The sequence below is a fragment of the Yersinia vastinensis genome, assembly GCF_044905075.1.
In the GTDB taxonomy this organism is placed as follows: Bacteria; Pseudomonadota; Gammaproteobacteria; order Enterobacterales; family Enterobacteriaceae; genus Yersinia; species Yersinia vastinensis.
Genome location: NZ_CP173260.1, coordinates 1,151,416 through 1,209,086 on the forward strand (window position 1 = coordinate 1,151,416; position 57,671 = coordinate 1,209,086).

Consider the following 57,671-nt stretch of genomic DNA (forward strand, 5'->3'; position numbering starts at 1 on the left):
GCCCGTGAGTTTGACCTCGGTGAATGTTTACGCCTTGGGCCGGGTGAATTAAAAAGTGGCGGTTTTCGTCGCGAGTCAATTTTGGCAGATACAGTAGAAGCCTTAATTGGCGGTGTATTCTTAGATAGCGATATTCATACGATTGAACGGCTGATTCTCGACTGGTATCGCAGTCGTTTAGAGGAAATCAGCCCTGGTGATAAGCAGAAAGACCCAAAAACGCGCCTGCAAGAATATTTGCAGGGCCGACATCTGCCATTACCTTCTTATCTGGTTGTGCAGGTTCGTGGTGAAGCACATGATCAGGAATTTACTATCCACTGCCAGGTGAGTGGCTTGAATGAACCGGTCGTTGGTACTGGCTCAAGTCGCCGTAAAGCCGAGCAGGCGGCAGCGGAACAAGCGCTGAAACAGTTGGAGCTTGAATGAGCGAAGTAGAAAAAACATATTGTGGTTTTGTTGCAATTGTAGGTCGCCCAAATGTGGGCAAATCGACCTTGCTGAATGAATTATTGGGGCAGAAAATCTCCATTACTTCACGTAAACCGCAAACCACACGTCACCGTATTATGGGGATTCATACTGAAGGGCCTTATCAGGCTATCTATGTTGATACCCCAGGGCTGCATATTGAAGAAAAACGCGCTATTAACCGTTTGATGAATCGCGCGGCAAGTAGCTCTATTGGTGATGTGGAGTTAGTGATTTTTGTGGTTGAAGGAACGAACTGGACTGCTGATGACGAGATGGTAGTGAACAAGCTACGCAGTCTGAAGTGCCCGGTGTTATTGGCTATCAATAAAGTGGATAACGTAACGGATAAAACCAAACTGTTGCCACATATTCAGTTCCTTAGCCAGCAGATGAATTTCCTTGATGTTGTGCCAATTTCCGCCGAAAAAGGCATGAATGTGGATACTATTGCCAACATCGTGCGTAAATTATTACCGGAAGCGGAACATCACTTCCCGGAAGATTACATCACTGACCGCTCTCAGCGGTTTATGGCGTCAGAAATTATCCGTGAAAAGCTGATGCGCTTCTTGGGTGAGGAATTACCTTACTCGGTGACGGTTGAAATTGAACAGTTTGTTCCTAATGAGCGCGGTGGTTATAACATCCACGGGCTGATTCTGGTTGAACGCGAAGGCCAGAAGAAAATGGTCATCGGTAATAAAGGTTCAAAAATCAAGACGATCGGTATTGAAGCCCGCCAGGACATGGAACAGATGTTCGACGCCAAGGTACATCTTGAGCTGTGGGTAAAAGTGAAATCAGGCTGGGCAGATGACGAACGTGCATTGCGCAGCTTAGGCTATACCGACGACCTGAAATAAGGCTCGCCGATGGACGGTTGGCAACGCGCATTTGTCCTGCACGGGCGTCCTTACAGTGAAACCAGTCTCATGCTGGATTTATTCACTGAGGGGGAAGGCCGTATGCGGGTGTTAGCAAAAGGTGCGCGAGGTCGCCGCTCCAACTTAAAAGGCTGCTTGCAGCCTTTTACACCATTACTGGTCCGCTGGACGGGGCGTGGTGAAGTCAAAACATTACGCAGTGCCGAGCCAGTGTCTCTGGCTCTTCCATTGAGCGGCTCTATGTTATATAGCGGTTTATATGTTAACGAGCTGCTCTCCCGCGTTCTGGAACATCAAACCAATTACTCTGCATTATTCTTCGATTATTTACATTGCTTACAAGCATTAGCTGGCAGTGATGGATCGCCTGAATATGCTTTGCGTCAGTTTGAATTGGCGATATTAGCCCATTTGGGTTATGGCGTGGATTTCCTTCATTGTGCAGGCAGCGGTCAGCCAGTATCAGATACAATGACTTACCGGTATCGGGAGGAGAAAGGTTTTATCGCCAGCTTAGTGATTGATCATTATAGCTTTACCGGTCGTCAATTATTGGCGCTGGCACATCGTGAATTCCCTGATGCCGATACATTGCGTGCAGCCAAGCGCTTTACGCGTATTGCCCTGAAACCTTATCTGGGGGGCAAGCCACTAAAAAGCCGCGAGCTGTTCCGTCAATTTGTGATTAAACCACCGGCTGAACCTTTGACCTAGTGTCTTGTATTCCGATGGTTTACAGTGTCTGTCTTCAACTTTCCCATTCAGTAGCCTATCCGCTAGCCGCTTACTCGGTGTAAACTGCGGAGCACTTATACCCGTCATCTTTCAAGATGCACCCATATCTGGAGGGCTGTTATGGCTGATTTGTTGCTGGGCGTTAATATTGACCACATTGCGACGTTACGAAATGCACGTGGCACCATTTATCCCGATCCTGTTCAGGCAGCGTTCATCGCCGAGCAAGCTGGCGCTGACGGTATTACTGTACATTTACGCGAAGATCGCCGTCATATCACTGACAGAGATGTACGTATTTTGCGTAAAACTATTCAGACTCGCATGAATTTGGAAATGGCGGTGACCGATGAAATGGTGGATATCGCTTGCGAATTGCAACCTCATTTTTGCTGCTTAGTGCCGGAAAAACGCCAGGAAGTAACGACCGAAGGTGGGCTGGATGTGGCAGGTCAAATTGATAAAATGACCGTAGCAGTTAGCCGATTATCCGAGGCAGGTATTTTGGTTTCATTGTTTATCGATGCAGATATGCGCCAAATTGATGCTGCAGTTGCTGTCGGTGCGCCTTACATTGAAATTCATACCGGCGCTTATGCAGATGCTACTTCAGATTTGGCTCGTCAGGCAGAATTAGTACGGATCGCGAAAGCGGCCACCTACGCCGCGGGCAAAGGCTTGAAAGTGAATGCTGGCCACGGTCTGACTTATCATAATGTCCAACCTATCGCTGCCTTACCAGAGATGCATGAGCTGAATATTGGTCATGCTATTATTGGTCAGGCCGTTATGTCTGGCCTCGCTGCTGCTGTTACGGATATGAAAGTGTTGATGCGGGAAGCGCGTCGTTAATGGCCATTCTTGGGTTAGGCACTGATATTGTCGAAATTTCGAGGATAGAAGCCGTAGTTGAGCGCAGCGGCGACAAGCTGGCTCGGCGCATCCTCAGCCCATCGGAATGGCAACATTATCAGCAGCACCAACAACCAATACGTTTTTTGGCTAAACGTTTTGCCGTCAAAGAAGCGGCAGCTAAAGCATTTGGTACGGGTATCCGTAATGGTTTGGCATTTAATCAATTCGAAGTGGTTAATGATGTCCTTGGTAAGCCAACACTGCGTTTACACCAGCGTGCAGCAGAGTTAGCCGCTGAGCTGGGCGTGAAATCGTTGCATGTGACTCTGGCTGACGAACGGCGTTATGCCTGTGCGACCGTTATTATTGAAAGTTGATGTTCTTGAAGGTTGACACTGTTCATCGTCACTAAAATGTGGCGAGCGGAAACTGAAGGGCGCGCATGAAAATGTCGCCCTTTTTTGTTATGCATTTTATCCCGCTATCAGCCGTTTTCTTATCTCTCACTTCGGTTTTACCACTCGGCATTTGTGCACTCTCAATTGCACAACGAAGAAACTCCCCAGAATAAATCTTAATTTTGCGATCTGTTCGACAAGTTGGTTAACCAATGCTTCATTTGGTCGCCCAATTGATGCTACTTGTAATACCAAATTGCACAATGAAGTCGATAGTCTGCGTTCAGTAGCATGAGGGTAACGTAAAAAACGGCGGTAATAAGGCGATTTTTTGTTCACAACAACGATTAAGTTTGGTCTGACCAATATAAAAACCGTAATACCAGAAAAATTGATTTTAACTACTGGGGAAAATAAAAGATGGAATGGATTAATATCCTGTGGGTCGTATTGGGCATTGGTTTGATGCTATTGCTTAATATCCGCTATCAAATTAACTCAATGATTGCCTTACTGCTGGCGGCTTTGCTGGTGGGGACTCTCGCTGGGATGGATCTGCTAAAACTGCTGCATACCATTAAAGCGGGGTTTGGTGGCACACTGGGCGAACTGGCAATCATTGTGGTATTTGGTGCGGTGATCGGCAAACTCATGGTCGATTCTGGAGCGGCTCACCAGATAGCTCAGACGCTACTGCGTCGATTTGGACTCAAGTATGTTGAGTTTGCAGTCATTATCATCGGCTTGATCTTTGGTTTGGCAATGTTCTATGAAGTTGCCTTTATTATTTTAGCTCCACTTATCATTGCGATTGCCGTCGAAGCTAAGATCCCATTCCTCAAATTAGCGATCCCTGCAGTTGCTGCGGCAACAACCGCGCACTCCCTTTTCCCACCACAACCCGGTCCGGTTGCGTTGGTGAGCGCTTATGGCGCTGATATGGGCATGGTTTATATTTATGGTGTTTTGGTTGCCATCCCTTCAGTTGTTTGTGCTGGGCTGATTTTGCCAAAATTCTTGGGCAACTTGGAACGCCCAATCCCAACGTTCCTGAAGGCGGATAATCCGCTTGATGAAAATAATCTGCCATCGTTTGGTACGTCTATTTTAGTCCCGTTAATTCCTGCTTTTATTATGATTTTCACCACCGTCGCGAACATCTGGCTGGTGAAAGGGACGACGTCATACATTATCTTCAACTTCCTAGGGTCATCGCCGATCGCCATGTTTATCGCGATGCTGGTGGCCTTTGTTCTCTTCGGCACCGGGCGTGGCCATAAGATGGAATGGGTCATGCACTCCTTTGAGGGGGCTGTAAAAGGGATTGCCATGGTCATCTTGATCATCGGTGCCGGTGGTGCGCTAAAGCAAGTCATCATTGATACCGGGATCGGCGACACTATTGGTATGTTGATGTCAGCAGGTGGTGTATCACCTTATATTATGGCTTGGCTAATTACCGTGCTAATCCGCCTAGCGACCGGGCAGGGTGTGGTGTCGGCAATGACGGCGGCAGGGATTATTGGTGCCGCGGTTATGGACCCTGTGACCCATACCATTACGTCTGTTGATCCCGCGTTGTTGGTGCTGGCGACCGCGGCGGGTTCGAATACCTTTACCCATATTAATGACGCATCATTCTGGTTATTTAAAGGTTACTTCGACTTGTCGATTAAGGACACTCTGAAAACTTGGGGCTTGCTTGAATTGACAAACTCAGTCGTTGGCTTGGCGATGGTGCTGCTGATCAGCTTGTTTATTTAGTGGCGGATTGAGTATTGAGTTGATTTTATGATCAGTGCTTCAACCGAGGCACTGATCATCCATTTCACGGGAAAAAACACTGAGATTACAGACGATCAGCGTGGTGCAGTTGGACAAACTTATCCCATAGCTGTTCGTTAGTTTCAACCCAAGCAGGATCGATAGAAATCGTATTATCAATGGGGCAAACCAGCTGACAGGTTGGCGTCTCGTAATGGCCAACACACTCCGTGCAACGCATTGGGTCAATCTGATAGATCTCAGCTCCCATGGAAATTGCCTCATTCGGGCATTCCGGCTCACACATGTCGCAATTGATGCATTTACGAGTGATCAACAGGGCCATAATTTCTCATACCTTAGCTTGAGTATTCACAACAGCGCGGGATTATACCCCTCTGGAGTCCTTAGACCAGTTTTTTCACCAGTGCTTCGCTGTGCTTAATGTGATCCTGTGCACTTTCAAGGTTTTGCTGGATCATGGCCATAAAGAGCAGGTCGGTCAGTGCATATTGTGCCGTGCTGGAGGAGATGGCGGCACTACGAATCGCGGGTTCTTCTGAGATGGTATACAAACAGTGGTCAGCGCGCTGCTGCAAGCTGTTGGGCGTAAAACTGGTCAGCGCCAGCACTTTGGCGCCACAGCGTTGCGCTTCTTCTGCCGCCAAATTTATCTCACGGCGTTCGCCGCTAAATGAAATTGCCAGAAGTAAATCTCGCGTATCCAGCGCCTGTACTGCCGCCAGTTGCGCATGCATGTCCGTTTCTGATACCGCCATCACGCCAATTTTTAATAGCTTATAGGCAAGGTCTTTTGCTACTAATCCAGAAGCACCCAGACCGGTCAAAATCACCCGCTGTGCGCCTTTTAACATCTCCAGTGCTTGGGCAAGGCGCTGTTCGCTGTTGATGTCTAGCGTGGCCCGTAATGCGGCGGCTTTTTCGCTGAGTAACTTTTCTCCGACCGTCTTTAAACTGTCAGTGCTCAATATTTGATTGTGGAGCGTGACCGCCTGCTCAGGAGCCGCGATGATTTCACTGAGAGCCTGCTTTAGTGCTGGGAAGCCCTTATAACCAAGTTTTTGGGCAAATTTCACCACTGCTGATTGGCTGATGCCAGTTTGTTGCGCCAGCTTTTGTGAACTGAGTTGGCGTGCTTGCTCGGGGTGGGTCAGCAGGAAATCGGCCAGCTTACGATCATTTTGTGCCAGCGTTGGATAGAGCTGACGAATGCGAAGAAGACTACTCATAAATCAGTTCCTGAATAGGGGAAATTATTCTGCCAAGTTGGTTAATAATACCCATAAATAATTAAGTCGAAGGTCAAGTCAGGGAGAATAGCACTCTTTTTTTGTAAGATTCCGATGACTGGAACAAGAAAACACGCGTTTTGATACCTTTCGGCTACAACTAAATTATGATGAGTGAAAAATCCAATGAGGAAAAAATCATGAATTTGGGCGCTTTGATTTCTGAAAGTCGCAATCCGGCCACGATGGATTTAGATAAGCTCTCCACATTGGAGATGTTGACTCGCTTTAATGATGAGGATCGCAAAGTACCTGAAGCGATCCGGTTGGTTATTCCGGCTATAGCTCAGGCGGTCGATTTAGCGGCAGAAGCTTTAAAGCAGGGGGGGCGCTTAATTTATCTTGGAGCCGGAACCAGTGGCCGGCTTGGGGTTTTGGATGCATCAGAATGCCCACCGACCTTCGGTGTACCGCATGGCATGGTGGTAGGACTCATTGCTGGAGGCCCCGGAGCGTTGCTCAAAGCGGTCGAAGGCGCTGAAGATGATATTTTGCTTGGCGAGCGAGATTTACAAGATTTAAAACTGACGCCAACAGATATGGTTGTTGGATTGGCCGCTTCGGGGCGTACACCTTATGTCATTGGTGCGCTACGCTATGCCCGCCAGCTCGGTTGTCCAACGGCCGCAATTTCCTGCAACCCAGATTCTCCTATCGCACAAGAGGCTCAGGTAGCAATCTCACCCGTTGTCGGGCCGGAGGCTCTGACGGGTTCTACCCGTATGAAGTCAGGGACTGCTCAGAAATTAGTGCTGAATATGTTATCCACCGGAGCTATGGTCAAATTGGGCAAGGTCTATCAAAATTTGATGGTCGATGTGAAAGCGACCAATGAAAAACTCGTTGATCGTGCTTGTCGTATTGTTGTTGAAGCTACCGGAGCCGGCCGCGCAGAGGCTGAAAATGCCTTGTCACAAACGGGATTTGAAGTGAAGCCCGCTATTTTGATGATCTTAAAAGGTGTCAGTGCTGAGCAGGCTAATTCGGATTTACAGCGACATAACGGGTATCTGCGCGCAGCATTGTAATACCTTTCATCTTTCAATTTGCTGGTGGGTTGGCTGCTCGTGGTCACCAGAGTCATCAGCTCATGGGGTGAGCTTGTAAGTCGCCTTCCTGTATCATGAAATCTATTGGGTATAAGGTGGGTTTTGTATTGAAAATAGGAGTGATGTTTTGAGTGTGAAGCACGCCAAATCGGCCTTTGAACACAGGGCAGAGCCTCAGCCGGAAAGTGTTAAACGGGTTGTTTTCTTTGATTTAGATGGCACTTTGCATCAGCAGGATATGTTTGGCAGCTTTTTGCGTTTTCTGTTGCGTCATTTACCACTGAATCTTTTGTTGGTTATTCCACTCTTGCCAGTCATTGGGCTGGGATTACTGGTGGGAGGGCGCTGCGCACGCTGGCCGGTGAGCCTGCTGCTGTGGGCGATAACCTTTGGGCGATCTGAAGCGCACCTGAAAGATCTGGAATTACGTTTTGTGCAGGAGTTTCGACAGAAAGTGACGGAGTTTCCGGTTGTCATGATGCGCTTGCGTCAATATCTGGACCGTACAGACACCGATGTATGGTTGATTACCGGCTCGCCACAACAGTTGGTCGAACAGGTTTATCACGACTCGGAATTCATGCCACGTTTACAGTTGGTCGGTAGCCGTATGGCGCGGCGTAATGGCGGCTGGGTGCTACCACTGCGCTGCTTAGGGCCAGAGAAAGTGGTGCAATTAGAGCAGCGGCTGGGGTCTCCGTTGAAACTCTACAGTGGGTACAGTGACAGTAAGCAGGACAACCCGCTGTTGAAATATTGTGAGCACCGCTGGCGGGTGAGTGGAACGGGTGAGTTGCAGCAGTTGGAGTAACCCTTCGCTCTTGAAGCTGCAGGGGTGTGCGCAGCTAACACCCCTGCAGCTTCAAAGACGAAGAGAATATACGTTAATGAGTGACATCATCTTCATGATGCCCTAACCGCCAAATCCGTTCGGCATGCCTACCGAGCAACCATAAGCTGATACCCAACAGCAGGAAGAAAATGGTCTTTGGCATGGCATCCCAAAAGAACTCAAAGAAGCGGGTATAGAGGTTGATGGCAAGAAATGTCAGGCCAAAGCCGCGCAGCATGGCATCATCTCGTTTTAGCCCCAACCAAATCGCGATACCCGCTGCAATGGCAAACAAGAGACTCCAATGAAGCAGCTCAATCTGGCGCACCTGATACCAATGGTCTATGTCGCCGTAATTGCCAAAAATAGACAACAACCACAAGGCGATAAACAGATAAAGCAGCCCCATGGCCAGTGAAACTCTCTCAAGTCTGCGAGCGGCCAGTTGAGGTTGCAATGCCAGTGCTGACGCACACATCAACAAACCAAAGGCAATAAAGCGTATGGGATAACTCATGCCTAGCCAGTAAGCTCCCCAACCGGAGAGGTAACCGGTTTCTGCACCAAAGGCATTCCCCAATGACAGCAAGGCGAACAGCCATACCAGTGGCGAGCGACCAAACCAACCCACCAGCGCATAGATAACCGTGCCCAGTAGTAATAACGCAGAAATACGACCACTGCCATTATCCAGCCACACGCCAAGTTGGGCGATGGCGGCAGCGGTCATGATGACACCGAGAAATAATACCGCTTCATTGCTATAGATTTTGCTGGGGTCTTGTCGGCGGCGGTAAAAACCCCAAGCATAGAAAGCCGCCGCCAGCACACTTGTGACTGCAACTCTCACGGGGGGATCAAAACGGAAGAACTGGCTAATCCAATCTAATAGGAAAGTATCGGCCATCAGGCTGCCAATAGCGATGACCAGCGAAGCCAGTGCGGCAAGAAAGGCATAACCGGCCAGCCGACGCCAATCAAAGGGCTGAACATCAATATTTGCCAATAGGCGCTGATGCTCTTCTTCCCCAATCACACCCTCATTAGCCCATCCCTTAAGGGTTTTGCGTACAGTCGCGGCGTTTTTCTTGCTGAGTTTCATCTGTTTGGCATCCATTGGTCTGAATGATTTTTATCCTGTCTGAACATTAACTGATCATTATATGCCTCGCTACTTTATATTGGTTGGAGGCCGCCATGGCTGTGTATAATGCACGCCGCAAAAGTGCCAGTGAGGTTAATGTGTCTATCGATAATAATTTGTCTGCTGAATGTGTTTCACCCCCTGAGTACAGTGACGAGTACTGGATGCAGCGCGCGTTAGCATTAGCGTTGCGTGCACAAGACGAGGGTGAAGTGCCGGTAGGAGCCATTTTAGTGCTGGATAATCAGGTCATCGGTGAGGGGTGGAACCGGCCTATTCGCGATAACGACCCGACAGCTCACGCCGAAATCATGGCGCTACGCCAAGGTGGTCAAGCCGTGCAGAATTATCGTTTAATCGATGCCACTTTATACGTCACGCTGGAGCCTTGCGTGATGTGTGCCGGAGCGATGGTACATAGCCGAATTCGCCGCTTGGTGTACGGCGCGAATGATTTGAAAACCGGTGCAGCCGGCTCGCTGGTGGATATTTTGCGTCATCCCGGCATGAATCATCAGATAGACGTTTGTTCGGGAGTGCTGGCTGATGCCTGCTCTCATCAGTTGAGCGCATTTTTCCGCCTACGCCGTGAGCAGCAAAAAGCATTAAAACGTGCCACAACTGATAACAAATGACGCATACACGATGTGATTGACTGCGCCGTTGCTTTTGCAACGTCAAAGCTGAAACTCACTAATTATTGATTGACCAGCCAGGACCGACAACCGGATAAGCTTTGCCCAGTTCAGCCTCAATAGCGGCATGTTGGGCTGCTTTTTTCTCTTTTTCCTGCAAATATCCCACCAAACTCACCTGATAACGGCGAATGTTTTCGACATAGTTATAGGCTTCGTGACCACGGGCATAACCATAAGTGGTGCTTGGGTAGTAGCGTTTTTGGCTTAACATCGGTAACCGCATTTTTACGTCAACCCAGCTATCCGGGTTACCGTTCTGACTTTTGGTCAGCCGGCGGGCATCCAGCATATGGCCGTAACCCAAATTATAGGCGGCCAGTGCGAACCAGATTCGCTCATCTTCTGGAATGGTATCCGGTACTTTTTTCATCAAGCGCTGCAAATAAATGGAGCCGCCTCTAATGCTTTCCTCAGGATCAACCCGGTCTTTAACTCCCAACCCACTGGCGGTGGCACGGGTTAACATCATCAGACCGCGAACTCCAGTCGGTGATGTGGCCTGTGGGTTCCAGTGGGATTCCTGATAAGCAATTGCTGCCAGTAATTTCCAGTCGATTTCGCCAGCGTGTTTTTCAAACAGATGCTGGAAGGCGGGCAGCACATTATCGATGGCCGACAGGAAAGTTTTAGTATCGACATAATCAAAGCTGCCGACATGGCCCAGATATTTTTCCTCCAGCCGCGCTAAACTGCCATCCTCAACCATCTGACTATAGAAATCGAGCATTGCAGCATACAGGCTGTCATCATTACCTTGCTGGAAATACCAAGTGACGGGTTCTTCATCTGTCACGTCAAAAGCCACTGCCAATTGTGGGTGGATGCGTTGCAGCAGCGCGATAGTGACAGAATCGCCAAGGGTATAGTCGAGTTTGCCCTCAGCGACTTGCTCGAGCAGCTCTTTTCCCGAGCGATCAATGGATGAACCCCAGTTAAGGTCCGGATATTTGCTCTGTTTGAGCTGCTTCAAGGTGGTCATATGGGCGGAACCGGAGGCGACAATCAGTTGACCTTTTAAATCACTGAATGATTTTGGTCGTGGTTGGCCCAATCGGTATACCAATTGTTGTGACACAGAATAATAAGCGGGGCCGGTGCGCGCCCGGTTAAGGCGTTCACTGTTATAAATCAGCCCAGCGGCCAGCATGTCGGCATCGTCGCTATCTAAAGCATCAAATAGATCGTTAATATTATGATGCGGAGTCATCACCAGCTTGACCCCTAGATAGTCAGCAAAACGTTTTGCCAGCTCATAGTCGAGACCGGAAGGACCATCCTTTCCGGTTGAGTAAATCAGCGGTGAACTTATTGTGCTAACTCGCAGTTCACCACGGGCTTTTATACGGTCCAGTTGCCCCTCTTGGCCATTGCGCCAAGGAATATTGGGCCACAGCGCGAGGGCCAGAAGTATGGCAACTACACCGATGACAAAGTAATTTAATTTTATGCGCGTCAAATAGTTATCTCTCGGCAGCGCTCTTTATATGTGCGTTGTAAAGCGAAAATCAACATGGTTAAATCCCCAGGGGAGTGGCATTTTGCGCAACAAATCGTCAGTGTGCAACTTTATTGCGTGCTTATTTATCCGCTATTCGCTGTAGATCTCTGACAGAGGTTTCTGACGCAATTATTAATAATAGATACGCAAACGGTTTCGTCGGCGGCTTAGATTCACTATAATGGCGCGCGTTTTCCCCTGTTGCGCCCAATGAAGTGCTGTTCCAGTCGCTTCGAAGACGAGAGAAACTTAGATTATGGAAATACTGCGTGGTTCGCCCGCTTTGTCGGCTTTTCGTATTACCAAACTGCTGTCCCGTTGTCAGGACGCTCATCTGCCGGTAGATGATATCTACGCTGAATATGTTCACTTTGCCGATGTCAGCGCCCCATTGAGCGCTGAAGAACACGCCAGACTCCAACGGCTGCTTCAATATGGGCCATCTCTCCCGGAACATGCGCCACAAGGGCGCTTACTTCTGGTTACTCCAAGGCCCGGAACCATTTCCCCGTGGTCTTCCAAAGCGACAGATATTGCACACAATTGTGCTTTACCGCAGGTTCTGCGTCTTGAGCGCGGTCTGGCTTTCTATATACAAGGCCCGGGCCTGAATGACAGCCAATGGCAACAATTGTCGGCGTTGCTGCATGACCGCATGATGGAAACGGTGTTTACCGATTTGCAGCAGGCTGAGCAGTTGTTCTCTCATCATCAGCCAGCCCCGGTACAGCGGGTCGATATTCTGACTCAGGGCCGCAGTGCATTAGAGCAGGCCAACATTAAATTGGGTCTGGCACTGGCACCGGATGAAATCGATTATCTGCTGACTGCTTTTACTGGCCTTGGGCGCAATCCGACAGATATTGAGCTGTACATGTTCGCACAGGCAAACTCCGAGCATTGCCGCCATAAGATTTTTAATGCGGACTGGATAATTGACGGTGTGAATCAGCCTAAGACACTGTTTAAGATGATCAAAAATACCTTTGAACACACACCGGATTACGTGCTGTCTGCTTATAAAGACAATGCGGCGGTCATGGAAGGTTCTCAGGTTGGACGTTTCTTTGCGGCACCAGAAAATGGTGTCTATGGCTACCATCAGGAAGCGGCACATATCTTGATGAAAGTAGAAACCCATAACCACCCAACAGCCATTTCACCGTGGCCGGGGGCGGCGACCGGCTCAGGTGGCGAAATCCGTGATGAAGGTGCTACCGGGCGTGGCGCTAAACCTAAAGCTGGATTGGTGGGCTTCTCCGTTTCTAACCTGCGTATTCCGGGCTTTGAACAGCCATGGGAAGAGAATTTCGGTAAGCCAGAACGCATTGTGACCGCGCTGGATATTATGACCGAAGGCCCACTAGGCGGCGCGGCATTTAATAACGAATTTGGTCGTCCTGCATTATTGGGCTATTTCCGTACCTATGAAGAGCGCGTCAATAGCCATAACGGTACCGAATTGCGTGGCTACCATAAGCCTATTATGTTGGCTGGTGGGATAGGTAATATCCGTGCTGATCATGTGCAAAAAGGTGAGATAGTCGTCGGTGCCAAGCTGGTGGTGCTTGGTGGGCCAGCGATGAATATTGGATTGGGCGGTGGTGCAGCTTCTTCCATGGCCTCCGGTCAGTCAGATGCGGATCTGGATTTTGCTTCAGTACAGCGCGATAACCCAGAAATGGAACGCCGTTGTCAGGAAGTGATCGACCGTTGCTGGCAGTTAGGCGATCACAACCCGATTCTGTTTATTCATGATGTCGGTGCGGGCGGTTTATCTAATGCCATGCCTGAGTTGGTCAGTGACGGTGGTCGCGGTGGTCGTTTTGAGCTGCGCGACATCCTTAACGATGAGCCGGGCATGAGTCCGTTGGAAGTGTGGTGCAACGAATCTCAAGAACGTTATGTTCTGGCAGTAGCTCCAGCACAGATGGCGCAATTTGATGAAATTTGCCGTCGCGAACGTGCGCCTTATGCTGTTATCGGTGAAGCCACCGAAGAAAAACATTTGACCTTGAATGACCGCCATTTCAACAATCAGCCCATTGATATGCCGCTGGATGTGCTATTAGGCAAAACGCCCAAAATGCTGCGTGATGTGACCCGCCTCCAGGCACAGGGTGAGGCGCTACAACGGGCTGAAATCAGTATTGCTGATGCAGTAAAACGTGTGATGCATTTGCCGGCGGTTGCTGAGAAAACCTTCTTGATAACCATCGGCGATCGCACTGTTACCGGCATGGTAACTCGCGACCAGATGGTCGGTCCGTGGCAGATTCCGGTCGCTGATTGTGCCGTCACCAGTGCCAGTTTGGACAGCTACTATGGCGAAGCCATGTCTCTGGGCGAACGTGCGCCAGTAGCCTTGCTGGACTTTGCGGCCTCTGCTCGTCTGGCTGTGGGTGAAGCGTTGACCAACATTGCGGCGACGCAAATTGGTGAACTCAAGCGCATCAAACTGTCGGCTAACTGGATGTCTGCTGCTGGGCACCCAGGTGAAGATGCCGGTTTGTATGACGCGGTGCGTGCTGTGGGTGAAGAATTATGCCCAGCGCTGGAAATCACCATCCCGGTGGGCAAAGACTCTATGTCGATGAAAACCCGCTGGCAGGAGGGCGATGAGCAGCGTGAAATGACTTCGCCGTTGTCTCTGGTAATCACGGCATTTGCTCGCGTCGAAGATGTGCGCCACACCGTCACGCCGCAATTGCGAACTGATAAGGGTGATAATGCGCTGCTGTTGATTGATTTAGGCGCAGGTCACAATGCTCTGGGGGCCACTGCCCTGACACAGGTTTATCGTCAGTTAGGGGATAAACCTGCTGATGTGCGTGATGTGCAACAGTTGGCTGGTTTCTTCAATGCGATGCAGCGTTTAGTGGCGGATCAGGCATTACTGGCCTATCACGACCGCTCCGATGGTGGTCTGCTGGTGACGTTGGCTGAAATGGCCTTTGCCGGTCATTGTGGCGTGCAAGCGGATATTCAGGCCTTGGGTGACGATGCATTGGCTGCGTTGTTTAATGAGGAACTGGGTGCTGTGATTCAAGTGCGTGCCGAGCAGCAAGCAGCAGTGGAAAAAGTGTTGGCAGAGCATGGTCTGGCAAACTGTATTCACTATCTGGGGCGTGCGGTTGAGGGGGATATCTTTGATATCCGCAGTGGCACCGAGGTGGTGTACAGCGAAAAACGCAGTACCCTGCGCTTGTGGTGGGCTGAAACCACTTGGCAAATGCAGCGTCTGCGCGATAACCCGGATTGTGCGGATCAGGAACATCTGGCGAAACAGGATGAAAGTGATCCTGGCCTGAATGTGAAGCTAACCTTTGATCCGTCTGAAGATATCGCCGCACCTTACATTATCAAGCAAGCGCGACCAAAAGTAGCGGTGCTGCGTGAGCAAGGGGTCAACTCGCACGTTGAGATGGCGGCGGCTTTCCACCGCGCTGGTTTTGATGCCGTTGACGTGCATATGAGTGACTTACTGGCAGGGCGCACGGATTTGCAATCCTTCCAGACCTTAGTGGCCTGTGGTGGTTTCTCTTACGGCGACGTATTAGGTGCAGGTGAAGGTTGGGCGAAGTCTATCCTGTTCAATACGCGTGTACGTGATGAGTTCGAAGCGTTCTTCCATCGCTCCGAAACGCTTGCGTTGGGGGTGTGTAACGGTTGCCAGATGATGTCTAATCTGCGTGATCTTATCCCCGGTGCTGAGCACTGGCCACGCTTTGTTCGCAACGTGTCTGATCGCTTTGAAGCGCGTTTCAGTCTGGTGGAAGTGGCGAATAGCCCATCACTGTTTATGCAGGATATGGCCGGTTCTCGTATGCCAATTGCGGTTTCACACGGTGAAGGGCAGGTTGAAGTTCGTGATGCGGCCCATTTGGCAACAATAGAGCAGAACAATCTGGTGGCATTGCGCTTTGTTAATAACCAAGGCGTAGTCACCGAGCAATACCCTGCTAACCCGAATGGTTCGGCTCATGGTATTACGGCCGTGACCAGTGCTAGCGGCCGTGCAACGGTTATGATGCCGCATCCTGAGCGTGTCTTCCGCACAGTCAGTCACTCTTGGCACCCAGAAGAGTGGGGCGAGGATAGCCCGTGGATGCGTATGTTCCGTAATGCGCGTAAGCAATTAGGCTAATTGAAAGAGGGGGCAATATGCCCCCTTAATCTCAAATAGCGGTATTGAATTATTTATAAAATGTTTATTGTCCGGGTTCGGGTCTTTGTCTCTTTTCTATTATCTGTAAGTTCAATAATGAGCTGGTATGTTCCCGGTTGAACACTGTTCATTTTTAACTTTACGTTCTTCTTATTATTGTTAATGTATCCGAAATCATTATCCATTTCCATGTCATTATTATTGATAATATATGCGTTGTAATTCAAAATTCCCTGTGATTCCAATGTAAATGAAATTTCATACACCGCTGACTCTTTATTATAATATGAACCGGTAAACTCAATATCAAATTCGGGAAAACTATTATAGTTAATTAAAGCGTTCTGTTGTTGCTTTGCTGCTATCGTCAGTAAGTGGGCAATTTCAGTGGATACGGCGTTGTATATTTTAGTGCTACTACGGAGGTTATCAAAGCTGGATAAGGCTAAAGGAGAGAAAAGGATAACTGCGGGAAATAACAGGACCGTAATGTTTATCATGCTGTAGATTCCTTTGTATGACAGATTTATATTTTATTAATGAGGTTAATCCTCGCCAGTCGTATTTGTTAATGTCATATAGTAGGTTTTATCCGTATGTCTATGATTTGTATCTAATGAGGTAATAACTAATCGGTAGTCTCCGGCAGAAAAGTTTTCTAATGGCAATGTCATTCCCTTTGAACGGTTATTAATCAGTGTCGCGGTCTGCGCTTTTTCATTGTCATATTGATCGTATATATGAGCAGTAATCAATAAGTGCTCTTGGGTTGTCACCATTATTGGGATCTCACCGCGTTTATCCTTGAGCCAATAACTTGTTAGGATCCCATATACCGAAAAATTATCAGCAGCCGAACCCATGCTGATCAACTCTGGGTTTACGCGTGGGGTAGCCAATGGCTGGGCGGTGACGAAGGCGCTGACCACCAGTGCACTGGCCATGACGATAAAGTGGATTTTCATATGAGTGTTTCCCAGATGACAGGTCAGTGAAACGCCGAGACAGATACCGATGAAGCCCCTTTGTCATGGGCATAGTCGTTGTCGGTATTTTATTTTCTGCACTTTGGCGATCTTTTCATCAGAAACCAGAGTCAGGTCATTAGCGTGACTCATTTATAGAAGTGATTAAATCTCATAATTTATAACGTGATAATTATTTAAGCAGTGGTCAGCGGTGGGGAAGGGGCTGATAGTGAGGCTAAGGATAACTTTCATCGCCGTTTATTCTTTCCATCTCAACTTATTGATTTAAAATAACTATTTTTAATTGTCGGCAAATTGCGACAACTGGGATAAAGCCTGTCTCAAAAAGGAGACGTTTAATTAATTGATTTATATGGTTTTTATTTTATGTCAGGTTAGGTGTCGGGAAATAGCGACAAAATAGAGATGAATAACTCAAATTACTGAACATGATGCCAAAGTTAGTTTCCTGATAATATTTATTTTTATTTAAAATCATTGTGTTATATGATTTTTATGAAACTTGGCACGCTAACTGCATTATTACTATCAGTTGCTCATTCACTTTTTATGATAGTCCCGCTGTAAAGCGGAATATGCGCTTCATAAGCCACCGAATGATGCCTAAGACTGGTACCTATCGTCCACCTAAACCGATATCGTGTGAATACACTTTATCAAACATCGGACGACACGTTGAGTGAGGTGCCGCCTATGTCCTACTGTGATGAATGGTTCATCAATTTTGGACATGTCTGGATGCTATTCGTCTCATCCTCCCGATGATTGCCTTGGCTTCATCAAACTGGAGACGATGTTTAAGGGCATCCACATATTCTGCGACGGGGCAATTTATTGCCCCGTTGTCACATCTGATTACTGTTAAAGATAGATAAAGTTCTCCATTTTCGCTGCAACTTATTATAAAAGCAGGTCTGATGATGATTCTGACGATAATGGATAAATTATATTCATCAATTAAAAGCACTTTGCTCAACGCTAAGTGCTTTTTTTTTATCTCGACTCTGGGCATGTCAGCGTTAAATGAATCACAAGCATTGTAATCCTGACAGAGTCAGTTAGCATCACAACAGAATGATAGGTAATGAGATGATTTCGTTGAAAAGATGGCGTTTGTTCCCCCGTTCTTTACGTCAATTGGTGCTCATGGCGTTTCTGTTGGTGCTGCTCCCTTTATTGGTGCTGGCATATCAGGCGTATCAGAGCCTTGACCATTTAAGCACTCAGGCGGCTGATATTAATCGCACGACGCTGGCAGATGCACGGCGTAGTGAGGCGATGACCAGTATCGCGCTCGAAATGGAACGCAGTTATCGTCAATATTGTGTACTTGATGATGCAACATTGGCGAAGCTCTATCAGCATCAGCGTAAACAATATGCCCAAATGCTTGATGCTCATGCCTCTATTCTGCCCGATGTTCGTTATTACCAGACTTTACGTGACTTGTTGACACAACTTTCTGATATCCAATGTAAAAATAGTGGGCCAGAGCAAAATGCTTCTCTTTTATTAGAGCAGTTCTCTCGCTCAAATGCCGAAATGGTACAGGCCACCCGTGATGTGATTTTCTCCCGTGGGCAACAGTTACAAAAAGATATCGCCGAGCGCGGCCAATTCTTTGGTTGGCAATCCCTATTACTGTTTTTGGTGAGTGTGCTGCTGGTGGTGCTATTCACCCGTATGATTATCGGGCCGGTTAAAGGCATAGAACGAATGATTAACCGCTTGGGAGAAGGGCGGCCACTGGGTAATACGGCGTTATTTAAAGGGCCACGAGAGTTACGTTCATTAGCGCAGCGTATTATTTGGCTCAGTGAACGTTTAGCTTGGTTAGAATCGCAGCGCCACGAGTTTTTGCGCCATATATCCCATGAGTTGAAAACACCATTGGCCAGTATGCGTGAAGGAACGGAACTGCTTGCCGATGAAGTTGCCGGGCCATTAACTCAAGATCAAAAAGAGGTGGTCGCCATCCTCGACAATAGTAGCCGCCATCTACAATTATTAATTGAGCAATTATTGGACTATAACCGTAAATTAGCGGATGGCCCCGGTGAACTTGAAAATGTGGAACTACTTGAGATGGTCGAAGATGTGATTGCCGCGCACAGCCTACCAGCCCGAGCAAAGATGATTCGTACTGAGATGGATCTTCAGGCGGACATTTGTTGGGCAGATCCGACATTATTGATGCGGGTATTAGATAATCTCTACTCCAATGCGGTGCACTATGGCGAGGAATCCGGTACCATTTGGATCCGTAGCCGTCAGGTGAATAACCGCGTACAAATTGATATCGCTAATACTGGAGCGTCGATTCCGGTATCAGAAGAAACCATGATATTTGAGCCTTTTTTTCAGGGAAGCCATCAGCGAAAAGGGGCCGTCAAAGGCAGCGGGCTGGGTTTGAGTATTGCTCAAGACTGCATCAAGCGTATGCAGGGCGACTTGCAATTGGTGTCTGTGGATTACGCCGCAGTTTGCTTCCGTATTGAATTGCCATTAACCGCCGAGAATGAATAACTAATGTACAAATGGTCTATGCGCAACATTATTAAAAAGACCGTCTTTTTATGTCCTACGCCAACGGTAACGGCAATGCCTATGGGCAGGCTTGGCATGGGTGTTTTTTGGCGAGCTTTATTGCTGGCCCCTCTATTACTTACCGGGTGTACGGATAACCCGGCCAGTAGCCGTTTTTCACAAGCGGTTCAGATGGTGATACCCGAAACTAAAATCGTTGATTACCGGACACTATCCTGTGATGTGCTGTGGGATCTCGATGATAAAGAGACACTTGAAAACTCCCTTTACTGGTTGCGGGCGATGGATTGTGCCGAGCGACTAGGCTCAACTCAAGCGCGCGCGCTGGCGAAAACATTATCGGTCGTAACGTGGTCTGCTGCCTTTAAACAGGGCATTTTGCTGAGTAGCTCTGAGCCTACGATTGCAGAGCGTCGCCAAGTGGTTGAGCGCTTGAACAGTTATAGCCAAAGCTTCCCTGGTGCGGTACGTCCACTGATTCAATTGTGGCGTGAGCAGCAAGTTCTGCGCATCTCCTTAGCGGAAGAACGCACGCGTTATCAGCGCTTACAAGAGGAGTCTGATGCTCAAATTGACCGGCTGCGAGAAAGTCAGGTTCGCTTGCAATACAATTTGCTGGATACCACTCGTAAGTTAGAAAACCTTACCGATATCGAACGCCAACTTTCATCGCGCAAGCAGTTACAAAATGAAATTCCTGAGACTGACGTGGATAGCAAGGCAGCAGCATCTGCGGTGCCTAAACCCGCCGAAGTCAAACCTCAACCAAAAGCGGAACCCGCTAAACCTGTTGAGGCTAAACCACTTGAAAGCAAAGCTGTAGAAAGTAAACCGGCAGAAGCTAAACCATCTGATACTAAGTCGGAAGTGAAGCCTGCTGAAAGTCAGCCAGCCGAGGCCAAACCTGCGGAGACTAAGCCAACTGAGGCCAAGCCTGCGGAAACCACACCGGCTGAGAATAAGCCAGTGGCGCCTCAAGTCGACAGCAAACCTGCGCCGCAACCGGTAGAGAAACCGGCTGATACCTATGCGCCGCCAGCCGTACCACCTACTGATGTCCCACCTGCGACGAATAAGGAATCTCATGACGCCACGCAAACCGGCCAATCTACTGCTGGTTGATGACGACCCCAGCTTACTTAAGCTGCTGGGAATGCGTTTAACCAGTGAAGGGTTTAATGTCACCACTGCAGAAAGTGGGCAGGAAGCATTGCGTCTGTTAATGCGTGAGAAGATTGATCTGGTTATCAGCGACTTGCGAATGGATGAAATGGACGGCATGGCGCTGTTCGCTGAAATTCAGAAGCATCAGCCCGGTATGCCGGTGATTATTTTGACTGCTCATGGCTCCATTCCTGATGCAGTGGCCGCCACACAGCAGGGGGTATTTAGCTTCCTAACCAAACCAGTGGATCGCGACGCTTTATATAAAGCAATTGATGCAGCGTTAGAACTGTCTATTCCTGCTGGTGATGATAGCTGGCGTGAAGAGATTGTGACTCGTAGCCCGGTGATGTTGCGTTTGCTCGAGCAGGCTAAAATGGTGGCGCAATCGGATGTCAGCGTGCTGATTAATGGGCAAAGCGGCACCGGTAAAGAAGTGCTGGCTCAAGCGATTCATGCCGCCAGTCCTCGGGCGAAAAAAGCCTTCATCGCGATCAACTGCGGTGCATTGCCTGAACAGTTGCTGGAATCTGAGTTATTCGGTCATGCCAAAGGGGCGTTTACTGGTGCGGTCAGTAGCCGTGAAGGGCTATTCCAGGCCGCAGAGGGTGGCACGCTATTCTTGGATGAAATTGGCGATATGCCGTTGTCTCTACAGGTAAAATTGTTGCGCGTATTGCAGGAACGCAAAGTGCGTCCATTAGGCAGTAACCGCGATTTAAGTATTGATGTGCGGGTGATTTCAGCCACTCACCGCGACTTACCAAAAGCGATGGCAAAGAATGAATTCCGTGAAGATCTCTACTATCGTTTGAATGTCGTGAATCTCAAAATCCCGGCGCTGCATGAGCGCGCAGAAGATATTCCGTTGTTGGCTAATCATTTGTTACGTGAGTCCGCCAAACGCCATAAGCCTTTTGTCCGTAGCTTCTCCACTGACGCCATGAAACGGCTGATGACCGCCAGTTGGCCGGGCAACGTGCGCCAGTTGGTGAACGTTATTGAACAATGTGTAGCATTAACCTCAGCCCCAGTTATCAGTGAAGCGTTGGTTGAGCAGGCATTGGAAGGGGAAAATACGGCATTACCGACCTTTGTAGAGGCGCGCAATCAATTTGAATTGAATTATTTGCGTAAACTATTACAAATCACCAAAGGTAATGTGACTCAGGCGGCTCGTATGGCCGGACGTAACCGGACCGAATTTTATAAATTGTTGTCACGCCATGAGCTAGATGCGAATGATTTTAAAGAATAATAATGGTTGTTAACCCACAGCCATTGTTCCCTGACAAAACAGAGTTTAAATACAAATGAGCAGAAAACTTTCCATTGCACTGGCCCAGTTGAATTGGCTGGTCGGTGATATCGAAGGCAACACTGAACGTATGTTGCAAACCTTGCATGAGCAGCAGAAGGCGGGGGCGGATCTGGTTATGTTCTCCGAGCTGGCGCTGTCCGGTTATCCGCCAGAAGATCTACTGTACCGTAATGATTTCTATCAACGCTGCGAGGCTCAGTTGGATCGTTTGCAGGCGGCAGCACAACACACGGCAGTGCTGGTTGGGCATCCATGGCGGGAAGAGGGTAATCTGTATAACGCGTTATCGCTGTTTGCTGACGGTAAATTGCAAGCGCGCTATTTCAAACAGCAATTACCGAATTACGGTGTGTTTGACGAAAAACGCTATTTCTCTGCTGGCCACGACACTTGTGTGGTGACACTAAAAGGTTATCGGTTAGGCCTGCTGATTTGTGAAGATCTTTGGTTCGATGGCCCGGTCGATGCGGCTAAAGCCGCAGGTGCGGAAATAGTGTTATCGATCAATGCCTCGCCTTATAACCGGGAAAAACCGTATATCCGCAAAACGCTGATGGCAGCGCATTGCCAGCGTACCGGTTTGCCACTGGTGTATCTCAATCAGATTGGTGGGCAGGATGAGCTGATTTTTGATGGCTGCTCCAAAGTGTTTGATGCTGCAGGCAATATGACACATCGTTTGGCTGCTTTTGCTGAACAAACCACACTATTAGAATTCAATGAGTGTGAAGTGGTGCCGATGATGGCCCCCGCCGCAGAGTTGCCACCACTGGCGCAAGTCTATGAAGCGCTGGTATTGGCGGTACGTGATTACGTTACAAAAAATGGCTTCAATGGCGCAGTTCTTGGCCTTTCCGGTGGGATTGATTCGGCACTGACACTGGCGATTGCGGTGGATGCGTTAGGTAAAGATAAAGTTCAGGCATTGATGATGCCGTTCCGTTACACCGCAGATATCAGTATTGCTGATGCCAAAGAAGAAGCAGAAATCCTAGGCATTGAATTTGATGTGCTCTCCATCGAGCCAATGTTTGATGCCTTTATGGGCCAATTATCACCGATGTTTACTGGTACTGCGCGCGATACAACCGAAGAAAACCTTCAGGCGCGCTGCCGTGGTGTGGTGTTGATGGCCTTGTCGAATAAGCGCCGCAGTATTGTATTAACCACCGGTAACAAAAGCGAAATGGCCGTAGGCTATGCCACACTGTACGGTGATATGGCGGGGGGCTTTGACGTCCTGAAAGATGTGCCCAAAACGCTGGTCTTCAAATTATCCGAATATCGTAATACTGTTTCCTATGTGATTCCGCAACGGGTTATCACTCGCCCACCATCTGCGGAACTGGCTCCGGATCAGAAAGATGAGGATAGCCTGCCACCTTATGATATTTTGGACGCCATTCTCGAAGGGTATGTCGAGCAGGATAAGTCAGTTGCTGATTTGGTTGCTGACGGTTTTGATGAAGCTATCGTGCGTAAAGTCATCCGCCTGGTAGATATCAATGAATACAAACGGCGTCAGTCAGCTGTTGGGCCGCGTATCACCGCCCGCAATTTTGGCAAAGATAGACGCTATCCGATTACATCAGGCTTTGGCCGCAAGAATTGGTAAACAGGGATTCACCATGAAAAAAATTGACGCGATTATTAAGCCATTCAAACTCGATGATGTCCGCGAGGCACTGGCTGAAGTCGGTATCACCGGGATGACGGTAACCGAAGTGAAAGGTTTTGGTCGCCAGAAAGGGCATACCGAGTTGTACCGTGGTGCTGAGTATATGGTGGATTTCCTACCAAAGGTCAAAATTGAAATTGTTGTGGCTGACGATATCGTTGATACCTGTGTAGAAGCGATTATGCAAACTGCTCAGACCGGTAAAATCGGCGATGGTAAGATCTTTGTCTTTGATGTTTCACGCGTAGTGCGTATTCGTACTGGCGAACAGGATGAAGAAGCAATTTAATTGCCGTCCGTGATGCAGTAAAAAGCCCGTTTCGTTTTGCGACGAACGGGCTTTTTAACTTAAATTTCAGCGGCTTCAAGCATCATGGATTAAGCGGGAACAAATAGCCCTAACCAATAGAACAGGTTAAGCACAACACCGGCGATGATCACGGCCACCACAGGCGCGGCAATCTTCATAACCGGGCGACCAATAGCTTCATTGAGGAAGTAGAGCGCTGTCGTGATAGTGAAACCGGTATAACCGGCCATTTTGATCGATGCAAAAATAGCCCCGATCAACAGCGCATATTCCATCAACAAGTTCATCGCATTACGAATATTGTCGGAGGCATTACGCACTGAGGGGAAACGGCCCAGCCATTTGCCGATAGAGCGGAGCATCAACACTTCCAGCGATATGACTGCGGCACCAATTATTCCTGCTAGCAATGGGTTTGGCACCAAATAACCGACGACAAACACAAATGTAAAGCCTGCAACAGCATAGACACCCGTCGCCAGTGCGGTAGTGGCTATTAGCGGCACAAAGCCAAGGCCACGCATAAACTCGGCCAATGATGCCTGATGAATCAATGCAAGTGACTCTTCGGGTGTGATCCCCGGTGCGTAGGCTTTTGCTAGCGTGTAAATTGACACTTCGCTACCGCCGAAGATTTTCATACTGGCCACCGCTGAAATTAACCCACCGACAATGGCTAACATCGGCAAGTTTTTAATTATTCGCTGGGTTCGCTCTTCGAAAACAGAGTGCCCGCCTCCCCCTCCCAAGTGGGTTTTGGCTCGCAAATCTTGCGCGATGGCGATGCCAATAAGCAGAATCATCCCGACAAAAATTTCAATGGATTCTGGGAATAGCCCAGTAAAACGAGTAATCAGTAAGCGGGTCAGCAGGACGATGAACGCGGAAATAACCGCTGTTTTCCAGCCAAATTGATAAAAAATAGCGACCAGAGGAAACAAGGCAAAGGCGGAAATAACCGGGCTACTCAATTCCCCCAATGAACCGATAAAGTTCACCGGCAATGAGGTCAATGCGGTGTTCACCGCGGGTAAGCTGGTGAGGGCTAAAATTCCCCAAGCAGCACCTAGCGCAAAGGCCAGATAACTGTTGATAGCCAATACCCCAATGATATCTGTTGGCAGGAACAGTAACCAAGAGTTAAGTAAACCCGTGGAGAGGGTAAATGAGATACCCACGGAGGCAATAAAACCGACACTCAGGCCGAAGGCGATACTGCCCGCTTCACGGCGGCTCATATTTCCCTCCACCAATTGTGGAAGAATAGGGCGGATGCCATCATGAAATACGGCGACAGAACGGTGAGAAAGTAGGGCGGTCATTCCCGTCAGGAGGGCCACCACAACAATATGAATATAATCCACGGTGCTCCCCTTAGCGCAATTGCGTAATCAACAGTGGAATAGCATGTTCAATATGTTCGACTGACAAGCCAAACGCCACTTTCCCTTCAGTGACCCATTTTTCAATTTGCTCTGGTTTGGCTTTAATTCCAGGTTTGGCGATAGTGGCACTTTTGTTATAGCCGATAATTGCGATAGCCATTGATAATGCAGCTCCAGCCCCGGTATTACAGGCGCCGATATAATAATCCAACTGCCCTTCTTTCACTTTTAAAGCAGCATCCATATCCGAGAGAATAAAGGTTTCAAAAGTATTCGGTGCCGTCTGCTCAACCATTTCGCGTATTAACTCTCGTTGCAGCCCGGCAATGCCAATCTTCTTCATAATCACTTTCCTTGCGTATTGAAAAATTTATTAGGATTGTGGCGCAACATCATTTCCACCTGATGGTGGGAAATCCCTGCGGCCAATAACATGGGAACAAACGAATCAACTAAATAACTAAACCCGCTGCCGCCATTGGCTTTTAAATGTGAGCGGCGAGTGATATCCATCGAAAGCATGACTTTATCCAATAATCCATGCTCAGCAAGCGTCACTAACATCGCAATGCGACGTTCGTCAGGAAAATAACTATTTTTACCGATGGTATCGAATTGAACATATACGCCCATATCGATCATTTTCATAATAAGATCTGGTTGCTCTTTCAGATCACAATGACCAATAACCACTTTATCGAGTGGGACCGCGTAGTGTTTAAGTAGGGCGATTTGTTCTAACCCCATGGTGCTGAAACTGGTATGGGTAGAAATAGGCAGGCCGGTTGCATGGTGAGCCAGTGCTGCGGCATGGAAGACTTTGGCCTCATCAGGGGTTACCACTCCCTCACTGGTACCGATTTCAGCAATTACGCCTGCTTTCAGTTCAGTGCCATCAATGCCTATTTCAACCTCATCAATCATGGTTCGCGCTAATTGTTGAGCGCTACTCTCGCGCACCATCGGCGGGTAAAAGCTGTCAGTGTAGTAACCGGTTGATGCAATGATATTTATGCCACTGTCACGCATCAGATCTAATAAGAACTGGGGGTTTCGGCCCATATAACGGTTGGTTACTTCAACAATATTGACGACGCCTTTGCTGACTAATTCCCGCATTTCGTCACAGATGGGTTGATATTGGTCTAGTCGACAATCCAGATTATTTTTAAATCCGGATAAATCTATATGGAGATGTTCATGAGCATAGGTATATCCATTGGGATTGATCATCGGGCAGGCTCCGAAGAAAGTCAGTATACCCTTCATACTTCAATTTGCATGTGCGTTGGCTGCGCTCGATCACACGAATCACTTACTCAAGTAAGCTCATCGGAATTCATTCGCTTGCCGCCTTACTGCATTTAGAATTATTTGGGGTATATGTGAGCGTAATCTCACCCTTCCATCGACACTGTGACGATGGAAGGAGTATTCCATTGGTATTACTTACTTTTCTGACAACTGATTACCCTGACTGTCATAGCAGCCAAGTATGCGTGGGTTTCCACTTTTAATGCCATCAATCAAAACAACGTCACTGCGGGTCACAAATATTTGGGTGCGAAAACTCATGATCACCGGGCTGCCGATGGGGAACTTCCCCTTCAACCGCAGACAGTAATCGATACTATCATCATCAATCGGTAATACTTTGCTTTGGCTAAATTGGTCATTATGCCAAACCAAGGCATTTTGCAAATGGCCGCGCCGGTAATAGCCACCACCAAAAAGATAGCTGTTATCAGCAAAATGATGGGAAATCTCAGACAGATAAAGCATGGAGATCTGTTCTGGCTGGTCGCCGTGCTGATTAGCTGGAATGGTGCCCGTGAGGGCATGTCCGGGCTCACTGTGGGTGATCCCCCATTGGGCCAATTGGGGCAGGGTGGTGCAACTGGTTGCTGAGGGGCCATTCACCTGCTCAATATTCACCCCTTGTGCCCGCAAAATATCTCGGGCGGCCAACAAAGTATGCATATTGGCGGTGGGCAGCGTTTGCTGTGATGGGCTGTCATACAGCATGCAGGGGAAATGTGTTACCCCAACTAATTTCACCGCTGGCATGTTGTCGATAGCGGCAATCACGACTGGTAGATTATCTAATTCGAAACCAGCCTCTTGCCCGGCATAGAGCAAATCGCCCGGTTGGCACACTTTCAACATGAGTGACTGGACCCTCTGTTGGCGAAGTGCTGCTTGAGATATTTCCAGCGCTTTTTCTAACGAGAAGACGGTAATAACATCGGGCTGCTGGCGGACTATTTCATCTATCATGCCAGAAGGCGGTTGTACCAAATGGCCGATGTGGGCAATCGGTAACCCATGGCGATAAAGCTGCCGCGCCTCTTTAAAATCGACAGCGACAATGCCTTGATAACCTGTGCCTTGGTAATGGCAAGCCAACAGGCGACGGCATAATTCAGGATTACGCCCGAACTGTTTACTCATCAGATACAGTTTTATCTGATAGTGGTTTGCTGTTTCCAGCAATAAACGAGCATTAGCTTCAGTTTGTTCAACATCTATTACGTAGCTATCAGGATAGATTTTCCCTTGAAGCCAGAAAGAGATAGCCGCATTAATCAATTTAGTATTTTGTTTTAATAGTGTTTTTAAAAACATTTTATGTCCTGATTAGCTACGGCATAATTATTTTTATTAAATTATCATTATTTTGAATATTTATTATAAAGAGACCCTGATGTTGTATTTTCTATCACTATGCCCGATATATTTTATTTAACGCAACGTGGGCATATCACTGGAAAGGTATAGACCGTAAAGGTTCGCGAGTAAATATCCAATTTCATTTTCTGCTGGTTTTAGTGAAAAATAAGCCAATAGATCCTGATTTATCTCACGGATGTAGTGAATATCTTCGCTTTGAATAATTTCCGCTAGTATCGCTGGATCCAGTGCATGAATCTCTTCACCACGGCGGGTACGCATTAATGCACTCGCCAGATGGGTCATGGCCATGACGCCTTGGGAACTATGAACAGGTAACTGCCAAAAATGTTCTAACCGATTGATAACTTTGTCTAACCCTTGGCCGATATCAGGGTCAATAACCCCTGATTGGCACAAAATATTCAGTCGTGCATCAATACACATCTCCAAAGAGTGACCCCCAGAAAATAATTTGGCTTGCCGCCAGATGGCTATGATTAATAACGAGGTTCTCTCTCGCCATTCTGTACTGCTCGCTGGTGGTTCAGCAGTAACGTTTCATTAATGCCTTTTTCCAGTAGCAATTTAATTGGGTGATTATCAGGCCGGATGAGGATCACCGCCTGCGAAGCTTGAATATAGCGTTCATCGCCTTGTAGCTTGATGGCTTGCAAATGTTCATGAGGAATGTCGTCTGCCAGATTCCAAATGGCAGCATCAATATCGCCACGATTAATGTGTGCAATGCAGTCACTATAGGGTAATTCGACTATCTCGATAGGTTGCCCGGAAAATTTAATTTCAGTCAACAGACATTGGTCTGGTGAACGTGGATCCAATCCTACCCGGCGGATATTATGTTGTTCACCGCGGCGACAAATAAGTTGGTGACCGTCAACATAAGACCCACGGCCTAGATTCAGTGCGACGGTGACTTTCCCTTGATCTAGATAACTTTTTGCTGCCAGATGTGAGACGACCGCCATATCGTAAATACCGTCAATCAGGCATTCGATACGCACTTGCGCGCCACGCATATGAGCAAAATAAAGAGGAAGTAGAGTGAATTGTTCCCTTAAACCACTCGCCAGACCTTCATAAAGTTTGGTATAGGGCAGGGGCATAGCACAAACCATATTGCCCAAATCAGCCTGTTGCAGTAACAACGGCATATTCAGGTCAATAAGCAAAGTTCCATTCCGGCCCCGACGTTCAACAATAATCGCGCCATCCGCTTCCAGCACTTTTAATGCATGCTGAACGACACCAACAGAAATGCCGAAATCATCAGATAATTCATCGATAGTTTTAAGCCGATTGCCCGCGCACTCACCAATTAAATAGCGCGCCATGGACACCAATGCTAACCCTTCTTTTTTAATGAATTTCTTACTCATGGTAGGTCAATTCAGCCTTAATTCGCCCGACACTAAATGATGCCTCTGGGCAATAAACAATCAGGGGATAATTTTAGCCGTACGATTAATTTTCAGTTATATGAATATTTAGACATTCGTCTGAATATCTCATCGTGGCAATATTAAAGCAGGATATATGAGATCTAAATCACGTTCTACCACATTTAAAAACAATAAGCAGACGGATTTTTTATAGCAGAGATGAAAAGGGAGCCTTATATGCTCCCTTTGACAAAGTAAATAAATTCAATACTTAAATAACTTTATGTGGGCCAAAGCACTCGTAATGAATTCGCTCAGCAGCCACACCTTGTGCCAATAACTGGCGAGCAGCAAATTGCATAAAGCCCAATGGACCACAAAGGTAATAATGTCTGTTGGGATCTGCTGCCAACCACTGATGTGAGCTCAGATCCATCAACCCTTTGCTGTGATAGCTTTCACCCTGAATATCTTGCGCTTCAGGTTCGCGATACCACACATGGCGGCTAAGGTTCGGCATGTTTTCTGCAATAGTGGAAACTTCATCGGCAAATGCATGAACTCGCCCATTTTCAGCCGCATGCAACCAATGTACTGGCGCAGAATGCTGTTGATTATGCAGTGTATTTAGCATCGCTAACATTGGTGTCTGGCCCACACCTGCGGAAATCAAGGCCACCGGCGTAGCTGATGAAATATCTAAGAAGAAGTCGCCACGCGGAGGAGCAACACGGACGGTGTCACCTTCATCCAACTTTTGGTGCAGATAGTTAGAAACCGTTCCCTGTTCCTCACGTTTCACTGCAATGCGGTATGTTTTCCCGTTTGGCGCGGCAGTCAGAGAATATTGGCGGATTTCCTGATATTCAAGTTGCTCATCTTCAATATAGATACCCAAATATTGGCCGGGTTTGAAATCCAGAACTCGTCCACCGTCTTCGGGCGCTAATACAAAACTGCAAATAATCTCACTTTGCATCTCTTTTTGGATGATGCGGAAACGACGTAAGGTGCGCCAACCCCCGGTACTGGTTTCGCCCTGCTCGTAAATCTGGCTTTCCCGTGTAATAAAAACATCCGCCAGTACACCATAGGCTTTAGCCCAAGCATCTAAAACTTCTTGGCCTGGGGAGAACATTTCATCCAGCGTGCTTATTAAATGGTGACCAACGATAGAGTAATGCTCCGGTTGAATATTCAGGCTGGTATGTTTTTGGGCGATTCGTTCAACGGCGGGGAGTAAGGCGGCCAGATTCTCAAGATTTGCCGCATAGGCGCAAATGGCATTAAACAGGGCTTCGCGCTGATCGCCATTGAACTGGTTGCTCATATTGAAAATATGCTTCAGTTCAGGGTTGTGCTCGAACATACGATCATAGAAATGTGCTGTCAGTTTCGGCCCAGTGGCGGCAAGCAGTGGGATGGTAGATTGAACAGTCGCGATGGTTTGTTGGTCCAGCATGTGGCGCTCCTTAACTATTTTCTCCCCTTCATCATCGGCAACGACAACGTTAATGACTGGGGGTTATAAGATACAAATCAATACATGTATTTTGAATGCATCTTATAGAGCGCAGCCTAACTTGTAAATGCACATTGCGCTTATAGGGGATTACATCGTCGTATCAATTCACAGAATATGAAAAAATCACATAATGAATATGAGGATATTTCCGTTGCTTTGGATGAACTCTGAACAGGTCAAAGCCTTACGCAGCCTAGAGCCAATCGTTTGCGTAAAAACCTCTGTCAAGACCTATCTTAACGGGGGGGAAACAGTTTACACTGTGTGGCAGAACCCAAATGTTAGCTAAGTCAGGAGAGCCGGATGTTAAAGCGTGAAATGAACATTGCCGATTATGATGCAGATCTATGGCGTGCAATGGAGCAAGAAGTGGTGCGCCAGGAAGAGCACATCGAACTGATTGCCTCTGAGAACTATACCAGCCCGCGTGTTATGCAGGCGCAAGGTTCTCAGTTAACAAACAAATATGCTGAAGGCTATCCGGGCAAGCGTTATTACGGTGGCTGTGAGTATGTCGACATCGTTGAGCAGCTGGCAATTGACCGTGCTAAAGAGTTGTTTGGCGCTGATTATGCGAACGTTCAGCCACACTCCGGTTCTCAGGCGAACGTAGCCGTTTACTCTGCTTTGCTGCAACCCGGTGATACCGTTCTGGGTATGAACTTGGCGCACGGCGGTCACTTGACCCACGGCTCTCCGGTTAACTTCTCCGGTAAACTGTACAATATCGTGCCTTACGGCATCGATGAGTCTGGCAAGATTGACTATGAAGACATGGCGCGTCAGGCCGAAATTCATAAACCAAAAATGATCATCGGCGGCTTCTCTGCTTATTCCGGTATCGTTGATTGGGCAAAAATGCGCGAAATTGCTGATAGCATCGGCGCATGGTTCTTTGTGGACATGGCTCACGTAGCCGGTCTGGTGGCTGCTGGTGTTTACCCTAACCCAGTTCCACATGCACACATCGTGACGACGACCACGCATAAAACATTGGCTGGCCCACGTGGCGGCTTGATTTTGGCGAAAGGCGGTGACGAAGAGCTGTATAAGAAACTGAACTCCTCTGTGTTCCCTGCGAACCAAGGTGGCCCATTGATGCATGTTATTGCTGGTAAAGCAGTCGCATTGAAAGAAGCAATGGAACCTGAGTTCAAAGTTTATCAGCAGCAAGTGGCGAAGAACGCAAAAGCCATGGTGGCGGTATTCTTGGAACGCGGCTACAAAGTCGTTTCCGGCGGGACGGATAACCATCTGTTCTTGCTTGATTTGGTTGATAAAAATATCACGGGTAAAGATGCCGATGCAGCCTTAGGTCGCGCCAACATTACCGTGAATAAAAACAGCGTACCTAACGACCCGAAAAGTCCGTTTGTGACTTCTGGCGTACGTATTGGTAGCCCGGCCATCACCCGCCGTGGTTTCAAAGAAGAAGAATCTCGCGAGCTGGCTGGCTGGATGTGTGATGTGCTGGATAACATCAACGACGAAGCAACTATCGAGCGTATCAAACAGAAAGTTCTGGCTATTTGCGCTCGCTTCCCGGTCTACGCTTAATATTGTTAGAATGATTTGTTCCTAAAAAAGCCCGCAGATGCGGGTTTTTTTATGCCTACCTGACGGATGAATGGTGTTGGTTTATCATGCAAAGATGGCTGCATAACTTGTCAGTATTGTGCTATTTACCCGCTTTAAATGTGAACTTCGTACCAAACTCGATGTTTACATGATTACAACGTTGCTAGCAGGCGAGGCCTCTGTCACAGTAACTGGCTGACCTCGGAGGGATTCATGGTATTGCAATCAACACGCTGGCTGTCGCTCAGCTATTTCACCTATTTCTTTTCTTATGGCATTTTCCTGCCTTTTTGGGGCATCTGGTTGCAAGGGGAAGGGATACCACCTGAAACTATTGGTATTTTGCTGGGCGCCGGATTAATTTCCCGTTTTCTCGGCAGCCTAATTATTGCTCCGAGTGTTAAAGACCCCTCCTATTTGGTGACGGCCATCCGTATCTTGGCCTTGCTGACATTGGCTTTTGCTGTTGGTTTTTGGTTTGGCAATGGCTGGGCCTGGTTGATGGTGATTATTGCTGGCTTTAACCTGTTTTTTGGCCCATTAGTGCCATTGACTGATGCGCTGGCAGCCACTTGGCAAAAACAGATAACCATGGATTACGGTAAAGTCCGGTTGTGGGGGTCACTTGCTTTCGTGATTGGCTCTGCGCTGACGGGGAAACTGGTCTCTGTTTGGGGCCATCCGGCCATTCTTTACAGCTTACTTTTCGGTGTGTCCGCTATGTTGTTGGGAGCATTGCTGAAGCCAAGCGTGATGCCACAGGGGGAAATTAAGCACCGTGATGTTGCAGCGACTCGCTGGAAAGAATTGCTGTCTGAGCCGCAAGTCTGGCGTTTTTTACTCTGCGTCACTTTATTGCAGGGCGCACATGCGGGTTATTACAGTTTTAGCTCTATTTACTGGAAAGACGCGGGCTACTCCGCCGCCACCATCGGTTATTTATGGTCGTTAGGCGTTGTGGCCGAGATTTTGGTCTTTGCCTTCAGTAATGTTCTTTTCCGCCGCTGGACTGCCCGCAGCCTGTTACTGCTTTCCGCCATCAGTGGCATTATTCGTTGGAGCCTGATGGCCTCAACAACTGAGTTGCCATGGCTTATTTTGATTCAAATCCTGCATTGTGGTTCGTTCACCGTTTGCCATTTGGCCGCAATGCGCTTTATTGCTGCCCGACGAGGGCCGGATGTTATCCGCTTGCAGTCGGTTTACTCTGCTCTGGCGATGGGGGGAGGGATTGCGGTGATGACGGTTATTTCAGGTTTCCTGTTTGAGCATTATCAGGGCGGAGTATTCTGGGTCATGGCATTGATTGTTATCCCCGCGCTGTTTATCCGACCGCGAGTCGTTGCGACACCCGAGGATCTCGCCAGCTAGGGTAACGCCAATAAATGGCGTAATTGTTCATGTTGTTGTGTTGTCAGCGGTAATAATACCTGAATCAGCGGAGGGGTTGATTCAGGTTGCTGCACGGCGTATGGAGTTAGTACCACGGCAGTCCCTGCAGGGGCGCCGGATTGCAAATACGTCTCATAGGGCAAGTATTTAATGTGCAACGGCAAGAGTGTCAACTCACGAATCTGTTGCTCGACTTGCTCTTCCAATGCCGGGTTATTCCGCGTCAGCAATAAAATCTGCTTTTCCTGTAATGCATTCTCCTGCATTAACCAGGCACCAAAACTGATTGCAATCAGGCCAACTTCATCAACCGAGAATTGAATCTGGTATTCCTGCTCAAAATCTGCCAAAGCTTGTTGGGTGGTGCGCAGTAGCCGAGGGTATTTACGGATGACTTCTTCCAGTAATGAATTATCAATGCCGATATTGAAATAACAGCGTTCAATTGCGGGAGCCAGATGAGCAAAAAGCTGGTTCATCAACATATCATTACGGCCTAAAGTCATACCGGAAAGCTGTTGAAAACGCGTGACTAACTGGTCGATAGCCTTGATCAATCGCGAATCTTCCGCTGATTGAGTACTGTGATAACTGTGTGCCTTAATCATTGTTAGCATCAGAATGAGTACATCCCGCTCAATGGTATCGAGGGGGTTACCTAACAACGGATTAAATGAATGAAATAAATTGTCTGCTGCAGTTAATGCTGGCTTGCGGGTTAGCCACTGGCGCTGAGGGGGCGTCAGTTCAGGGAGAACTTGCTGGCGGTTTTCCCAAGCGCAATAGGCCAAATACAGTTGCAAAAACTGACGATCTTTCTCATTGAGTTGGCGATTAAGAAAAGGTTCACATTGGCTGATAATATGGGGCAAATCCTCAGATATCAGAGGGTTACTCCATGATAAAGCATCATATAAACTGGGGGCAAAATAGTGCTCAACAAACTGAGGACAATAGCGTAGCCCACGGCGCAGCCAATGGATAAAGCAGAGCCTTTTGTCGAGCCGGCTACCCTGAATCAAACAGTGGTTATCGCTATTGAGCTGCAAATGGTAGAAACGCTGGATTTCATTGGCAACCTCGGCTATATCTTGCCGGGTAGTTGGCAGTTCGACGCCATTAAATTGGCTGATCGTGTCCAGTTTTACTGTGCATGCAGGCATAAATAGCATCAGTAACATATGACAACGGCGTTGTTGACCGGATAGTGGTTGATCAAGTAACTGGGGCACAGTAGACGTGTCCAAGCGCATATAACCTTCTGTGATGGATTCTGTTGTTATTCATCATTATTAAGCATAGCAAAAGAGATTCTATTCGGTTTACTGAAGTCAGAGGCTTTTACATCGACTTACAACTTACATCACAGTTATCGCGGAATTTCCAAGGATTGATTCACGTATGTTATGTTATAACACGTCATCTGTCATTAAACGGCTGATAGCCATGCTGTTCGCTGGCGGTGCTTTGATTTATAGCCAGTTAGTAGAGGCTCATCCGCATAGCTTTATCGATATGGATGCGACTTTCATCAGTGAAAAAGAGACGCTGGTGGGAATAAAAATGGTATGGACGATGGATGAAATGACGTCTGCAGATCTGCTGTATGACGCAGAAAATGCCAAAAGTGATTCTGAAATCTGGAAAAAACTGGCGGCCGAAGTTATGGCCAACGTGCTTGGACAACATTATTTCACCGATATTTACCGGGATGGTCATCCGGTGAAATATAAAAATTTGCCGACAGAATATCATCTGTCCCGTAAGGGCCATCAGGCTGTATTGACGTTTGTTTTGCCATTGGCGGAACCGCAACCCTTAGTCGGAAAGCCTTTTATTATCTCGACATACGATCCTACCTACTTTGTGGATATGACATATGCCGAAGATAAAGCGGTCAGGTTATCGGCCGAAATGGAGAAAAACTGTAAATTAACCCTATTTACACCAAATCCGAATGCTTCATTACAGGCTTATGCGCTGTCATTGGATAAGAGTGATTCACCAGGAGAAGATATGGAACTTGGGAAACAATTTGCACAGCGGGTCACAGTGCAATGTCAGTAGGGATCTCTGCGGTTTCACGGCCTCGGCACTGGTTAGTTAATTTATGGCCATTGTTGCTATTTTTGGTGTTCTTGGCCGGCGGCGGTTATGTTGCATGGCTCTATTGGCCGGAGTTGCTGTTCAAGACTGTAGTTTGGCAAAAAAGCATGCATCAGCAGATGGCACAGTTACTACAACAAGTTAAAGTTAATCCGCATCAGACAGGGTTAGCGTTAATGGTGTTTAGCCTGATTTATGGTGTGCTGCATGCGATGGGGCCAGGGCATGGAAAAGTGGTGATCGTGACCTATTTAGCGACTCATCCTGCCCAGTTAAAAAGCAGTTTAAAGCTCACTTTTGCTGCATCAGTACTGCAAGGCGGGGTGGCGATTCTGCTGGTGACGGTGCTATTGGGTATATTGCGACTTTCCTCTCGCTATTTACACCAAAGCAGCTTCTGGTTGGAAAAAGGCAGCTTTCTGCTGGTTATCGCGCTGGGGATTTTGTTGTGCTTGCGAGCGATAAAGCGGCTTTATCTACAGATAAAAAGATTAAAACCGCAAAAAATGAATATCCAGCAAATACAGCCTTTGAGTGCAGATCATGTTCACAGTGATAACTGCGGCTGTGGGCATCGCCATATGCCGAGCACCCAAGAGCTACAAGCGGGGGATGATTGGCGCACCCGTCTGGCGATTATTCTGGCAATGGGAATGCGGCCTTGTTCTGGCGCAATTATGGTGCTGTTATTTTCCAAGGTGCTTGGTGTTTACTGGTGGGGAATTTTGTCAGCCATCGCCATGGCAATAGGAACATCATTAACTATTTCGTTATTAGCCCTGTTCGTCCACTATGCACGGCGGCTGGCGGTGCGCTTAAGCCGTGATAGGGCACCTGCGGCCTGGGGGGCAATAGCATGGGGCACATTGGCTCTCACTGGCGGCATTATCTTGCTGTTTGCCGGGATACTGCTTTATTTCTCGAGTCAGCCGGACTTCATCGGTGGCATTCGGCCCTTTGGGCGCTAAATTTCCCCAACAAAAAAGCCAGTCGGTTGACCCTGACTGGCTTTTGATTTGAAACTATTATTCGCGTGGAATTAACGTTTCAATGCATCACTGAGTTCATCTCTTATTTCGCTAAGGATGGTTTTTACAACGCGTGGGTTACCGGCAACAATATTTCCTGAGCTGAAATGGTTATGGCCACCAACGAAGTCAGTCACGATACCACCAGACTCACGCACTAACAGCTCGCCCCCAGCAAAATCCCAAGGTTTTAAACCGATCTCGAAGAAACCATCTACGCGACCTGCTGCCACATAGGCTAGATCCAGTGCCGCAGAACCGGTGCGGCGGAAATCTGCACATTGTTCAAACAGTTTGCCCACGACACGAATGTAAGCTGGTGCGTGTTGTTTAACTTTGAATGGGAAGCCGGTTGCCAGAATAGTGCCGTCTAAATCTTTCGCGTTGGTACCACGCAGACGATAACCATTTAACTGAGCGCCTTGACCGCGAGTCGCCGTAAACAGTTCGTTACGCATTGGGTCATAAACAACGGCAACTTCAGTACGGCCTTTGATGCGTACTGCAATAGAAACAGCGAAATGAGGAAGACGTTTGATGAAGTTAGTAGTGCCATCCAGTGGATCAATAACCCATTGTACATCTTTGTCTTCGCCTTCTAACTCACCGCACTCTTCACCAATAATGGTATGTTTCGGGTAAGATTTACGGATAATCTCAACGATTAGGCGCTCTGCTTCACGATCAACGTTAGTAACAAAGTCATTACTGCCTTTTTGGCTCGCTTCGACAGCGTCCGGGGTTTCATAATTTTTGGCAATCAGGTTACCGGCCTTACGCGCAGCGCGTATGGCGATAGTCAGCATCGGATGCATGGGTATCTTCCACTAGGATGTTAAAGAACGAGAAACGGCGCATAGTATAGCAGGGGATCTGATAAATGCCTATGTCTGTGTTAAGATATGGCGATTCCCCGTTATCTTTAGAGTTTGTATGTTACACAATATTCGTATCGTTTTGGTTGAGACCTCACACACCGGCAATATGGGTTCAACAGCCAGGGCCATGAAAACAATGGGATTAACCAATTTGTATCTGGTCAATCCTTTGGTAAAACCGGATTCTCAAGCGATTGCGCTCTCCGCTGGTGCCAGTGATGTGATTGGCAATGCCACTATTGTTGAGACCTTAGATGAAGCGTTGGCAGGATGCAGCTTGGTGGTTGGCACCAGCGCTCGTTCTCGCACGTTGCCTTGGCCGATGCTAGAGCCGCGTGAATGCGGTGTTCGCAGTGCACGCGAAGCAGAGCATGCTCCTGTTGCGCTAGTGTTTGGCCGTGAACGCGTGGGCCTCACTAACGAGGAGCTGCAAAAATGCCATTATCACGTAGCTATCCCGGCAAACCCAGAATACAGCTCATTGAATCTGGCGATGGCAGTACAAATATTAGCCTATGAAGTTCGGGTGGCATTCCTTGATCGCCAGCAAGCCGCAGCACCGAGAGTAGAAGAAGAGGAAGCACCTTATCCACTCGTGGATGATCTGGAGCGTTTCTATCTGCATCTGGAGCAAGTTTTATCCCACACTGGTTTTATCCGTCAGGCACATCCGGGCCAGATTATGAGTAAATTGCGCCGTCTGTTTACACGTGCACGACCAGAGGCACAGGAGCTTAATATCCTGCGTGGGATGCTGACATCCATTGAAAAACAAGATAAATACCCACAGCGTGGCACAGATACCAACGCGCAAAACGACAAAAAATAATGCTTTATATCAATTGGTTATTATGAAAACTAATTGATATTGTTGAAAATGGAATCAGTCAATAATACTTGAGTGAATCACTAGGTTAAATAGTTGACTAAAACACTCAAGAATGTCAGAATTCTGGCTTGTTTTCACCAACAGGTAACTTTAGCTATGAGACTGACTTCCAAAGGCCGTTATGCCGTGACCGCCATGCTTGATGTGGCATTACATTCCCAGGACGGGCCAGTTCCTCTGGCAGATATTTCTGAGCGTCAGGGGATTTCATTATCCTACTTGGAACAGCTTTTTTCACGGTTACGCAAAAATGGCTTAGTTGCCAGCGTTCGTGGTCCAGGTGGCGGTTACCTGCTGGGTAAAGATGCATCAGCAATCGCGGTCGGTGCAGTGATCACCGCCGTTGACGAATCTGTCGATGCTACCCGCTGTCAGGGTAAAGAAGGGTGTCAAGGTGGCGATCGTTGCCTGACTCATACCTTATGGCGTGATTTGAGCGAGCGTATTAGCAGCTTCCTTAACAACATCACGTTGGCAGAACTGGTTAATAACCAAGATATTCTTGAGGTTGCGGATCGTCAAAATAACGATACGCGCCGTACGGCTAATGGCCGACCGCAAGAGACGATTAACGTCAATCTGCGCGCATAAGCAGAATCTGCGGAATTTTACGTTTTGGAAGTGATGTACGGAGCATAAGAGCAATGACCGAATCAAAAGTAAAGACACCGATCTATCTGGATTATGCAGCAACGACCCCGGTAGATCCTCGTGTCGCTGAAAAAATGATGCAGTATATGACGATGGACGGTATCTTCGGTAACCCTGCCTCTCGTTCTCATAAGTTCGGCTGGCAAGCAGAAGAAGCTGTTGATATTGCACGTAATCAGATTGCTGAATTAGTGGGGGCTGACCCTCGCGAAATCGTTTTCACCTCTGGTGCAACTGAGTCTGATAACCTCGCTATTAAAGGTGCGGCCAACTTCTATCAGAAGAAAGGCAAGCACATCATCACCTGTAAGACCGAACATAAAGCAGTGCTGGATACCTGTCGCCAATTGGAGCGTGAAGGCTTCGAAGTGACTTATCTGGCACCATTGTCTAACGGTATTATCAACCTGAAAGACTTAGAAGCTGCAATGCGTGAAGACACCATTCTGGTTTCCATCATGCATGTGAATAATGAAATCGGTGTGGTTCAGGATATCGCTGAAATTGGCGAAATGTGCCGCAGTCGCGGGATCATTTTCCACGTCGATGCGACTCAAAGTGTTGGTAAATTACCGATTGACCTGAGCAAACTGAAAGTCGATTTAATGTCTTTCTCTGCCCACAAAGTCTATGGTCCGATGGGGATTGGCGCACTCTATGTTCGCCGCAAACCTCGTATCCGCATTGAAGCACAGCAGCATGGTGGTGGTCATGAGCGCGGCATGCGTTCTGGTACTTTGCCAGTACACCAGATTGTTGGTATGGGTGAAGCATACCGTATCGCCAAAGAAGAAATGGCAAGCGAAGCAGCACGCCTGCGTACACTGCGTGATCGTCTGTGGAACGGTTTTAAAGATATTGAAGAAGTTTACCTGAATGGCGATTTGGAGAATGGCGCACCCGGCATTCTTAACGTCAGCTTCAACTATGTTGAAGGTGAATCGCTCATTATGGCACTGAAAGATCTGGCAGTTTCATCCGGTTCTGCCTGTACCTCCGCGAGTCTGGAACCTTCTTATGTGTTGCGTGCATTAGGGATGAACGACGAACTGGCTCACAGTTCAATCCGTTTTTCGCTGGGGCGTTTCACCACAGAAGAAGAGATCGACTACGCCATTGCGCTGGTACGTAAATCCATTGGCCGTCTGCGTGACTTATCACCATTGTGGGATATGTTCAAACAGGGCGTGGATATCAGCAGCATTGAATGGTCTCACCATTAATTCCAGACTTTAAGAATCAGGAGCAATCACATGGCTTACAGTGAAAAAGTAATCGATCATTACGAAAACCCACGCAACGTTGGATCATTCGACAACGAAGATCCTACCATCGGCAGTGGCATGGTTGGCGCACCTGCTTGTGGTGACGTTATGAAATTGCAGATCAAAGTCAACGACGCTGGCATCATCGAAGATGCGCGTTTTAAGACTTATGGTTGCGGCTCTGCTATTGCTTCCAGCTCGCTGGTAACTGAATGGATGAAGGGCAAGTCTCTCGATCAAGCTGAAGCAATCAAAAATACTCAGATTGCTGAAGAGCTAGAGTTACCGCCAGTCAAAATTCACTGCTCGATTCTGGCTGAAGATGCCATTAAAGCAGCTATCGCCGACTACAAAAGCAAACATACTGCTAAGTAGTTGTAGAATAGGTTATTAATGAATAGCTTGCCCGTATGGTGTTATGACTTATATGGGCGGCTTCCAAGAGTTGAGGAAGGTGTATGTCGATATCAATCAGCGACAGTGCTGCACAACGGGTCAGCGCCTTTTTAAATCACCGTGGTAAGGGTTTGGGTCTGCGCTTGGGCGTCAGAACCTCAGGCTGTTCCGGTATGGCATATGTCCTGGAATTTGTTGATGAAATGAACGATGACGATATCGTTTTTGAAGACAAAGGCGTGAAAGTGATCATCGACGGCAAAAGCATGGTCTATCTTGACGGGACTGAATTGGATTTCGTCAAAGAAGGGCTAAACGAAGGCTTTAAGTTCAACAATCCGAACGTCTCAAGCGAGTGCGGATGTGGCGAAAGCTTTAACGTCTGACTGCTGTTTTTGCCCCTATCTCAGGCACTTGATGCCGAATACAGCTCTCTTGACTAACAGAGAGCTGTTTATATCTCAGCTCAGTCATCACGACAACTCCCAGAGCATGCTATGGATTATTTTACATTATTCGGGCTGCCAGCTCAGTATCTGATTAACGGCAACCAACTCACTGCCCGTTATCAAGAATTGCAGCGCCAATTTCATCCTGATCGCTTTGCAAACCAGCCTGAACGAGAACGTTTGGCCTCTTTGCAGCAAGCGGCAACCATCAATGATGCCTATCAAACCCTCAAGCATCCATTAAAACGGGCTGAGTATATGCTATCTTTGCAGGGTTTTGATTTGAGCAACGAACAGCACACGATGCGTGATACTGCGTTTCTGATGGAGCAATTGGAACTGCGGGAAGAGCTTGATGCTATCGAACGTAAACCCGATGCCGAGGAACAGCTCGCGGCTTTCAGTCGTCGCCTTGCCCTGATGACGAAAACACGCAGTCAGCAGATGATCGAACAGCTAGGTAAGCAACAGTGGGAACTGGCGGCTGATACAGTCCGAAAATTACGTTTTTTGGATAAATTACAGCAGCAGGTCGAGCAATTGGAAGATCGTTTGTTTGACGATTTCTCCTGAGTACCTGATTGATAAAAATAAATAACATTCAATCTATTGATTACTATAATGCCCGACTAATTCTTATTAGAGCGATATCGCCAAATAGATTTTACTTTTTAGACTCATGATTGATGGAAGCTCAACATGGCCTTATTACAAATTAGTGAGCCTGGTTTAACTGCTGCGCCGCACCAACGTCGGTTGGCCGCAGGAATAGATTTAGGTACCACCAACTCATTGGTTGCCACAGTGCGCAGCGGTAAAGCGCAAACGCTGGCAGATGAACAGCAGCGGGATCTTTTACCGTCAGTGGTTCATTATCAACCCAATGGCATTGACGTCGGTTGGAATGCGCGTAATTTTGCGGCTCTGGATCCGGTCAATACTATCAGCTCAGTCAAACGTATGATGGGTCGCTCTTTGGCGGATATCGTACAGCGCTACCCCAACCTGCCTTATCAATTTCAACCGAGTGAAAATGGCTTACCAATGATCCAGACGGCTGCCGGATTGGTCAATCCGGTGCAGGTGTCTGCGGATATTCTCAAAGCTTTGGCACTGCGGGCACAGGCGACGTTGGAAGGGGAGTTGGACGGCGTCGTGATCACTGTTCCTGCCTATTTTGATGATGCTCAACGTCAGGGCACAAAAGATGCTGCCCGTTTAGCGGGGCTGCATGTATTACGTTTGCTTAATGAGCCGACAGCGGCCGCCATCGCTTATGGCTTAGATTCAGGTCAGGAAGGGGTGATTGCCGTTTATGATTTGGGTGGCGGGACATTTGACATTTCTATCCTGCGCCTGAGCCGTGGTGTGTTTGAAGTGCTGGCAACCGGTGGTGACTCGGCGTTGGGCGGTGATGATTTCGACCATTTATTGGCAGACTGGTTGCGTGAGCAAGCCGGTATTGATTCTCGTGATGACCATGGGATCCAACGGCAATTACTTGATGCGGCAATTGCTGCCAAAATTGCGTTAAGTGAGGCTGATACGGCTGAAGTTTCTGTCGCGGGCTGGCAAGGGGAAATTACCCGTGCGCAGTTTGAATCCCTGATTGCTTCATTAATTAAACGTACTTTAATGGCCTGCCGTCGAGCCTTAAAAGATGCTGGCGTTAGTGCTGATGAAGTGCTGGAAGTGGTAATGGTTGGCGGCTCGACTCGTGTTCCTTTGGTGCGCGAGCAAGTTGGGCAATTCTTTGGCCGCACGCCACTGACCTCGATTGACCCTGATAAAGTGGTCGCCATTGGTGCAGCTATTCAGGCTGACATTCTGGTTGGGAATAAACCTGACAGTGACATGTTGCTGCTTGACGTTATCCCGCTGTCATTAGGGCTAGAAACTATGGGCGGCTTGGTGGAAAAGGTCATTCCACGCAATACCACTATTCCCGTAGCTCGCGCACAAGAGTTCACCACCTTTAAAGATGGTCAGAGTGCGATGAGTATCCACGTGCTGCAAGGTGAGCGTGAGTTGGTGCAAGATTGCCGCTCTTTAGCCCGCTTTACGCTACGGGGGCTGCCGCCACTGCCTGCCGGAGGCGCACATATTCGCGTCACTTTCCAGGTGGATGCAGACGGCTTATTGAGTGTTACAGCGATGGAGAAATCCACTGGCGTTGAAGCCTCGATTCAGGTGAAGCCCTCTTATGGGCTGTCTGATGATGAAATTGCCAATATGATTAAAGATTCGATGGCAAATGCGCAAAGTGATATTGGCGCGCGCAAGTTGGCGGAACAACAAGTTGAAGCCTCTCGTGTGCTAGAGAGTTTACAAGGCGCATTGGCCGCAGACGCAGCATTACTCAGTGAGCAAGAAAGTACCGCTATCGCTCAGGCAATGGCGGCATTACAGCAGCAGATGCAGGGCACTGACCCGCACGCCATCGAAGCTGCGATAAAAGCGTTAGATGCACAAACGCAAGATTTTGCCGCGCGCCGGATGGATGCTTCTATTCGCCGCGCTTTGGCTGGCCATTCAGTGGATGAGGTTTAATCATGCCTAAAATAGTATTTCTGCCCCATAAAGACCTTTGCCCGGATGGCGCAGTGCTGGAAGCAACCCAAGGTGAAACGATATTGGACGTTGCCTTACGTAATGGAATTGACATCGAGCACGCCTGCGAGAAATCCTGCGCTTGTACTACCTGTCACTGTATCGTGCGAGAAGGATTTGATTCTCTGCCTGAAAGCAGTGAACTGGAAGATGACATGCTGGATAAAGCTTGGGGTCTGGAGCCAGAAAGCCGCTTGAGTTGTCAGGCCAAGGTGACTGACGAAGATCTGGTGGTTGAGATCCCGCGTTATACCATTAACCATGCAAGAGAGCATTGATATGAGCTTAACGTGGCAAGACACTCGCGCAATTGGCGAAGCCCTTTATGATCAATTCCCGGATACGGATCCCAAGACTGTACGTTTTACCGATATGCATCAATGGATTTGTGATCTGGAAGATTTTGATGACTCTCCGCAGGGGTCAAATGAAAAGATACTGGAAGCGATTTTGCTCGTTTGGTTAGATGAATTTGAATGACTCCACTTGTCATCTTCTTCGTTGCAGGTGTGCTGGTTGCGCTCGCGCACCTGCACCCGAATCACATACCGCCTTCCTGCATCTTGAAATCTATTGAGTGAAAATTGGGTCGCGTTAGCGGCCCTTTTTTGTACCTGATCTGATACCTTAGAGTTACGTCCCGCTAAGACGGGTATTTTACAGCAAGATGGGTAACCGCCGCAGTCAATATAGACTTGCGTATAAGCAGCTGAATAACAGCAAAAAATAATAATGAAGAGGTAGTTCATGACAACAGAAATGATGCAAGTCTCCCTATCCCATAATCCGGCTGATGTCCGTTGGGGCGAGAAAGCGCTGCTCAGTACTGATGCTGAGGGGATGACCATTCACTTGATCGGCAATGGTAAATTAGGCGCGATTCAACGTGCCGCCCGTAAAATTGATGGGCAAGGTATCAAACAAGTTAAACTGGCCGGAGAGGGCTGGGGGCTGGAGGAGAGTTGGGCATTCTGGCAAGGGTTCCGTGGGCCAAAAGGTCAGCGCAGCGTGGAGTGGGCAGAACTGCCAGAGAACGAAAAAACCGAGCTGGAACACCGGCTGAAAATTATTGACTGGGTGCGCAATACGATTAACGCTCCCGCAGAAGATTTAGGGCCAGAACAACTGGCTAAAAATGCGATTGATCTGCTGTGTGCGGTGTCTTGTGATGCCGTCAGCTACCGTATAACTAAAGGTGAAGACCTGCGCGAGCAGGGCTATGCGGGGATCTATACGGTTGGTCGTGGATCTGATCGCGCGCCGGTATTATTGGCGCTGGACTACAACCCAACCGGGAATCCTGATGCACCAGTAATGGCTTGCTTGGTCGGTAAAGGAATCACTTTTGATTCCGGGGGATATAGCCTGAAACAAAGTGCATTTATGGATTCCATGAAGTCTGACATGGGGGGCGCGGCGACAGTGACCGGTGCATTGGCATTGGCGGCAGCCCGTGGGTTGAAAGAGCGAGTGAAACTGTACTTGTGTTGTGCCGACAATATGGTGAGCGGCAATGCCTTTAAACTGGGCGATATTATTCGTTATCGCAATGGTAAGACAGTTGAAATCATGAATACCGATGCAGAAGGGCGCTTGGTATTGGCTGATGGCCTGATTGATGCTGCGGAACAGAATGCTCCGCTGATTATTGATGCTGCCACCTTAACGGGTGCTGCGAAAACGGCATTGGGCAATGATTATCATGCGCTGTTCAGCTTTGATGATGAACTGGCGCAAGAGCTATTAAGCAGTGCGAAAACCGAGCACGAACCTTTCTGGCGCTTACCACTGGCAGAATTCCATCGTAGCCAATTGCCCTCCAATTTTGCTGAATTGAACAACGTGGCGGGGGCGGCTTACAGCGCTGGTGCCAGCACTGCGGCTGCTTTCTTGTCGCATTTCGTGAAAAATTATCAGCAAGGTTGGTTGCACATTGACTGTTCTGCGACTTACCGTAAAGGTGCGGTTGAACAATGGTCCGCCGGTGCGACGGGTTTAGGTGTGCGCACCATTGCTAACTTGCTATTAGCAAAAGCAAAACAGTAATTTTAGTCATTTAAAATGTCGTTTGGGGCGCGTTAGCGTCCCTTTGTTTGATTGTTTTCTGGAGCAGAGTATGAGTTTGCCGCAACCCCCTGTTGATGATAGCCATGACCATCATCACCACGATGATAGTGATCAAAGCCTGGAATCTCTGTTAAAACTGGCGGCGACCGAGTCCATTCATCGCACTGCCTTTTTCCGTGCATTATTAGATGCGACGGTGTTAGTGCTGGTCGACGATTCGCAACAACACGGCGAAGAGGGTGAAATGACCTTTACGGCAGGCAACGGGGTGAATATTCTGCATTGGGAAAAACAGGATGGTGAATCTGTCATCCCGTTCTTCACCTCGGTTGAGGTACTCCAGCAGGCACTGGATATTGCCGAAGACCAGCAGATTGACAGTGAAAAACAGCCTTTTATTGCCATGCCAGTGCGGGTGTTATTTGAAATGACACAAGGCGCACACCTGTTCTTGAATCCAAAATCGGAGCACGGTAAAGAGTTCTGGCCGCAAGAAGTGGCGATGTTACTGGAAAATGGTGGTCTGGCCCAACCGGCTGAAATGGTGGTGGATAAAGAGAGCCAGATTCTGTTGGGGCAACCAGAAGAATATCCAGCAGCAATGGTTGATGCCTTGATCCAGCTATTTAGTCAGCGTAAACCTGTACGGCGCGCTTTCTTGGCGCTGATGCACGATAAAAGCGTCGATGAAAAGCCTAACTTATTGGTCGGGTTGGAGGTTGATGGTTCTGATGATGAAATTGACCAACTGATTCAAGAAGCCGGTAATGTAGCCAGTGATCATGCGCCAGATGATGGGCCAGTAGATTTTTGCGTGGTGAATGAGAAAGAACGTGGCGTTAGTCACTATTTGATGACTCACACTCAAGCATTTTACCAGCGCAGATGGGGCAGTTGGCTCAGAAATGTTATTCCGTCGACCAATCACTAGTCTGTAAATTCTTATATCTGTGAATTCTTATAATAGAAAAGGGAGCCTATATTGGCTCCCTTTTGCTATTTACTACATTTATGAGACCTAATTATCATTGCTACATGAATAACTTATTGTGCAGCTTAGAAAGTGTAAGCAACCCCAAGATTAATGGTCATTGGTGTCTCAACTTTTTTACCTTTAGATAAAGCAACTTCAGAGTTGATTGACAAGTTGCGTGTCAGGTTCACATTGAGACCCACCGCAGCATTGGCGCGGGAGCCTTTCTGGCTATTATCAAACTTCTCATTGTTAATTATCACATCATTACGCGCACTAATATCATGAGCCCATGATAAAGAGCTGTATGGTGCAATCTCGACACCGCTGTTCAACACAAAGCGATAACCGGTATTGAGGCCCAGTGTCCCAGTCGTGGTACGCGAACCTTGGTTCTCAATCTCCATTCCGTTAGACAGTTTTTGCTTGCTCTTACCTGCGGTAAAGCTGCTCAGGCCAACATAAGGGGAAATATACATTGCATCTACATTGATATGTTTACCGGCTTTAACCGCCAGCCCCAGACCAGAGAAGTTAGTTGTGCCGCTCGCGTTGTTCCCTTTTGATGTGACACTCAGATTCTGTTTAAACTGGTTAGTTTTTAACACAGTATTAAAGTAATAACCTTCGCTTGCCTGATATTGAGCGTAAGCCCCCAGAGAGTTACTTTCTACACTCCCGCTGCTTTGGTAGTCAGATTTAATATTTGAGCTACTGCGGCTGGCGAAACCACCGAGACTTAGTACACCATTGCCCAATTCAATGGCTTTATCACCACCAAAAGTTAACCCATTCAGTTTCTGATTGAAATTAGCAGCAGTGCCTTTCACCTGATAGTTGTTGTTCAGATAAGTGACCCAAACACCACTTTCATTGGCCGCCGTGCTTTGTTTATTCAGACGGTTTTGAATGGAGCTGAGTTCGGCATCAAAGATGACTGGCGTGGTATTCGCCACCGCTAAAGCACCAGCAGAACCCGGTGTCAGTACCTCTTTATTGGCAACCAGTTTATAGCCGCCGTTTGCATCGCTGACCAGAGTGTGTTGATAGCTACCTAAGTCTACCGGCCCGTTGGCCAACTTAACATTGGCACGATTATCACCTTGAACATCCATCACATTCAGGTTGGTTGGTACAACACCGCTGTTGTTAATCTGGATGTCAAAAGTCCCCTCAGCATTACCGGTGACTTGCAGTGGGGCGCTGCTGTGGTTATTCAGGGTCGAACCTAAATTAAAGTGACCTTTGCCAGCCAAGGACGCCATGGTTAACTGCGCATTAGACTGGCTCATATCAACAGTACCGCCAGCCAGTTTCACATCTTTAAAGGCAAACTGTGTAGGCTTGCCGTTGTGACCCGCAAAAGCCGCACGGGCATTCATTCGGGCAGCGACGGGGGTCGGATTAAGCAACACCATATTCCCCGCTAAACTCAAGTCTGCGTTGTTGGTCGTTGCGCCGTTATACACATGAATGATGCTATCTTTAGCTGCTTTAATGTTGCCACTGACTTTTGCCGTTTTTTCAAAAGTCGTTACCCCACCGTTCAACGAAGTCGCGCCCATTAATGTACCGGCAATTAAGGCTTCGCCGCTCTCAACCATCAACTTATGTGCTTGAGCACGTGCCATCAGGTTAAATTTACCGCCCGCGATGCGAGTATTTTCGGCTTCTGCGTTAGCATTAACCGTGAAAGTACCGTCATGGATATAGGTATCTTTTGTTTTAGCGTTTTCCAGCAGTGTAAATTGAGCGCCATCATAGAGTTTTGTATCATTAGCCGTTGCACCAGCGTTCAACTCCAGCTCAGAAGAATGCAACTGTGTGTTAGTCGCTGTTGCACCTGATTCGATAGTCAATACACCGCCTTCGTGTACTTTGGTATCAGTCGCATTGGCACCGGACTGAAGAATCAGTTCCGCAGTGTCACCTACCAGATTGGTGTCATTGATACTGGCACCATCATTAACTGTCATTTCTCCATCAGTAACGTAGGATAAAGTGGCTGAAGAGCCTTGCTCAAGGGTAAATTTCCCGTCGTTATTTACGTGAGTTCCGCTGGTTTTAGCTTTCGCTTTGAGTGTGAAATGAGCGTCTTTATGTACTTGGGTGTTATCCGCCGTTGCACCTTCAACCAAATCCAGTGTTGTGCTAATTAGCGTGGTGTTTTTCGCCGTTGCCCCCGCGGCGATAGTCAATGTGCCGCCATTAATTTGGGTATTTTGGGCCAGAGCGCCTTTGTGCAACGCTACCTCGCCACCCGTGCTGTGCAGGTTATGAATCTCTGCGTATTCACCTACAACGGCTTTGCCCCCTTCAGAGATTTTCGCATCAAAGGAGTCAGCGATATGGATTGTGTCTTTCACCCCGGCTGTTCCTGCTACTTTTTCACCTTTCAGTATCAGTGCGCCGCCATCGTGGATGATGGTGTTGAAATCGGTACCGCCGTTGTTATTCAGGGTGCCTTTGTTAACCTCGGTGTGATGAGCTTGTGCGCCAATGGCTAAGTTGATAATGCCATCTTCGGTGATGGCGCTGTTTAGGATTTTGCCTTTATCAGCCACATTCTGTGTACCACCGGCAACGTTGGTATTGACTGCAACAGTATCGGCAGCAACGTCTTGTTGAAGATTTTTGGCAATAGTTTGCTCAAAAGCGGGCACATCAGCAGTAGGATTAGCCAATGAGCTTAATTGAGTCACTGCACTTGTCGCAGTTGTCAGTTCGGCAGTTTTAGTTTGCAGCTTAGAGGCCGCATCTGCTCTAGCCGTTTGAGTCTGGGTATATTCAGCATCTTGTGCTGTAACGGCAGCCGTTGCGGTAGTGTGTTTATCGCTAGCCTCTTGAGCTTCTTGCTCTGCATCTTTAGCCTCTTTGATGGCTTTTAGGGCTATTTCGGCTTTATCTTTTTCCGTGCCGTTAGCATTAATGAGTGTCTCTAGTTCTATTTCGATATCGGGAGTACTAGCACTCCAATTAGAATTTACAGCTTTAATGGCCTTTTCTTTTTCGGTGTTGAGAGTGCTTGATTTTTTTTCAGCTTCAGTTTTGCTTGCTTCAGTTTTTATTGTTTCTCTTTTAAGCATAACTAATGCAATTTGAGCGTTCACTTTCTTCCTGATGGCTTTAACCTCATCTTCTTTAGCTTCGTCCCGAACTGTCTTAGCCACAGCTTGTGCATTCAGTTTTTCATACTTATCTTTCACGTTCTGTTTGAGTTTTTCAGCCTGTTCAGCAGTGAGGACTTTCTGAGCGACAAAACTCTGCAACTTATCGAACATATTATATTCGGCTTGTTGCTGTTGTTTGATGCCTTCTACTTTTTGTGCCACGGTGGGGGGTAGCGCTGACATATCGTTAGCTAACGCAGCACCGACCAGTGACTGGATTTCTTCAGCCGTGAATTGACCTGCAGCAGAATGCGAAGTGATAGAGTTAGTGACTGTATTTTTTAGCTCTTTATTAAGATTATCCAAATTGCCTTGATTTTGATCTTCAGTATAAGCAACGACGGCTTCAAGGAACTGAATCTTGCTCTCAAAAGATGCTTTAATTTTGATTAGCTCTTTATCATTAGCTTGGGGCGGAATAGGTAGACTTTGCAGTCTTGCAATTTCTTCATCCAGACTTTTTTTTAAATCAGTAAGATCTTGTTTAGCCTGATTCTTCATTTCCTCCGTAACAGGTTGATTGGCAGGAAACATAGATTCTATTAAGGAAACGGGGTGAGTCTTATTGCCCGTAATTTGAGAATTACTAATAACTTGAAAACTACCACCATTTGCGACGCGTTGAAAGTCACCTGTTGGTGTTGTGTGCGCAGCCATTGCCCCGCCAGAAACCAGTGATGAAATAAGAATAGAGAGCGGTAATAGACGCGTATTTAATGTATTGCGATGATTCATTGCTTTATAAATCCTATTTATAGGGAAGTATCATAAAATAAATATTGGTATTTTTAATGATGTAAAAACTTTGCGGAATATAACCAAGGGCTGGGCGGGTTGCTATTTATTAAAAGATTAAATTCAAGTGATATATTTATTTTTTATTTATACTTATCTATCTAGTTGTTTTTAAATGATTTGAAAGGTGTTTTTATATGAAAATAGACTGAAAAAAAATAAATTAAATTTTTTTTTAAAAAAATTAAACAGAAAGATTGGTCTTTGTCTTAATGGATTAAAGATGAATTTCGTTGAGGTTTTATTGTGTTCATGATGTTTATTTTTAATAAAAATGAGAATGCATCTTAGAAAATAAATCCAGATTTTCCTTATCTATAATCCCGTTCAGGCCAATGCTATAATCACTGAGTCTTCCAGGGAGCAATATATGAATCATTTCAGTTTGCGTAGGTTGCAGTCAGTGCTTAAAAGATGTCGGGTTGCCATTTTGGCTGCCGCTACCCTGATGGTGGTGGCCTGTGATGATGGCAGTAATAAGGAGGTTGCCAGCCCGGCAGATGCTCCTGAGGTGACAACAACCACCAGCGCACCATTGGTGAAAAAAACCGATGCGGCCACACTGGCTGAATTGGAAAAACACCATGCAGGTCAGCCTTTGACTTTACTGGATGCCTCTGAGCTACAGCTTGATGGTGCCAGTGCTATGGTACTGACGTTCTCGCAGCCATTGGCCCCTAATCAGGACTTTGCCTCGCAAGTGCATCTGGTTGATACCGTGAGCGGTAAAATTGACGGTGCTTGGGAGCTATCTGACAACATGATGGAGCTACGTTTACGCCACCTTAAACCTGAGCGTAAATTGCTGCTGACGGTCGATAGCACCCTAAAGGGTATTGGTGGTGCTCAATTAGGTGAACAACAACAGCAAAAAATCACCACCCGTGATATCAAACCGAGCGTCGGTTTTGCCAGCAAAGGCTCTCTGTTGCCGGGTAAATTGGCTCAGGGGTTACCTGTGATGGCGCTCAATGTGAATAGCGTCGATGTTAACTTTTTCCGCATTAAACAAGGCAGCCTGGCCAATTTCCTTGCGAACTGGCAGTACCGCAGTGCGCTGTCTAACTGGGAATCAGACGATTTACTGAAAATGGCAGATTTGGTCTATACCGGTCGGTTTGATCTTAATCCCGCCGCTAACACCCGCGAAAAACTGCTGCTTCCTTTAGCCGATATCAAACCGTTGCAAGAGTCCGGTGTTTATCTGGCAGTGATGCAACAAGCAGGGCACTACAGCTATACCAATGCTGCCACCTTATTTACTCTGAGTGATATTGGTGTTTCGCTGCACAGTTACCATAACCGGATGGATGTATTCACTCAGGCATTAGTGGGTGGGGCGGCCTTGAAGGGCGTGTCATTGCAATTGCTGGATGAGAAAGGCCAAGTGTTGGTTCAGACCGAGACTGACGGGCAGGGCCATGCACAGTTGGAAAAAAACACCAAAGCGAAATTATTATTGGCCTCGCAAGACGGGCAGACCAGTCTGATTGACCTCAATTCCCCCGCGTTGGATCTGGCGGAGTTTGATATCGCTGGGCCAGAGGGCTTTCAGAAGCAGTTTTTTGTCTTTGGCCCGCGTGATTTGTATCGCCCCGGCGAGACTTTAATCGTCAATGGGTTACTGCGTGATGCAGACGGAAAAATACTCGCTACTCAACCCGTTAAAGTGGATATTCTCAAACCGGATAATCAGGTAGTGCGTAGCTTGGTCTGGCAGCCACAAGACGGTTTGTATCAATACCAATATGCCATTCCTGAAAACGGCCCCACTGGTGAGTGGTCACTACGTCTGGACCTTGGCGACAACCAACCGCGTTTATATAAATTTAAAGTAGAAGATTTCCTGCCGGAACGTATGGCTTTGGAAATTGCTACGAGTAAAGAGCCGATTGGCACTGACAGTGAAGCAAGTTTTGCTGTGACGGGTCGCTACTTATATGGTGCTCCAGCCTCAGGCAACCGCTTGCAAGGTCAGCTTTTCCTGCGACCACTGCGTGAAGCGGTCGCCACACTCCCCGGTTTTGAATTTGGTTCGGTAACGGAAGAAAATCTCTCACGTACCTTAGATGAGTTTGAGACCACGCTGGACAGCGACGGGGAAACGGATATCGCTGTAGATAATAGCTGGCAAGGGGCGCAATCTCCGCTGAAATTAATTTTACAGGCCAGTTTGTTGGAGTCAGGTGGACGACCGGTGACTCGCCGTGCTGAACAGGCCTTGTGGCCAGCTGAGGCGCTTGCCGGTATCCGCCCACTGTTCAACAAGCAACAAGTTTATGATTATCGCAGCGACAGCTATAAATCTCAGGCTATGGTCGACCAAGATACTCAAGCCGATTTTGAAATTGTTTATGCCAATGCTGATGGTGAAAAACTGGCAGCCAATGGCCTAAAAGTGAAGCTGGTTCGTGAGCGTCGCGATTATTACTGGCAGTGGTCAGAAAGTGATGGTTGGCAGTCGCTGTTTGATAAAAAGGATCTGACGCTGGCAGAGCAGTCAGTGGATATTCCTGATAATGGTAGTGCTAAAGTCAGTTTCCCGGTGGAGTGGGGCGCTTACCGCATTGAGGTGAGCAACCCAGATAATCAACTGGTCAGTAGTTCCCGTTTCTGGGCTGGGTATAGCTGGCAGGATAATACGGCGGGCAGCGGCGCTGTTCGGCCTGATCAGGTTAAGCTGACACTGGATAAACCGGCTTATCGGCCGGGAGAGAAAGTGAAACTGCATATTGAAGCGCCGGCAGCGGGTAACGGCTATTTGCTGGTGGAGTCCAGTGATGGCCCATTGTGGTGGCAGGAAGTGACTATCCCGGTAGGCGGTACTGAGGTTGACGTGCCTATTAACGCGGATTGGAATCGCCATGACCTCTATCTCAGTGCCACGGTCATTCGCCCCGGTGATAAGTCGCAGCAGGCCACCCCAAAACGTGCGATTGGCTTACTTCATCTGCCACTGGTTGATGAAACGCGCAAACTGGCGTTGCAATTGGACGCGCCTGCTCGTATTCGGCCTAATCAGACGCTAACGGTAAAAGTGAAAGCCAGCCGTACCGGTGCGCCATTGCCTGAAAAAGTGCAGGTATTGCTGTCCGCAGTTGACAGTGGGATCTTGAATATCACCGATTACGCCACGCCAGATCCTTACGACGCCTTCTTTGGCCGTAAACGCTACAGCGCGGATCAATATGATGTTTATGGGCAGCTCATTGAAGGGCAGGGGCGCTTGGCAAGCTTGCGTTTTGGTGGTGATGGTGATGACGAAGATGCGCTGTCTCGTGGCGGTAAAAAACCCATTACTGAAGTGATGATCGTTGCACAACAAGCGCAACCGGTGACTTTAAATGCACAGGGTGAAGGCACCGTTGAACTGGCTATCCCTGACTTTAATGGTGAATTACGCTTAATGGCACAAGCCTGGAGTGATGAAGACTTCGGCAAAGCTGAGGCAAAAGTCGTGGTAGCCGCTCCGCTTATTGCGCAATTGGCCACTCCGCGCTTCTTGGCGGGGGGTGATAGCACTCAGTTGGCGCTAGATTTGAGTAATTTATCCGGCCAATCACAGACGCTGTCACTCAACTGGGCTGCCAGTGATTTACTGGCATTAACCGGCGCACAGAGCCAGTCTGTTTCGCTGGCCAATGGTGAGCGTAAGACGGTGCTGATTCCGGTTCGGGCGCTGAACGGTTTTGGTCAGGGTGATATTGGGTTGACTATCACGGGGATGGTTTTACCGGATGAAAAACTGCCGGATTACCAGCACCATTGGAAAATAGGGGTACGGCCTGCTTATCCCGCGCAAACGCGTCACTTCGCCAACGTACTGCGCAGTGGTGATAGCTGGAGTCTACCAGTCGAGGCGATTGAGGGGTTGGCACCTGAGACACTGCAAGGGCGGTTGCTTATTACTAGCCGTCCGCCACTCAATCTTGCTCGCTATATCACTGAATTATATGCCTATCCTTATGGTTGCCTGGAGCAGACAGTGAGCGGGCTATATCCTTCGTTGTACAGCAATTATGCACAGCTAACAGCATTGGGTATCAAGGCAGACACGGATGAAAAACGGCGTAAAAGTATCGATGTCGGTATTGAGCATCTGCTCAGTATGCAACGCTACAACGGGGGTTTTGGCCTGTGGAGTAACGATAGCCCAGAAGAGTTTTGGCTGACAGCTTATGCCACCGATTTCCTCTATCGTGCCAGCCAGCAGGGATACAGTGTGCCGGTGGCGGCACTCACGGCTGCAAACAATCGCCTGCAACGTTATTTGCAGGATCCTAATCAGGTTGAGATTCGCTATAGCGAGCAAAGCCGGCATACTCGCTTTGCAGTGCAAGCCTACGCAGGATTGGTGTTGGCACAACAGCAACAAGCTTCTCTCGGCGCATTACGTCAATTGTATACTCGCAGCAATGATGCGCGCTCTGGTTTGCCGTTAGTGCAATTAGGGGTGGCATTGAAATTGATGGGAGATATGCCGCGGGCCAAGGAATCCATTACTCACGGGCTAAATACCGTTCGCAGTGATAAAGATTATTGGCTGGAAGATTACGGCAGCTCACTGCGTGACGACGCGCTAATTTTGGCCTTGCTGACGGACAATAATCTGTTGCCGCAAGCTCGCGATACACGGTTGTTGGATTTGTCCAATGCGCTCGTGAGCCGTAACTATCTGTCCACGCAAGAGAGTAACGCCATATTCCTGGCTGGACGTACGCTGATGAATGGTGCGGAAACACCGTGGCAGGTGGCAATAGCTCAGCAGGTGGAGCCAATCGCAGCCAGCCAGACATTAACTCAGAATACCGCCTTGAACCAAAACTGGTCAGCGCAACAGCTGGCGGGTGGGATGCAACTACAAAATCGAGGCGATGTGACTTTGTATAGCCGAGTGGATGTGGTGGGGTATTCTCAGCAAACACCGACACCTTTTAGCAATAACTTACATATCAGCCGCAGTTATATCGGGCTTGATGGTAAACCGCTGCAGTTATCCAACCTTAAAAGCGGGGAGCTGGTTCTGGTGCACTTAGATGTTTGGGCTGATAAACGGGTGCCAGATGCACTGGTGGTTGATTTGCTGCCAGCAGGTTTGGAACTGGAAAACCAGAATTTGGGTGACAGTAGCGCCAGTCTGGGGGAAAGCGCCAGCAGCGTGACGGAGTTATTGCAAGATATGCAGCAGTCAGATATCAAGCATCAGGAATTCCGCGATGATCGCTACGTTGCTGCGGTGAATGTTGACCCTTATCGTCATACCACTTTGCTCTATCTGGCACGTGCAGTAACGCCGGGTGTTTATCAAGTCCCAGCGCCACAGGTTGAATCTATGTATGTCCCGGATTGGCGGGCGCTAGGGAATACCGTGTCGCAGCTTGAAATTTCCAAGTAAATACATACTCCCCTTTATGGTTGGCGATAAGCTACTGTAAGGGGGAGGTGACTATCGTTGATGCCAAAAACATTTTTTGTTCGTCATCGCCGCAAAATTTGGGTCTTGGCGCTAATGACTATGCTTTCCCCAGCTGTTTTGTGGCTGGCGGATAAACGTTGGCCGCTGCCATTGACCGAGGCTCAGGTTGCACGCGTTGTCGTGGCGGAGGATGGCACGCCATTATGGCGTTTTGCCGATGCTGATGGTGTGTGGCGCTATCCTGTCACCCTGCAAGATGTTTCCCCTTACTACCTGCAAGCACTTCTGACCTTTGAAGACCGCTGGTTTTACCGGCATCCTGGTGTGAATCCGTTAGCACTTGTTCGTGCTGCTTGGCAGGATCTGCGTGCAGGAAAAATTCTGTCTGGCGGTAGTACATTATCGATGCAAGTTGCCCGCCTGATCGACCCGCATCCTCGCACGTTAATTGGTAAGTTACGTCAGGTTTGGCGCACCGCTCAGTTGGAATGGCATTTCTCCAAAGACCAAATTCTTGAAATTTATCTAAACCGCGCCCCTTTTGGCGGCACGCTACAAGGGATTGCAGCCGCCAGTTGGACCTATCTGGGAAAACCCCCCTCACAATTAACACCGGCAGAAGCGGCATTATTGGCGGCGTTGCCACAAGCCCCAAGCCGGCTGCGGCCCGATCGCTATCCACTGCGAGCTAAAGCCGCGCGCGATAAAGTCTTAAGTCGGTTGGCCGATTATCAGGTGTGGTCAACTGAGCAGGTGGCTGATATTAAACAAGAAGATATCTGGCTGGCTCCACGGCAGGTACCGCAATTAGCCCCGTTACTGGCCCGACGTTTAACCAGTGGCAATCAGCGAGAAGTGATTCAGACGACACTGGATGCCGGGTTGCAGCGGCAATTAGAAGATATGGCGGCAGGGTGGCGTCATCAGCTACCCGAAAAAACGTCGCTAGGGTTGTTGGTGGTTGACCATACCACCATGAATGTGAGTGCTTACCTCGGCTCCGTTGATTTTCAGGACAACAGCCGCTTCGGGCATGTTGATATGGTCAGCGCTTGGCGTTCACCAGGATCAACACTGAAGCCATTTTTATACGCTATGGCATTGGATGACGGCTTGATTCATGCAGAATCACTATTACAAGATGTCCCGCGCCGTTTTGGTGATTATCGTCCCGGCAATTTTGATACCGGATTTCATGGGCCAGTCA

The 57,671-nt window shown here is 48.0% G+C and carries 48 protein-coding genes (2 of these 48 only partly in view); 32 read left to right on the forward strand and 16 right to left on the reverse strand.

Annotation, left to right across the window (positions count from 1 at the left end; translation table 11 throughout):
* From rnc to gntP, 6 genes are all read left to right on the forward strand, one after another.
* On the forward strand, positions 1-429 hold the 3' portion of the coding sequence (gene rnc / locus ACIOG0_RS05300) for a ribonuclease III (protein WP_050100841.1). It extends 252 nt beyond the left edge of the window; the window shows 429 of its 681 coding nt (coding positions 253-681); its start codon lies off the left edge, out of view; its stop codon occupies positions 427-429.
* Positions 426-1,337, forward strand: a complete 912-nt coding sequence (gene era / locus ACIOG0_RS05305; RefSeq protein WP_050100840.1) for a GTPase Era — start codon at positions 426-428, stop codon at positions 1,335-1,337. Before rnc ends, era begins: the two co-directional genes overlap by 4 nt.
* A 9-nt stretch (positions 1,338-1,346) precedes the next feature.
* The gene (gene recO / locus ACIOG0_RS05310; RefSeq protein ID WP_050100838.1) at positions 1,347-2,072 is read left to right on the forward strand and encodes a DNA repair protein RecO; all 726 of its coding nucleotides are present in this window, start codon (positions 1,347-1,349) and stop codon (positions 2,070-2,072) included.
* Positions 2,073-2,213: 141 nt separating this feature from the next.
* Positions 2,214-2,945, forward strand: a complete 732-nt coding sequence (pdxJ, locus tag ACIOG0_RS05315) for a pyridoxine 5'-phosphate synthase (protein ID WP_050100837.1) — start codon at positions 2,214-2,216, stop codon at positions 2,943-2,945.
* Positions 2,945-3,325, forward strand: coding sequence for a holo-ACP synthase (gene acpS, locus ACIOG0_RS05320; RefSeq protein WP_050100835.1), 381 nt, complete (start codon positions 2,945-2,947; stop codon positions 3,323-3,325). Before pdxJ ends, acpS begins: the two co-directional genes overlap by 1 nt.
* A gap of 441 nt (positions 3,326-3,766) precedes the next feature.
* Positions 3,767-5,110: a gluconate permease GntP gene (gene gntP / locus ACIOG0_RS05325; RefSeq protein WP_050100834.1), complete on the forward strand. Its 1,344-nt coding sequence runs from the start codon at positions 3,767-3,769 to the stop codon at positions 5,108-5,110.
* 85 nt (positions 5,111-5,195) lie between these two features.
* Here the strand turns inward: gntP and ACIOG0_RS05330 are convergent, their stop codons facing one another.
* Both ACIOG0_RS05330 and ACIOG0_RS05335 read right to left on the reverse strand, forming a co-directional pair.
* Complete coding sequence (locus tag ACIOG0_RS05330) at positions 5,196-5,456, reverse strand: YfhL family 4Fe-4S dicluster ferredoxin (RefSeq protein ID WP_025379234.1); 261 nt, start codon at positions 5,454-5,456, stop codon at positions 5,196-5,198.
* Between the two features lie 61 nt (positions 5,457-5,517).
* Positions 5,518-6,360, reverse strand: coding sequence for a MurR/RpiR family transcriptional regulator (locus ACIOG0_RS05335; protein WP_050140661.1), 843 nt, complete (start codon positions 6,358-6,360; stop codon positions 5,518-5,520).
* Between the two features lie 200 nt (positions 6,361-6,560).
* Here ACIOG0_RS05335 and murQ point away from each other — a divergent pair, with 200 nt between their 5' ends.
* Together murQ and yfhb are read left to right on the forward strand one after the other, a co-directional pair.
* The gene (murQ, locus tag ACIOG0_RS05340; RefSeq protein WP_128451375.1) at positions 6,561-7,448 is read left to right on the forward strand and encodes an N-acetylmuramic acid 6-phosphate etherase; all 888 of its coding nucleotides are present in this window, start codon (positions 6,561-6,563) and stop codon (positions 7,446-7,448) included.
* A gap of 148 nt (positions 7,449-7,596) precedes the next feature.
* Positions 7,597-8,280 carry a phosphatidylglycerophosphatase C gene (gene yfhb / locus ACIOG0_RS05345; RefSeq protein WP_164908355.1) on the forward strand — a complete coding sequence of 228 codons (684 nt, stop codon included), beginning with the start codon at positions 7,597-7,599 and terminating at the stop codon, positions 8,278-8,280.
* A gap of 73 nt (positions 8,281-8,353) precedes the next feature.
* Here yfhb and ACIOG0_RS05350 read toward each other — a convergent pair whose 3' ends face one another.
* Positions 8,354-9,403, reverse strand: coding sequence for a DUF2157 domain-containing protein (locus tag ACIOG0_RS05350; RefSeq protein ID WP_050100921.1), 1,050 nt, complete (start codon positions 9,401-9,403; stop codon positions 8,354-8,356).
* Positions 9,404-9,504: 101 nt separating this feature from the next.
* Between ACIOG0_RS05350 and tadA the strand changes: the two genes are divergently transcribed.
* Positions 9,505-10,080, forward strand: a complete 576-nt coding sequence (gene tadA, locus ACIOG0_RS05355; protein WP_050295840.1) for a tRNA adenosine(34) deaminase TadA — start codon at positions 9,505-9,507, stop codon at positions 10,078-10,080.
* A 58-nt stretch (positions 10,081-10,138) separates the two neighbouring features.
* On the opposite strand, the gene mltF is transcribed toward tadA, so the two are convergent.
* Positions 10,139-11,599 (reverse strand): membrane-bound lytic murein transglycosylase MltF, encoded by a 1,461-nt coding sequence (gene mltF / locus ACIOG0_RS05360; RefSeq protein ID WP_050100824.1) that lies wholly within the window; start codon positions 11,597-11,599, stop codon positions 10,139-10,141.
* Positions 11,600-11,897: 298 nt separating this feature from the next.
* On the opposite strand from mltF, the gene purL reads away from it, so the two are divergent.
* The gene (purL, locus tag ACIOG0_RS05365; protein WP_050100822.1) at positions 11,898-15,788 is read left to right on the forward strand and encodes a phosphoribosylformylglycinamidine synthase; all 3,891 of its coding nucleotides are present in this window, start codon (positions 11,898-11,900) and stop codon (positions 15,786-15,788) included.
* Between the two features lie 53 nt (positions 15,789-15,841).
* On the opposite strand, the gene ACIOG0_RS05370 is transcribed toward purL, so the two are convergent.
* Complete coding sequence (locus ACIOG0_RS05370) at positions 15,842-16,309, reverse strand: hypothetical protein (RefSeq protein WP_404704938.1); 468 nt, start codon at positions 16,307-16,309, stop codon at positions 15,842-15,844.
* Positions 16,310-16,354: 45 nt separating this feature from the next.
* Positions 16,355-16,774, reverse strand: coding sequence for a hypothetical protein (locus ACIOG0_RS05375; protein ID WP_128451376.1), 420 nt, complete (start codon positions 16,772-16,774; stop codon positions 16,355-16,357).
* Between the two features lie 1,113 nt (positions 16,775-17,887).
* Here ACIOG0_RS05375 and ACIOG0_RS05380 point away from each other — a divergent pair.
* The 5 genes from ACIOG0_RS05380 (at position 17,888) to glnB (ending at position 23,797) form a co-directional block, all read left to right on the forward strand.
* The gene (locus ACIOG0_RS05380; RefSeq protein WP_050100812.1) at positions 17,888-19,324 is read left to right on the forward strand and encodes a HAMP domain-containing sensor histidine kinase; all 1,437 of its coding nucleotides are present in this window, start codon (positions 17,888-17,890) and stop codon (positions 19,322-19,324) included.
* Positions 19,325-19,399: 75 nt separating this feature from the next.
* The gene (gene qseG, locus ACIOG0_RS05385) at positions 19,400-20,467 is read left to right on the forward strand and encodes a two-component system QseEF-associated lipoprotein QseG (protein WP_235895310.1); all 1,068 of its coding nucleotides are present in this window, start codon (positions 19,400-19,402) and stop codon (positions 20,465-20,467) included.
* On the forward strand, positions 20,430-21,767 hold the full coding sequence (gene glrR, locus ACIOG0_RS05390) for a two-component system response regulator GlrR (RefSeq protein WP_050100809.1): 1,338 nt from the start codon (positions 20,430-20,432) through the stop codon (positions 21,765-21,767). The genes qseG and glrR overlap by 38 nt, the downstream gene beginning before the upstream one ends.
* A gap of 55 nt (positions 21,768-21,822) precedes the next feature.
* Positions 21,823-23,445 carry an NAD+ synthase gene (locus ACIOG0_RS05395; protein WP_050100807.1) on the forward strand — a complete coding sequence of 541 codons (1,623 nt, stop codon included), beginning with the start codon at positions 21,823-21,825 and terminating at the stop codon, positions 23,443-23,445.
* Between the two features lie 13 nt (positions 23,446-23,458).
* The gene (gene glnB, locus ACIOG0_RS05400; RefSeq protein WP_002231018.1) at positions 23,459-23,797 is read left to right on the forward strand and encodes a nitrogen regulatory protein P-II; all 339 of its coding nucleotides are present in this window, start codon (positions 23,459-23,461) and stop codon (positions 23,795-23,797) included.
* Positions 23,798-23,886: 89 nt separating this feature from the next.
* On the opposite strand, the gene ACIOG0_RS05405 is transcribed toward glnB, so the two are convergent.
* From ACIOG0_RS05405 to hmpA, 7 genes are all read right to left on the reverse strand, one after another.
* The gene (locus ACIOG0_RS05405; RefSeq protein WP_072086691.1) at positions 23,887-25,182 is read right to left on the reverse strand and encodes a YhfT family protein; all 1,296 of its coding nucleotides are present in this window, start codon (positions 25,180-25,182) and stop codon (positions 23,887-23,889) included.
* Positions 25,183-25,192: 10 nt separating this feature from the next.
* The gene (locus tag ACIOG0_RS05410) at positions 25,193-25,546 is read right to left on the reverse strand and encodes a DUF2620 domain-containing protein (RefSeq protein ID WP_050100806.1); all 354 of its coding nucleotides are present in this window, start codon (positions 25,544-25,546) and stop codon (positions 25,193-25,195) included.
* 2 nt (positions 25,547-25,548) lie between these two features.
* A complete protein-coding gene (locus ACIOG0_RS05415) occupies positions 25,549-26,436 on the reverse strand; it encodes a phosphotriesterase-related protein (protein WP_050295805.1) in 888 nt (295 codons plus the stop codon).
* A gap of 216 nt (positions 26,437-26,652) precedes the next feature.
* A complete protein-coding gene (locus ACIOG0_RS05420; protein ID WP_050140667.1) occupies positions 26,653-27,828 on the reverse strand; it encodes a YhfX family PLP-dependent enzyme in 1,176 nt (391 codons plus the stop codon).
* Between the two features lie 117 nt (positions 27,829-27,945).
* Positions 27,946-28,326, reverse strand: a complete 381-nt coding sequence (locus tag ACIOG0_RS05425) for a PRD domain-containing protein (RefSeq protein WP_050100798.1) — start codon at positions 28,324-28,326, stop codon at positions 27,946-27,948.
* A 47-nt stretch (positions 28,327-28,373) separates the two neighbouring features.
* A complete protein-coding gene (yhfZ, locus tag ACIOG0_RS05430) occupies positions 28,374-29,273 on the reverse strand; it encodes a GntR family transcriptional regulator YhfZ (RefSeq protein WP_050140668.1) in 900 nt (299 codons plus the stop codon).
* Between the two features lie 274 nt (positions 29,274-29,547).
* Positions 29,548-30,738, reverse strand: coding sequence for an NO-inducible flavohemoprotein (hmpA, locus tag ACIOG0_RS05435; protein ID WP_050100794.1), 1,191 nt, complete (start codon positions 30,736-30,738; stop codon positions 29,548-29,550).
* A gap of 366 nt (positions 30,739-31,104) precedes the next feature.
* On the opposite strand from hmpA, the gene glyA reads away from it, so the two are divergent.
* Together glyA and ACIOG0_RS05445 are read left to right on the forward strand one after the other, a co-directional pair.
* Entirely contained in the window at positions 31,105-32,358 is a 1,254-nt protein-coding gene (glyA, locus tag ACIOG0_RS05440) for a serine hydroxymethyltransferase (protein WP_050100792.1), read from the forward strand.
* A gap of 234 nt (positions 32,359-32,592) precedes the next feature.
* A complete protein-coding gene (locus ACIOG0_RS05445) occupies positions 32,593-33,750 on the forward strand; it encodes a 3-phenylpropionate MFS transporter (protein WP_050100791.1) in 1,158 nt (385 codons plus the stop codon).
* On the opposite strand, the gene csiE is transcribed toward ACIOG0_RS05445, so the two are convergent.
* Entirely contained in the window at positions 33,747-35,024 is a 1,278-nt protein-coding gene (csiE, locus tag ACIOG0_RS05450) for a stationary phase inducible protein CsiE (protein WP_050100789.1), read from the reverse strand. The two genes, ACIOG0_RS05445 and csiE, sit on opposite strands and share 4 nt — an antisense overlap.
* A 148-nt stretch (positions 35,025-35,172) precedes the next feature.
* Between csiE and ACIOG0_RS05455 the strand changes: the two genes are divergently transcribed.
* The gene (locus tag ACIOG0_RS05455; RefSeq protein WP_050100788.1) at positions 35,173-35,838 is read left to right on the forward strand and encodes a DUF1007 family protein; all 666 of its coding nucleotides are present in this window, start codon (positions 35,173-35,175) and stop codon (positions 35,836-35,838) included.
* A complete protein-coding gene (locus ACIOG0_RS05460; RefSeq protein WP_050100786.1) occupies positions 35,829-36,845 on the forward strand; it encodes a nickel/cobalt transporter in 1,017 nt (338 codons plus the stop codon). Before ACIOG0_RS05455 ends, ACIOG0_RS05460 begins: the two co-directional genes overlap by 10 nt.
* Before the next feature lie 71 nt (positions 36,846-36,916).
* Here ACIOG0_RS05460 and suhB read toward each other — a convergent pair whose 3' ends face one another.
* The gene (gene suhB, locus ACIOG0_RS05465) at positions 36,917-37,720 is read right to left on the reverse strand and encodes an inositol-1-monophosphatase (RefSeq protein WP_050100784.1); all 804 of its coding nucleotides are present in this window, start codon (positions 37,718-37,720) and stop codon (positions 36,917-36,919) included.
* Between the two features lie 118 nt (positions 37,721-37,838).
* On the opposite strand from suhB, the gene trmJ reads away from it, so the two are divergent.
* The 11 genes from trmJ to sseB all read left to right on the forward strand — a co-directional run bounded on the left by trmJ (position 37,839) and on the right by sseB (position 47,041).
* Positions 37,839-38,612, forward strand: a complete 774-nt coding sequence (trmJ, locus tag ACIOG0_RS05470; RefSeq protein ID WP_050100782.1) for a tRNA (cytosine(32)/uridine(32)-2'-O)-methyltransferase TrmJ — start codon at positions 37,839-37,841, stop codon at positions 38,610-38,612.
* Positions 38,613-38,768: 156 nt separating this feature from the next.
* On the forward strand, positions 38,769-39,263 hold the full coding sequence (gene iscR / locus ACIOG0_RS05475) for a Fe-S cluster assembly transcriptional regulator IscR (RefSeq protein WP_004707916.1): 495 nt from the start codon (positions 38,769-38,771) through the stop codon (positions 39,261-39,263).
* Positions 39,264-39,316: 53 nt separating this feature from the next.
* Entirely contained in the window at positions 39,317-40,546 is a 1,230-nt protein-coding gene (locus ACIOG0_RS05480; protein WP_050100780.1) for an IscS subfamily cysteine desulfurase, read from the forward strand.
* Positions 40,547-40,576: 30 nt separating this feature from the next.
* Positions 40,577-40,963, forward strand: coding sequence for a Fe-S cluster assembly scaffold IscU (iscU, locus tag ACIOG0_RS05485; protein WP_042548040.1), 387 nt, complete (start codon positions 40,577-40,579; stop codon positions 40,961-40,963).
* An 83-nt stretch (positions 40,964-41,046) separates the two neighbouring features.
* Positions 41,047-41,370 carry an iron-sulfur cluster assembly protein IscA gene (gene iscA, locus ACIOG0_RS05490; protein WP_004707910.1) on the forward strand — a complete coding sequence of 108 codons (324 nt, stop codon included), beginning with the start codon at positions 41,047-41,049 and terminating at the stop codon, positions 41,368-41,370.
* Positions 41,371-41,481: 111 nt separating this feature from the next.
* Complete coding sequence (gene hscB / locus ACIOG0_RS05495; protein WP_050100778.1) at positions 41,482-42,006, forward strand: co-chaperone HscB; 525 nt, start codon at positions 41,482-41,484, stop codon at positions 42,004-42,006.
* A 126-nt stretch (positions 42,007-42,132) separates the two neighbouring features.
* Positions 42,133-43,983: a Fe-S protein assembly chaperone HscA gene (gene hscA / locus ACIOG0_RS05500; protein WP_050100776.1), complete on the forward strand. Its 1,851-nt coding sequence runs from the start codon at positions 42,133-42,135 to the stop codon at positions 43,981-43,983.
* A gap of 2 nt (positions 43,984-43,985) precedes the next feature.
* The gene (gene fdx, locus ACIOG0_RS05505; protein ID WP_050100774.1) at positions 43,986-44,321 is read left to right on the forward strand and encodes an ISC system 2Fe-2S type ferredoxin; all 336 of its coding nucleotides are present in this window, start codon (positions 43,986-43,988) and stop codon (positions 44,319-44,321) included.
* Between the two features lies 1 nt (position 44,322).
* Positions 44,323-44,523, forward strand: a complete 201-nt coding sequence (gene iscX / locus ACIOG0_RS05510; protein WP_050100773.1) for a Fe-S cluster assembly protein IscX — start codon at positions 44,323-44,325, stop codon at positions 44,521-44,523.
* A gap of 267 nt (positions 44,524-44,790) precedes the next feature.
* On the forward strand, positions 44,791-46,089 hold the full coding sequence (gene pepB / locus ACIOG0_RS05515) for an aminopeptidase PepB (protein WP_050140670.1): 1,299 nt from the start codon (positions 44,791-44,793) through the stop codon (positions 46,087-46,089).
* Between the two features lie 70 nt (positions 46,090-46,159).
* On the forward strand, positions 46,160-47,041 hold the full coding sequence (gene sseB, locus ACIOG0_RS05520; protein ID WP_050100770.1) for an enhanced serine sensitivity protein SseB: 882 nt from the start codon (positions 46,160-46,162) through the stop codon (positions 47,039-47,041).
* A gap of 125 nt (positions 47,042-47,166) precedes the next feature.
* On the opposite strand, the gene ACIOG0_RS05525 is transcribed toward sseB, so the two are convergent.
* On the reverse strand, positions 47,167-50,988 hold the full coding sequence (locus ACIOG0_RS05525; RefSeq protein ID WP_128451379.1) for an autotransporter outer membrane beta-barrel domain-containing protein: 3,822 nt from the start codon (positions 50,986-50,988) through the stop codon (positions 47,167-47,169).
* A gap of 430 nt (positions 50,989-51,418) precedes the next feature.
* Here ACIOG0_RS05525 and ACIOG0_RS05530 point away from each other — a divergent pair, with 430 nt between their 5' ends.
* A complete protein-coding gene (locus ACIOG0_RS05530; RefSeq protein ID WP_128451380.1) occupies positions 51,419-56,443 on the forward strand; it encodes an alpha-2-macroglobulin in 5,025 nt (1,674 codons plus the stop codon).
* Positions 56,444-56,503: 60 nt separating this feature from the next.
* Positions 56,504-57,671, forward strand: partial view of a peptidoglycan glycosyltransferase PbpC gene (pbpC, locus tag ACIOG0_RS05535; protein ID WP_164908356.1) — the beginning only. Its footprint extends 1,169 nt past the window's final position; the window shows 1,168 of its 2,337 coding nt (coding positions 1-1,168); the start codon lies at positions 56,504-56,506; its stop codon lies beyond the right edge, outside the window.

What these genes read in the sequence shown, in the direction of transcription:
- era (WP_050100840.1), top strand. Translation starts at nt 426, where the DNA reads ATGAGCGAAGTAGAAAAAACATATTGTGGTTTTGTTGCAATTGTAGGT.
- recO (WP_050100838.1), top strand. Translation starts at nt 1,347, where the DNA reads ATGGACGGTTGGCAACGCGCATTTGTCCTGCACGGGCGTCCTTACAGT.
- pdxJ (WP_050100837.1), top strand. Translation starts at nt 2,214, where the DNA reads ATGGCTGATTTGTTGCTGGGCGTTAATATTGACCACATTGCGACGTTA.
- acpS (WP_050100835.1), top strand. Translation starts at nt 2,945, where the DNA reads ATGGCCATTCTTGGGTTAGGCACTGATATTGTCGAAATTTCGAGGATA.
- gntP (WP_050100834.1), top strand. Translation starts at nt 3,767, where the DNA reads ATGGAATGGATTAATATCCTGTGGGTCGTATTGGGCATTGGTTTGATG.
- ACIOG0_RS05330 (WP_025379234.1), bottom strand. Translation starts at nt 5,456, where the DNA reads ATGGCCCTGTTGATCACTCGTAAATGCATCAATTGCGACATGTGTGAG.
- ACIOG0_RS05335 (WP_050140661.1), bottom strand. Translation starts at nt 6,360, where the DNA reads ATGAGTAGTCTTCTTCGCATTCGTCAGCTCTATCCAACGCTGGCACAA.
- murQ (WP_128451375.1), top strand. Translation starts at nt 6,561, where the DNA reads ATGAATTTGGGCGCTTTGATTTCTGAAAGTCGCAATCCGGCCACGATG.
- ACIOG0_RS05350 (WP_050100921.1), bottom strand. Translation starts at nt 9,403, where the DNA reads ATGAAACTCAGCAAGAAAAACGCCGCGACTGTACGCAAAACCCTTAAG.
- purL (WP_050100822.1), top strand. Translation starts at nt 11,898, where the DNA reads ATGGAAATACTGCGTGGTTCGCCCGCTTTGTCGGCTTTTCGTATTACC.
- ACIOG0_RS05370 (WP_404704938.1), bottom strand. Translation starts at nt 16,309, where the DNA reads ATGATAAACATTACGGTCCTGTTATTTCCCGCAGTTATCCTTTTCTCT.
- ACIOG0_RS05375 (WP_128451376.1), bottom strand. Translation starts at nt 16,774, where the DNA reads ATGAAAATCCACTTTATCGTCATGGCCAGTGCACTGGTGGTCAGCGCC.
- ACIOG0_RS05380 (WP_050100812.1), top strand. Translation starts at nt 17,888, where the DNA reads ATGATTTCGTTGAAAAGATGGCGTTTGTTCCCCCGTTCTTTACGTCAA.
- qseG (WP_235895310.1), top strand. Translation starts at nt 19,400, where the DNA reads ATGCCTATGGGCAGGCTTGGCATGGGTGTTTTTTGGCGAGCTTTATTG.
- glrR (WP_050100809.1), top strand. Translation starts at nt 20,430, where the DNA reads ATGACGCCACGCAAACCGGCCAATCTACTGCTGGTTGATGACGACCCC.
- ACIOG0_RS05395 (WP_050100807.1), top strand. Translation starts at nt 21,823, where the DNA reads ATGAGCAGAAAACTTTCCATTGCACTGGCCCAGTTGAATTGGCTGGTC.
- glnB (WP_002231018.1), top strand. Translation starts at nt 23,459, where the DNA reads ATGAAAAAAATTGACGCGATTATTAAGCCATTCAAACTCGATGATGTC.
- ACIOG0_RS05410 (WP_050100806.1), bottom strand. Translation starts at nt 25,546, where the DNA reads ATGAAGAAGATTGGCATTGCCGGGCTGCAACGAGAGTTAATACGCGAA.
- ACIOG0_RS05415 (WP_050295805.1), bottom strand. Translation starts at nt 26,436, where the DNA reads ATGATCAATCCCAATGGATATACCTATGCTCATGAACATCTCCATATA.
- ACIOG0_RS05420 (WP_050140667.1), bottom strand. Translation starts at nt 27,828, where the DNA reads ATGTTTTTAAAAACACTATTAAAACAAAATACTAAATTGATTAATGCG.
- yhfZ (WP_050140668.1), bottom strand. Translation starts at nt 29,273, where the DNA reads ATGAGTAAGAAATTCATTAAAAAAGAAGGGTTAGCATTGGTGTCCATG.
- hmpA (WP_050100794.1), bottom strand. Translation starts at nt 30,738, where the DNA reads ATGCTGGACCAACAAACCATCGCGACTGTTCAATCTACCATCCCACTG.
- glyA (WP_050100792.1), top strand. Translation starts at nt 31,105, where the DNA reads ATGTTAAAGCGTGAAATGAACATTGCCGATTATGATGCAGATCTATGG.
- ACIOG0_RS05445 (WP_050100791.1), top strand. Translation starts at nt 32,593, where the DNA reads ATGGTATTGCAATCAACACGCTGGCTGTCGCTCAGCTATTTCACCTAT.
- csiE (WP_050100789.1), bottom strand. Translation starts at nt 35,024, where the DNA reads ATGCGCTTGGACACGTCTACTGTGCCCCAGTTACTTGATCAACCACTA.
- ACIOG0_RS05455 (WP_050100788.1), top strand. Translation starts at nt 35,173, where the DNA reads ATGTTATGTTATAACACGTCATCTGTCATTAAACGGCTGATAGCCATG.
- ACIOG0_RS05460 (WP_050100786.1), top strand. Translation starts at nt 35,829, where the DNA reads ATGTCAGTAGGGATCTCTGCGGTTTCACGGCCTCGGCACTGGTTAGTT.
- suhB (WP_050100784.1), bottom strand. Translation starts at nt 37,720, where the DNA reads ATGCATCCGATGCTGACTATCGCCATACGCGCTGCGCGTAAGGCCGGT.
- trmJ (WP_050100782.1), top strand. Translation starts at nt 37,839, where the DNA reads ATGTTACACAATATTCGTATCGTTTTGGTTGAGACCTCACACACCGGC.
- iscR (WP_004707916.1), top strand. Translation starts at nt 38,769, where the DNA reads ATGAGACTGACTTCCAAAGGCCGTTATGCCGTGACCGCCATGCTTGAT.
- ACIOG0_RS05480 (WP_050100780.1), top strand. Translation starts at nt 39,317, where the DNA reads ATGACCGAATCAAAAGTAAAGACACCGATCTATCTGGATTATGCAGCA.
- iscU (WP_042548040.1), top strand. Translation starts at nt 40,577, where the DNA reads ATGGCTTACAGTGAAAAAGTAATCGATCATTACGAAAACCCACGCAAC.
- iscA (WP_004707910.1), top strand. Translation starts at nt 41,047, where the DNA reads ATGTCGATATCAATCAGCGACAGTGCTGCACAACGGGTCAGCGCCTTT.
- hscB (WP_050100778.1), top strand. Translation starts at nt 41,482, where the DNA reads ATGGATTATTTTACATTATTCGGGCTGCCAGCTCAGTATCTGATTAAC.
- hscA (WP_050100776.1), top strand. Translation starts at nt 42,133, where the DNA reads ATGGCCTTATTACAAATTAGTGAGCCTGGTTTAACTGCTGCGCCGCAC.
- fdx (WP_050100774.1), top strand. Translation starts at nt 43,986, where the DNA reads ATGCCTAAAATAGTATTTCTGCCCCATAAAGACCTTTGCCCGGATGGC.
- iscX (WP_050100773.1), top strand. Translation starts at nt 44,323, where the DNA reads ATGAGCTTAACGTGGCAAGACACTCGCGCAATTGGCGAAGCCCTTTAT.
- pepB (WP_050140670.1), top strand. Translation starts at nt 44,791, where the DNA reads ATGACAACAGAAATGATGCAAGTCTCCCTATCCCATAATCCGGCTGAT.
- sseB (WP_050100770.1), top strand. Translation starts at nt 46,160, where the DNA reads ATGAGTTTGCCGCAACCCCCTGTTGATGATAGCCATGACCATCATCAC.
- ACIOG0_RS05525 (WP_128451379.1), bottom strand. Translation starts at nt 50,988, where the DNA reads ATGAATCATCGCAATACATTAAATACGCGTCTATTACCGCTCTCTATT.
- ACIOG0_RS05530 (WP_128451380.1), top strand. Translation starts at nt 51,419, where the DNA reads ATGAATCATTTCAGTTTGCGTAGGTTGCAGTCAGTGCTTAAAAGATGT.